Source organism: Streptomyces sp. NPDC107654 (genome assembly GCF_055639035.1).
In genome coordinates this window covers 111,302-166,544 of record NZ_JBVKBI010000012.1, presented here as the reverse complement: position 1 = coordinate 166,544, position 55,243 = coordinate 111,302, and the positions used below count along the sequence as shown (strand labels likewise).

Annotated in this window: 50 protein-coding genes, 5 tRNA genes and 2 pseudogenes (2 of these 57 cut by a window edge); 21 read left to right on the top strand and 36 right to left on the bottom strand. The window is 73.0% G+C overall.

Features of this window, described 5'->3' with window-relative positions:
• Together ACZ7N4_RS22470 and ACZ7N4_RS22465 are read right to left on the bottom strand one after the other, a co-directional pair.
• A protein-coding gene (locus ACZ7N4_RS22470) for a hypothetical protein (protein WP_467929192.1) crosses the window boundary here: on the bottom strand, positions 1–28 show its 5' end (the start). Its footprint begins 146 nt before the window's first position; 28 of the gene's 174 nt are visible here — the first part of the coding sequence; its start codon is at positions 26–28; its stop codon lies beyond the left edge, outside the window.
• A 132-nt stretch (positions 29–160) separates the two neighbouring features.
• Positions 161–625 carry a hypothetical protein gene (locus ACZ7N4_RS22465; RefSeq protein ID WP_471360502.1) on the bottom strand — a complete coding sequence of 155 codons (465 nt, stop codon included), beginning with the start codon at positions 623–625 and terminating at the stop codon, positions 161–163.
• A gap of 449 nt (positions 626–1,074) precedes the next feature.
• On the opposite strand from ACZ7N4_RS22465, the gene ACZ7N4_RS22460 reads away from it, so the two are divergent.
• A complete protein-coding gene (locus tag ACZ7N4_RS22460; protein ID WP_471360325.1) occupies positions 1,075–1,602 on the top strand; it encodes a DsbA family protein in 528 nt (175 codons plus the stop codon).
• Positions 1,603–1,713: 111 nt separating this feature from the next.
• On the opposite strand, the gene ACZ7N4_RS22455 is transcribed toward ACZ7N4_RS22460, so the two are convergent.
• From ACZ7N4_RS22455 to ACZ7N4_RS22445, 3 genes are read right to left on the bottom strand one after another with little or no spacing between them, the layout of a single operon-like run.
• Positions 1,714–2,538 (bottom strand): GNAT family N-acetyltransferase, encoded by an 825-nt coding sequence (locus tag ACZ7N4_RS22455; protein WP_471360322.1) that lies wholly within the window; start codon positions 2,536–2,538, stop codon positions 1,714–1,716.
• A 49-nt stretch (positions 2,539–2,587) separates the two neighbouring features.
• A complete protein-coding gene (locus ACZ7N4_RS22450; RefSeq protein ID WP_471360320.1) occupies positions 2,588–3,409 on the bottom strand; it encodes an aminotransferase class IV in 822 nt (273 codons plus the stop codon).
• Positions 3,406–4,449: a chorismate-binding protein gene (locus ACZ7N4_RS22445; protein WP_471360317.1), complete on the bottom strand. Its 1,044-nt coding sequence runs from the start codon at positions 4,447–4,449 to the stop codon at positions 3,406–3,408. The genes ACZ7N4_RS22450 and ACZ7N4_RS22445 overlap by 4 nt, the downstream gene beginning before the upstream one ends.
• Before the next feature lie 178 nt (positions 4,450–4,627).
• Between ACZ7N4_RS22445 and ACZ7N4_RS22440 the strand changes: the two genes are divergently transcribed.
• The 5 genes from ACZ7N4_RS22440 (at position 4,628) to ACZ7N4_RS22420 (ending at position 5,098) form a co-directional block, all read left to right on the top strand.
• Positions 4,628–4,700 (top strand) — tRNA-Gly (locus ACZ7N4_RS22440).
• 38 nt (positions 4,701–4,738) lie between these two features.
• Positions 4,739–4,812: transfer RNA gene (locus ACZ7N4_RS22435), tRNA-Cys, on the top strand.
• Between the two features lies 1 nt (position 4,813).
• Positions 4,814–4,885: transfer RNA gene (locus ACZ7N4_RS22430), tRNA-Val, on the top strand.
• Between the two features lie 40 nt (positions 4,886–4,925).
• Positions 4,926–4,997 (top strand) — tRNA-Val (locus ACZ7N4_RS22425).
• A gap of 29 nt (positions 4,998–5,026) precedes the next feature.
• Positions 5,027–5,098, top strand: a tRNA-Val gene (locus ACZ7N4_RS22420).
• A gap of 96 nt (positions 5,099–5,194) precedes the next feature.
• On the opposite strand, the gene ACZ7N4_RS22415 is transcribed toward ACZ7N4_RS22420, so the two are convergent.
• The 3 genes from ACZ7N4_RS22415 to ACZ7N4_RS22405 all read right to left on the bottom strand — a co-directional run bounded on the left by ACZ7N4_RS22415 (position 5,195) and on the right by ACZ7N4_RS22405 (position 7,480).
• Positions 5,195–5,491 (bottom strand): TFIIB-type zinc ribbon-containing protein, encoded by a 297-nt coding sequence (locus ACZ7N4_RS22415; RefSeq protein WP_471360314.1) that lies wholly within the window; start codon positions 5,489–5,491, stop codon positions 5,195–5,197.
• A gap of 80 nt (positions 5,492–5,571) precedes the next feature.
• Entirely contained in the window at positions 5,572–6,564 is a 993-nt protein-coding gene (locus ACZ7N4_RS22410; RefSeq protein WP_471360311.1) for a phosphotransferase family protein, read from the bottom strand.
• Positions 6,565–7,303: 739 nt separating this feature from the next.
• Positions 7,304–7,480, bottom strand: a complete 177-nt coding sequence (locus ACZ7N4_RS22405) for a hypothetical protein (RefSeq protein WP_467908803.1) — start codon at positions 7,478–7,480, stop codon at positions 7,304–7,306.
• Positions 7,481–8,082: 602 nt separating this feature from the next.
• On the opposite strand from ACZ7N4_RS22405, the gene ACZ7N4_RS22400 reads away from it, so the two are divergent.
• Positions 8,083–9,567, top strand: a complete 1,485-nt coding sequence (locus ACZ7N4_RS22400; RefSeq protein WP_471360308.1) for a serine/threonine-protein kinase — start codon at positions 8,083–8,085, stop codon at positions 9,565–9,567.
• 215 nt (positions 9,568–9,782) lie between these two features.
• On the opposite strand, the gene ACZ7N4_RS22395 is transcribed toward ACZ7N4_RS22400, so the two are convergent.
• From ACZ7N4_RS22395 to ACZ7N4_RS22355, 9 genes are all read right to left on the bottom strand, one after another.
• Positions 9,783–10,601, bottom strand: coding sequence for a TrmH family RNA methyltransferase (locus ACZ7N4_RS22395; protein ID WP_471360305.1), 819 nt, complete (start codon positions 10,599–10,601; stop codon positions 9,783–9,785).
• Between the two features lie 84 nt (positions 10,602–10,685).
• Entirely contained in the window at positions 10,686–11,921 is a 1,236-nt protein-coding gene (gene cobA, locus ACZ7N4_RS22390) for a uroporphyrinogen-III C-methyltransferase (RefSeq protein WP_471360499.1), read from the bottom strand.
• A 142-nt stretch (positions 11,922–12,063) separates the two neighbouring features.
• Entirely contained in the window at positions 12,064–16,335 is a 4,272-nt protein-coding gene (gene cobT, locus ACZ7N4_RS22385; protein WP_471360302.1) for a nicotinate-nucleotide--dimethylbenzimidazole phosphoribosyltransferase, read from the bottom strand.
• A gap of 343 nt (positions 16,336–16,678) precedes the next feature.
• Entirely contained in the window at positions 16,679–17,902 is a 1,224-nt protein-coding gene (cbiE, locus tag ACZ7N4_RS22380) for a precorrin-6y C5,15-methyltransferase (decarboxylating) subunit CbiE (protein WP_471360299.1), read from the bottom strand.
• Between the two features lie 90 nt (positions 17,903–17,992).
• A complete protein-coding gene (locus ACZ7N4_RS22375; protein ID WP_471360297.1) occupies positions 17,993–18,631 on the bottom strand; it encodes a GNAT family N-acetyltransferase in 639 nt (212 codons plus the stop codon).
• Positions 18,632–18,845: 214 nt separating this feature from the next.
• The gene (locus tag ACZ7N4_RS22370) at positions 18,846–19,676 is read right to left on the bottom strand and encodes a MetQ/NlpA family ABC transporter substrate-binding protein (RefSeq protein ID WP_471360294.1); all 831 of its coding nucleotides are present in this window, start codon (positions 19,674–19,676) and stop codon (positions 18,846–18,848) included.
• Positions 19,677–19,775: 99 nt separating this feature from the next.
• Complete coding sequence (locus ACZ7N4_RS22365) at positions 19,776–20,513, bottom strand: methionine ABC transporter permease (RefSeq protein ID WP_471360291.1); 738 nt, start codon at positions 20,511–20,513, stop codon at positions 19,776–19,778.
• Positions 20,510–21,601, bottom strand: coding sequence for a methionine ABC transporter ATP-binding protein (locus ACZ7N4_RS22360; RefSeq protein WP_471360288.1), 1,092 nt, complete (start codon positions 21,599–21,601; stop codon positions 20,510–20,512). The genes ACZ7N4_RS22365 and ACZ7N4_RS22360 overlap by 4 nt, the downstream gene beginning before the upstream one ends.
• 297 nt (positions 21,602–21,898) lie before the next feature.
• Positions 21,899–22,549 (bottom strand): HAD family hydrolase, encoded by a 651-nt coding sequence (locus tag ACZ7N4_RS22355; RefSeq protein WP_471360285.1) that lies wholly within the window; start codon positions 22,547–22,549, stop codon positions 21,899–21,901.
• A 69-nt stretch (positions 22,550–22,618) separates the two neighbouring features.
• Here ACZ7N4_RS22355 and ACZ7N4_RS22350 point away from each other — a divergent pair, with 69 nt between their 5' ends.
• Together ACZ7N4_RS22350 and ACZ7N4_RS22345 are read left to right on the top strand one after the other, a co-directional pair.
• Positions 22,619–22,978 carry a hypothetical protein gene (locus ACZ7N4_RS22350; RefSeq protein WP_471360282.1) on the top strand — a complete coding sequence of 120 codons (360 nt, stop codon included), beginning with the start codon at positions 22,619–22,621 and terminating at the stop codon, positions 22,976–22,978.
• Position 22,979: 1 nt separating this feature from the next.
• Positions 22,980–23,399, top strand: coding sequence for a hypothetical protein (locus ACZ7N4_RS22345; protein WP_471360280.1), 420 nt, complete (start codon positions 22,980–22,982; stop codon positions 23,397–23,399).
• On the opposite strand, the gene ACZ7N4_RS22340 is transcribed toward ACZ7N4_RS22345, so the two are convergent.
• The 3 genes from ACZ7N4_RS22340 to ACZ7N4_RS22330 all read right to left on the bottom strand — a co-directional run bounded on the left by ACZ7N4_RS22340 (position 23,389) and on the right by ACZ7N4_RS22330 (position 25,807).
• Positions 23,389–23,898 carry a GNAT family N-acetyltransferase gene (locus ACZ7N4_RS22340; protein ID WP_471360497.1) on the bottom strand — a complete coding sequence of 170 codons (510 nt, stop codon included), beginning with the start codon at positions 23,896–23,898 and terminating at the stop codon, positions 23,389–23,391. The two genes, ACZ7N4_RS22345 and ACZ7N4_RS22340, sit on opposite strands and share 11 nt — an antisense overlap.
• Positions 23,899–23,943: 45 nt before the next feature.
• The gene (locus ACZ7N4_RS22335; protein ID WP_471360277.1) at positions 23,944–24,450 is read right to left on the bottom strand and encodes a sigma-70 family RNA polymerase sigma factor; all 507 of its coding nucleotides are present in this window, start codon (positions 24,448–24,450) and stop codon (positions 23,944–23,946) included.
• 181 nt (positions 24,451–24,631) lie between these two features.
• A complete protein-coding gene (locus ACZ7N4_RS22330; protein ID WP_471360274.1) occupies positions 24,632–25,807 on the bottom strand; it encodes a glycerophosphodiester phosphodiesterase in 1,176 nt (391 codons plus the stop codon).
• 345 nt (positions 25,808–26,152) lie between these two features.
• Between ACZ7N4_RS22330 and ACZ7N4_RS22325 the strand changes: the two genes are divergently transcribed.
• Positions 26,153–26,824: a lysophospholipid acyltransferase family protein gene (locus tag ACZ7N4_RS22325; RefSeq protein WP_471360494.1), complete on the top strand. Its 672-nt coding sequence runs from the start codon at positions 26,153–26,155 to the stop codon at positions 26,822–26,824.
• A 101-nt stretch (positions 26,825–26,925) separates the two neighbouring features.
• Positions 26,926–28,554 (top strand): multicopper oxidase family protein, encoded by a 1,629-nt coding sequence (locus tag ACZ7N4_RS22320; RefSeq protein ID WP_471360271.1) that lies wholly within the window; start codon positions 26,926–26,928, stop codon positions 28,552–28,554.
• Between the two features lie 16 nt (positions 28,555–28,570).
• Here ACZ7N4_RS22320 and ACZ7N4_RS22315 read toward each other — a convergent pair whose 3' ends face one another.
• From ACZ7N4_RS22315 to ACZ7N4_RS22295, 5 genes are all read right to left on the bottom strand, one after another.
• Positions 28,571–30,094 (bottom strand): MFS transporter, encoded by a 1,524-nt coding sequence (locus ACZ7N4_RS22315; RefSeq protein ID WP_471360268.1) that lies wholly within the window; start codon positions 30,092–30,094, stop codon positions 28,571–28,573.
• Positions 30,091–30,642 carry a TetR/AcrR family transcriptional regulator gene (locus ACZ7N4_RS22310; protein WP_356156791.1) on the bottom strand — a complete coding sequence of 184 codons (552 nt, stop codon included), beginning with the start codon at positions 30,640–30,642 and terminating at the stop codon, positions 30,091–30,093. The genes ACZ7N4_RS22315 and ACZ7N4_RS22310 overlap by 4 nt, the downstream gene beginning before the upstream one ends.
• 108 nt (positions 30,643–30,750) lie before the next feature.
• On the bottom strand, positions 30,751–31,722 hold the full coding sequence (locus tag ACZ7N4_RS22305) for an aldo/keto reductase (RefSeq protein WP_471360265.1): 972 nt from the start codon (positions 31,720–31,722) through the stop codon (positions 30,751–30,753).
• A gap of 186 nt (positions 31,723–31,908) precedes the next feature.
• Positions 31,909–33,342, bottom strand: a complete 1,434-nt coding sequence (gene argH / locus ACZ7N4_RS22300) for an argininosuccinate lyase (RefSeq protein ID WP_471360262.1) — start codon at positions 33,340–33,342, stop codon at positions 31,909–31,911.
• Between the two features lie 125 nt (positions 33,343–33,467).
• The gene (locus ACZ7N4_RS22295) at positions 33,468–34,661 is read right to left on the bottom strand and encodes an argininosuccinate synthase (RefSeq protein WP_471360259.1); all 1,194 of its coding nucleotides are present in this window, start codon (positions 34,659–34,661) and stop codon (positions 33,468–33,470) included.
• Between the two features lie 171 nt (positions 34,662–34,832).
• On the opposite strand from ACZ7N4_RS22295, the pseudogene ACZ7N4_RS22290 reads away from it, so the two are divergent.
• The 9 genes and pseudogenes from ACZ7N4_RS22290 to ACZ7N4_RS22250 all read left to right on the top strand — a co-directional run.
• Positions 34,833–35,273: pseudogene (locus ACZ7N4_RS22290) on the top strand (hypothetical protein); the annotation flags it as partial.
• A gap of 130 nt (positions 35,274–35,403) precedes the next feature.
• Positions 35,404–35,991: a pyridoxamine 5'-phosphate oxidase family protein gene (locus ACZ7N4_RS22285; RefSeq protein ID WP_471360256.1), complete on the top strand. Its 588-nt coding sequence runs from the start codon at positions 35,404–35,406 to the stop codon at positions 35,989–35,991.
• A 3-nt stretch (positions 35,992–35,994) separates the two neighbouring features.
• Entirely contained in the window at positions 35,995–36,699 is a 705-nt protein-coding gene (locus ACZ7N4_RS22280) for a L,D-transpeptidase family protein (RefSeq protein WP_471360253.1), read from the top strand.
• A 288-nt stretch (positions 36,700–36,987) separates the two neighbouring features.
• The gene (locus ACZ7N4_RS22275) at positions 36,988–38,370 is read left to right on the top strand and encodes a ferredoxin reductase family protein (RefSeq protein ID WP_471360250.1); all 1,383 of its coding nucleotides are present in this window, start codon (positions 36,988–36,990) and stop codon (positions 38,368–38,370) included.
• Positions 38,371–38,387: 17 nt separating this feature from the next.
• Positions 38,388–39,224: an FMN-binding protein gene (locus ACZ7N4_RS22270; RefSeq protein ID WP_471360247.1), complete on the top strand. Its 837-nt coding sequence runs from the start codon at positions 38,388–38,390 to the stop codon at positions 39,222–39,224.
• Positions 39,217–40,020 carry an FAD:protein FMN transferase gene (locus ACZ7N4_RS22265; protein WP_471360244.1) on the top strand — a complete coding sequence of 268 codons (804 nt, stop codon included), beginning with the start codon at positions 39,217–39,219 and terminating at the stop codon, positions 40,018–40,020. Before ACZ7N4_RS22270 ends, ACZ7N4_RS22265 begins: the two co-directional genes overlap by 8 nt.
• Positions 40,021–40,223: 203 nt before the next feature.
• Positions 40,224–40,391 carry a hypothetical protein gene (locus tag ACZ7N4_RS22260; RefSeq protein WP_471360241.1) on the top strand — a complete coding sequence of 56 codons (168 nt, stop codon included), beginning with the start codon at positions 40,224–40,226 and terminating at the stop codon, positions 40,389–40,391.
• Positions 40,392–40,487: 96 nt separating this feature from the next.
• Positions 40,488–42,323: an ABC transporter ATP-binding protein gene (locus ACZ7N4_RS22255; protein WP_471360238.1), complete on the top strand. Its 1,836-nt coding sequence runs from the start codon at positions 40,488–40,490 to the stop codon at positions 42,321–42,323.
• Entirely contained in the window at positions 42,320–43,249 is a 930-nt protein-coding gene (locus tag ACZ7N4_RS22250; protein ID WP_471360235.1) for a serine/threonine-protein kinase, read from the top strand. The genes ACZ7N4_RS22255 and ACZ7N4_RS22250 overlap by 4 nt, the downstream gene beginning before the upstream one ends.
• Positions 43,250–43,259: 10 nt before the next feature.
• On the opposite strand, the gene ACZ7N4_RS22245 is transcribed toward ACZ7N4_RS22250, so the two are convergent.
• The 10 genes from ACZ7N4_RS22245 to ACZ7N4_RS22200 all read right to left on the bottom strand — a co-directional run bounded on the left by ACZ7N4_RS22245 (position 43,260) and on the right by ACZ7N4_RS22200 (position 53,611).
• A complete protein-coding gene (locus ACZ7N4_RS22245) occupies positions 43,260–44,033 on the bottom strand; it encodes a hypothetical protein (protein WP_471360232.1) in 774 nt (257 codons plus the stop codon).
• Positions 44,023–44,610, bottom strand: a complete 588-nt coding sequence (locus tag ACZ7N4_RS22240; RefSeq protein ID WP_471360229.1) for an RNA polymerase sigma factor — start codon at positions 44,608–44,610, stop codon at positions 44,023–44,025. Before ACZ7N4_RS22240 ends, ACZ7N4_RS22245 begins: the two co-directional genes overlap by 11 nt.
• A 108-nt stretch (positions 44,611–44,718) precedes the next feature.
• Positions 44,719–45,264, bottom strand: coding sequence for an arginine repressor (locus ACZ7N4_RS22235; protein WP_471360226.1), 546 nt, complete (start codon positions 45,262–45,264; stop codon positions 44,719–44,721).
• Positions 45,265–45,271: 7 nt separating this feature from the next.
• On the bottom strand, positions 45,272–46,477 hold the full coding sequence (locus ACZ7N4_RS22230) for an acetylornithine transaminase (RefSeq protein ID WP_471360223.1): 1,206 nt from the start codon (positions 46,475–46,477) through the stop codon (positions 45,272–45,274).
• Positions 46,474–47,385 (bottom strand): acetylglutamate kinase, encoded by a 912-nt coding sequence (argB, locus tag ACZ7N4_RS22225; protein ID WP_471360222.1) that lies wholly within the window; start codon positions 47,383–47,385, stop codon positions 46,474–46,476. The genes ACZ7N4_RS22230 and argB overlap by 4 nt, the downstream gene beginning before the upstream one ends.
• Positions 47,382–48,533: a bifunctional glutamate N-acetyltransferase/amino-acid acetyltransferase ArgJ gene (gene argJ / locus ACZ7N4_RS22220; RefSeq protein WP_471360220.1), complete on the bottom strand. Its 1,152-nt coding sequence runs from the start codon at positions 48,531–48,533 to the stop codon at positions 47,382–47,384. Before argJ ends, argB begins: the two co-directional genes overlap by 4 nt.
• Before the next feature lie 88 nt (positions 48,534–48,621).
• The gene (gene argC / locus ACZ7N4_RS22215; protein ID WP_471360217.1) at positions 48,622–49,650 is read right to left on the bottom strand and encodes an N-acetyl-gamma-glutamyl-phosphate reductase; all 1,029 of its coding nucleotides are present in this window, start codon (positions 49,648–49,650) and stop codon (positions 48,622–48,624) included.
• Between the two features lie 46 nt (positions 49,651–49,696).
• Positions 49,697–50,080: a GtrA family protein gene (locus tag ACZ7N4_RS22210; RefSeq protein ID WP_471360214.1), complete on the bottom strand. Its 384-nt coding sequence runs from the start codon at positions 50,078–50,080 to the stop codon at positions 49,697–49,699.
• Positions 50,080–51,030: a glycosyltransferase family 2 protein gene (locus ACZ7N4_RS22205; RefSeq protein ID WP_471360212.1), complete on the bottom strand. Its 951-nt coding sequence runs from the start codon at positions 51,028–51,030 to the stop codon at positions 50,080–50,082. Before ACZ7N4_RS22205 ends, ACZ7N4_RS22210 begins: the two co-directional genes overlap by 1 nt.
• A gap of 22 nt (positions 51,031–51,052) precedes the next feature.
• Positions 51,053–53,611, bottom strand: coding sequence for a YfhO family protein (locus ACZ7N4_RS22200; RefSeq protein ID WP_471360209.1), 2,559 nt, complete (start codon positions 53,609–53,611; stop codon positions 51,053–51,055).
• A gap of 264 nt (positions 53,612–53,875) precedes the next feature.
• Here ACZ7N4_RS22200 and ACZ7N4_RS22195 point away from each other — a divergent pair.
• Positions 53,876–54,037, top strand: a pseudogene (locus ACZ7N4_RS22195) (carboxymuconolactone decarboxylase family protein); the annotation flags it as partial.
• Here the strand turns inward: ACZ7N4_RS22195 and ACZ7N4_RS22190 are convergent.
• Positions 54,024–55,243 carry the 3' portion of an alpha-L-arabinofuranosidase C-terminal domain-containing protein gene (locus tag ACZ7N4_RS22190; RefSeq protein WP_471360207.1) on the bottom strand. The gene runs 1,261 nt beyond the window's last position, so 1,220 of the gene's 2,481 nt are visible here — the last part of the coding sequence; its start codon lies off the right edge, out of view; its stop codon occupies positions 54,024–54,026. The pseudogene ACZ7N4_RS22195 and the gene ACZ7N4_RS22190 sit on opposite strands and share 14 nt — an antisense overlap.

The window sequence follows — 55,243 nt, the reverse complement described above, 5'->3', positions numbered from 1 at the left end:
CCAGCATCTCGCGCAGATCATGACGCACGCCACACCCCGGCCGCGATCAGCGCACAGGGATCTTGCGGGAGTTCGCCGATACGGCCAGGTCTCGTTCGGCTGGTGAACGATTCCGGACGCCCGGGGACACACTGTGTCGTTTCACCGAATCATGTGACTGTCATATGCCGTGCTTCTTGAGGATCGCCTCGATGTCACTGAAGTCCTCGGCGGAGTCGGCGGTCCGGGGAGCGGCGGAGGGACGCGCGCCGGGGTGGCCGGCGCCGCGGCCGGTCCCGCCCAGGGACGGCGCCGAGGCCGTGGGAGCCACCGCGTCCCGGCCGGCCCGCTCCGCCCGCCCTGCCGCCTTGCGGTCGGCGCCGGCGCCTCCGCGCCGCCGCTCCACGGCGCGTGTACCGGCGAACAGCAGCCATGCGGCGCCCAGCAGGCCGAAGCCCGCCCAGGCGGTGGGGCTGAGAGCGGTGTCGGCGAGCCAGCCGACGACTCCGGTCAACACCAGGCCGATCGGCACCAGCGAGTAGGCCGCGAGGCGGGCCGCCGCCAGGAAACGCTTGCGGTAGGCCGTGACCACCGCGATACCCAGGCCCGCCGCGGACACGGCGGAGCAGACTGTCTCGGCGATCATCCGGTCCTCCAGGCAGGTCGTCTCGTCGCTTCCATCGTGCACCGCCGGATCCCCTCGATGCCATGCTCCAGCGGGACATCAGGGACATCTCCGGGTCGCCTCCGGGTCGCCTCCACCCTGCGTGGCCGGTCACCAGTGCCGCGTCCCTCGCGAGTGCCGCGCCCGATCCGAGGCGCCGGCCCCCTCCGGAGTGCCGGTCTCCTCCGGGTGCCGGTCTCCGCCGGAGTGCCGGTCCCCTCGGAGTGCGGCCCCTCCCGATCACCGGTCCCCTCGGAGCACCGGCCCCCTTGAAGTGCCAGTCCCCTTGAAGTGCCGGTCCCCTCCCGAACACCGCTCGCCCGGCACGCCGGCCCCCTCCCGAGTGCTGGTCGCGCCCCGAGTGCTGGTCGCGCCCCGGCCGCCGACGTCTCGATTGGGTCGCCCGCGCCCGGCCTGGAAGACTGGTGGGCATGAGCGACTCCTCCCCCGCACGCACCGATGCCCTCGTCCTCGACGTCTGGTGCGAACTGCAGTGCCCCGACTGCCGCACCGCCCTGGACGACGTCCGCGCCCTGCGCGCCCGCTACGGCGACCGGCTGGAGCTGCGGCTGCGGCACTTCCCGCTGGAGAAGCACAAGCACGCCTTCGCCGCCGCCCAGGCCGCCGAGGAGGCGCTGGAGCAGGGCAAGGGCTGGCCGTACGTGGAGGCCGTGCTGGAGCGGGTGGCGGAGCTGGACCGTCAGGGGGAGCCCTTCCTGGTCGAGGTGGCCAGGGAACTCGGGCTGGACGCCGAGGAGTTCGACACCGCTCTGATCGACGGCCGGCACATCCTGGCCGTGGACGCCGACCAGGCCGAGGGCAAGGCGATCGGTGTGACCGGCACCCCGACGTACGTCATCGACGGCGAACGTCTCGACGGCGGCAAGAGCCAGGAAGGGCTGCGCGCACGCATCGAGGAGACCGTGGACCGCCTGCTGGCCGACCGCGACGGCCGCTGATCACCGCGAGGACCGAGGGGACCGAGGGGACCGACGGGATCGACGGAACCGAGGGGCGGAGGGGCCCGGCGGGGCCGCGGAAGCGGTGGAGTCGGGCGACCGGGCCCGGCGTTACAGCAGGGTCTTGCTCAGGGAACGGGTCACCGTCTCGTAGCCGAGTGACGCGTAGAGCCGCTCGGCCGGGGTGTTGTCCGCGAAGACGTTGAGGCCGAGGACCGGACGGCCGGCCTCGATCGCCTGGCGCTCCGCCAGGAGCATGAGCGTACGGCCGTGTCCCCTGCCGCGGTGGGCCGCGTCGGTCTGGACGTCGAAGACGTACGCCCTGGCCTCCTCCAGGGCCAGCCACAGCGTGCCGACCGGGCCGCCCGCGTGCTCCAGCACGCTGAAGAGCATGCCCTCGGTCGCGAGCCCCCGCGGCAGCAGCCGCGCGTGATCGCTGCGGGCCTTGGCGCGGGCCACGGCTTCCGGCAGGCCCCGCCCGGTCCACGAGCGCACGTACCGCTCGGTCTCCGCCTCCCGCCACGCCTCGAACTCGGCGCCGGTCATGGGCCGCGCCCGGCTGTCCGCCGGCAGCGGGGGCGGGGTGGCGCCGAGGCGTTTCTCCATGACGCGGTTGCGCAGGGTGTAGCCGAGGGCGGCGAACAGGCGCAGCGCGGCCTCCGCGGCGGCCGGCACCACGGTCTCCAGCTGGGTGCAGCCCCAGCCGCGGGCCACCTCCTCCGCGGCGAGCGCGGCGACGGTGCCCCGGCCGCGCCGCCGGTCCGGTTCGGCGATCCGGAGGTCGATGAGGCGGGCCACCGAGTCGCCGAGCGACGGGGAGGTGCCGAGGTGGATCTCGCCGACGGGGCGGCTGTTCACGCACACCGTGTAGCGGCGGGAGCGGGTTCCGTCGGGGTGCTGCTGGAGCGGCTCGGCCGGCCGCAGGGTCGTGGTCATCACAGGTGTTCTACCCACGGCGACCGCCCGCGTCAGCCTGTTTTCCGGCTCAGGGGTCCAGGTCCTGGGCGGACCGCTCGGCGAAGATCCGCATGACCTCGGCGGTCACCGGGCCCGGAGTGACGGGCAGTTCGCGGTCGTCCACCTGGTGCAGGGCCTGTACGTCCCGCAGGGTGGACGTCAGGAAGACCTCGTCGGCGCGCCGCAGCACGTCCAGTGGCAGGTCGGTCTCCTTCGCGCCGGTCCACTCCACGACCAGGGCCCGGGTGATGCCGGGCAGGCAGCCGGAGGTGACGGGCGGGGTGTGGATCTCGCCGTCCAGGACGACGAAGACGTTGGACCCGGTGCCCTCGCAGAGCTGTCCGACCGTGTTGCCGAACAGGGCCTCGGAGGCTCCGTGTTGGTGGGCACGGGCCAGGGCGACGACGTTCTCGGCGTACGAGGTGGTCTTCACGCCGACGAGGGCGCCGCGTTCGTTGCGGGTCCACGGGACGGTGATCGCGGCGGTGGAGTCCGGGCGGCGGGCGGTCTCGCCGACGGCGACCACGAGGGTGGGGCCGTGCTCGCCGCGGCCGACGCCGAGGGGGCCGTGGCCGCCGGTGTAGGTGATCCGCAGCCGGCCCAGCGGCACCGGGTCGGCCTCCAGTACGGCCGTACAGGCGCGGCGGACCTCGTCGTGGTCGGGGTCGGGCAGGCCGAGGCCGCGGGCCGAGCGGGTCAGGCGGTCGAGGTGCCGGGTGAGCGCGAACGGTGTGCCGTCCACCGCCTTGACGGTCTCGAAGACGCCGTCGCCGACGGTCAGGCCGTGGTCGAGGACGGAGACCCGGGCGGACTCCAGGTCCCGCAGGCCGCCGTCGAGCCAGATCCTCATATGAGCGCCCCCTCGGTCTCCTCGTACGTCCCCGACGCCACCGCGAGCAGCCGGGACGCCTTCAGCTCGGTCTCGTGCCACTCCCCTTCCGGGTCGGAGCCCCAGGTGATGCCGGCGCCGGTGCCGAAGCGCAGGACGCCCGCGGCGCGGTCGATCCAGAAGGTGCGGATGCCGACGGCCAGCTCGGCGGTGCCGCGGTCGGCGTCCACCCAGCCGATGCCGCCGCAGTACGGGCCGCGCGGGGCCGTCTCCAGCGCCTCGATGATCCGCAGGGCGCTGGACTTGGGGGCGCCGGTGACCGAGCCGGGCGGGAAGGCCGCGGCCAGCAGCTCCGGCCAGCCGGCGCCCGTGCGCAGCTCCCCTCGGACGGTGGAGACGAGGTGGACGAGCCCGGGGTGCTTCTCCACGGCGCACAGGTCGGGGACCGTCACGCTGCCGGTCGTACAGACGCGGCCGATGTCGTTGCGGACCAGGTCCACGATCATCACGTTCTCGGCGTAGTCCTTCTCCAGGAGGTCCGCCTCGGTGCGTCCGGTGCCCTTGATCGGTCCGGACTCGACGGTACGGCCGTCCCGGCGCAGGAACAGCTCGGGCGAGGCGGTGGCGATCTCCACGCCGCGCTCCGGCAACCGAATCGTTCCTGCGTAGGGTGCGGGGTTGCCGCGGGCCAGCAGGGCGGTCAGGGCGTCCACGTCGGCGCCGGGGGCGACGGGCGCGCTGAGCACCCGGCAGAGGTTGGCCTGGTAGACCTCGCCGGCCGCGATGTGCTCGCGGATCCGGCGGACGGCCGCCGTGTAGGCGGCGCGGTCCAGGGAGGAGGTCCAGTCCTCCACCGCCGGGCCCCGCCAGCGCCCCGGTGCCGGGGCGGGCACCGGCTCCTCCCGTACGTCCGCGAAACGGGCGCAGGTCAGCCGGCCCTCGAAGTCCTGGCAGACGGCCCAGAAGCCGGTGGAGTCCAGGGCGGCCGGATCGCTGGTGACGTCGAGGAGGCCGGTGGCGACACGGTCGCCGAAACGCGCGAGAGGAGCGTGGTGGAGCACGTGGTCGAGTCTAGGGCGGGTGTCCGCCGGGTGGCCCCGGGATGTCCCGGAGGGGGCCCTGACCACCGGGTCCGTCGGACGCACCGCAGCACGCTGCGCAAACGCGTTTTTGTGCTGGCCCGGGAATCCGCTAGAGTTCAACACGTCGCCGGGACGCGGAAGCGGACCGAAACGACAGGCGGACGTAGCTCAGTTGGTAGAGCGCAACCTTGCCAAGGTTGAGGTCGCGAGTTCGAACCTCGTCGTCCGCTCGAAGGAAGAAGGGGTCATCCCGATCCCCTACACTCCTGGTGGAGTGGCCGAGAGGCGAGGCAACGGCCTGCAAAGCCGTCTACACGGGTTCAAATCCCGTCTCCACCTCCAAGGACGATTAGCTCAGCGGGAGAGCGCTTCCCTGACACGGAAGAGGTCACTGGTTCAATCCCAGTATCGTCCACTGGATCTTCGGATCCTGGATCTTCTCGAAGATCCCACCCGCGCGATTAGCTCAGCGGGAGAGCGCTTCCCTGACACGGAAGAGGTCACTGGTTCAATCCCAGTATCGCGCACTGCCTGTGACTCCTGGGTCACGGTCCGCGGACGATTAGCTCAGCGGGAGAGCGCTTCCCTGACACGGAAGAGGTCACTGGTTCAATCCCAGTATCGTCCACACAGCAAGAAGCCCCCGGCCGTCTCGTACGGCCGGGGGCTTCTGCGTGTGCTCAGGCGGCCCGGCGGCTCAGCTGGGTGCTCAGCCGCCGACGGCTCAGCTGGAGAAGAGCATGTGGCCGAAACTCTTGTGCCGGTGGTGGCCGTGGTGGCCGTGGCCGCCGTGTCCTCCGTGCGGGGCGCCCCAGGCGGGCGCGGGCGGGGCGGCCGGGTAGGCCTGCGGCGCGGCGGGCGGGGGCGGCGGGGCCGGCTGCGACCACTGGGACTCCAGGCGGGTCAGCGCCTCCAGCTCGCCGTAGTCGAGGAAGATGCCGCGGCAGCCGCTGCACTGCTCGATCTGGACGCCGTTGCGGTTGTAGGTGTGCATCGGCGCATGGCACTTCGGACACTGCATGCTCGGCTCAACTCCTCGCCGTTCGGTCCTGCTTCTCTTTTCCCCAGGACAGACTCCGTCCGGGCCCGGGCGGTTGCAGCCTAGCCCGGGAATCCGGCCGCGGGCCGAGCGGGGCGGGGCACCCGCGGGGGCACGGACGGCATGCGGGCGCAGGCGTCGACGACGGCCTGCTCCACCTCGTCCAGCCGGCGGTCCGCGGCGAGCGCCTTGGTGAGCGCCAGGGCGGCCGTCTGCACGGTGAGCGCGCGGGCCGGGACGTCCAGGGCGGGCCAGGGATCGCCGTCCGCCGGCACGGCCGGGCCGCCGGCCCGCCGGTAGGCGGTCAGGAAGCGGCCCCACTCGTCGGGCGGGAGGAGTCCGCAGGCGTACCAGGCGGCCGGGCGGGCGAGGTCCCACGCCGGGACGCCGGCGCCGAGGTCGTCGACGTCGATCAGCTTCCACGGGCCGTCCGGCGCCGGGTGCCGGACGAGCTGGCCGAGGTGCAGGTCGCCGTGGCACAGCGCCGGCGGGCCGGGCATCGGGGCCTCGGCGCGGGCCCAGGCGGGCAGGGCGGCCCAGGCGTCCAGGACGGGGCGGGCTGCGGGGCGGGCGGCCAGGCCGGTGGCCGCGTCGGGCGCGGGGCCGGTGGCCGCGTCGGGCGCGGGGCGCAGCGCCGCCTGGAGCCGGTCGAGGGCGCGCGCGGCCTTCGCGGGGCCGCGCATCGGGGGGAGGCCTGTGGGGACGGGGGTGCGGTGCAGCCGGGCGAGGAGGGTGGCGGCGGCCTCCCAGGGGGCCGCGTCCGGGTCGTCCGGGTCGACCGGGAGGCCGTACGGCCAGAGGGTCACCGGGCGGTCGTACAGGGTGGCCGGGGTGGGGGCGAGCGGCGGCAGCAGTACGTCCGGGAGGTGGGCGGCCGTGGTGACGCGGAGGGTCAGGGCGACGGGGTCGGTGTCCGGGGCGTGCGCCTTGGCGACGGTGCCGGCGTGCCGGACGACGGTGGCGTCCTGACGGTCGGCGAGGGTTGCGTGGGCGCAGGCGCGGGTGCAGGGGGGAAGGGCGGTGGGGGTGTGGGGGTGGGCTGCGGCCGTGGCCATGGCGGTCAGGGCGGGTATGAGGGCGGGGGGTTCTGCGGTGGGGTGGGGGGTCGTGCTGATGTCAGTGCCGGTGCCGGTGCCGGTACTGCTGCCGGTGCCGGTGCCTGCGTCTGCACCTGTGTCTGCGGTCAAGGCTGCCTCGGGCGGGGTTGGCTGTTCGGCTGAGGGTACTGGGGCGGGCCGGGGGTCGGGGCGCTTGCCCGCGCCGGCGGGGTGCCGCTGCGCCCACCCGTGCCGCCCCTGGCGGCACGACTGCCCGCAGCCGGGCGGGACGACGACCACTGTCAGGCGGGACGACGACCACTGCCGGGCGGTACCCAGCAGCACGACCGCCCGCAGCTACGACGGCACGACGACCACTGACGGATCGGCCGCCACCCACCGACGCGATCGCCCTTGGCCACGGCGGCACGGCTGTCCGCAGGCCGCGGTGCCGGGCAGCCGACGGTGCTGCAGTTCCCCAGGGGCGCGGGGAACTGCGCGACCAGCGCGCGGGCTCCAGGCGACACACGACCCACAGGCCCTCGGCGCTGAAACGGCTGGACCAGCCCGGCAGGACGGCCGAACGGCTGAAGCGGCACGGCCAGACGACTGGAGCAGTGCGGGCACAACGGCCAATGCCGGCGCAGCTCCCCAGCTGCGCCGGCATTTGTGCCGTCCGCCGCACCCCCGTCCCCACGGGGTTTCATGGATGGATGTCCCCGCCCGGACCGCTCTTCCGGGCACTGGGGGTCGCCGCTCAGCGCCCCAGCATCGCACCCACGGACGACGCCTGTGTGGCCACCGTCTCCCAGCCGTCGAAGACCAGCAGGAGCAGGGCCGCCAGGGGGAGGGCCATGAGCGTCGCCACCAAGGGGTGGCGACGGCCCGTCCGGCGTGGGACGAACGCGGTGCGTCGCGGTGCCGTGTGGGCCATGGTCCCTCTCCTGACCGTTCGGTTGTCATCTGCGGCGGCGGGTGCCTGACCTCGGGGGACGAGTGCCGCACCCGCCGCTCGACCTCAAATCTAGGTGCGCTGCGCACACGGGGCGTCATGCCCTCGTACCGATTGCCGGGCCTCCCGGAGGATGAGCCGTGACCTGCGAAGTACTCCCCTGGGTGGAGACGCAGGCCCGGGTGTCGGGGTCTTCCCGGAGGGGGTGGTCCGCTCTGTCCGGGCTTGCCCGAAGAATCCCGGAGGCCGGGAGGAGTGACTTCGATCACTCGGGTCGGGCTCCGGGCGGGTGCGGGGGGAGGGACGCGGTCCGGGGGCCGGCCGGGTCCGCGGGTCGCCGCACGGCATCACCGGGGTGGGATGCGGCCTCCTCCAACGTTGCCTCGCGTCAGGCCAAATCGCCTGCGCCTTTGGCTGGTTGGCGTGCGCGATGACCGGAAGTCGCCGTGGAAGGCGGCTTCCTGACCCGGTTTCACCTCCCCCGGTCGGCCCACACAATCCGTCCGGCCGAGAGGGCGCGGCCTCTGCGCGCAGGCGGCCGTGGAAACGTAAGCTGTGCCACGTCACAGGACCGGGCAGCGGGGATGAACATGGCGATGATGCGCCTGAGGCGCGAGGACCCGCGCGTCGTCGGCTCGTTCAGGCTTCACCGACGGCTCGGCGCGGGCGGGATGGGCGTGGTCTATCTCGGTTCCGACAAGAAGGGGCAGCGGGTCGCGCTCAAGGTGATCCGGCCCGACCTGGCGGAGGACCAGGAGTTCCGGTCGCGGTTCGCGCGCGAGGTGTCGGCCGCCCGGCGCATCCGGGGCGGGTGCACGGCTCGGCTGGTCGCCGCCGACCTGGAGGCCGAGCGGCCCTGGTTCGCCACCCAGTACGTACCCGGCCCCTCCCTGCACGACAAGGTCGCCGACGAGGGCGCGCTCGGCGCGGCGGACACCGCGGCGGTCGGCGCGGCCCTGTCCGAGGGCCTGGTCGCCGTACACGAGGCCGGTGTCGTCCACCGGGACCTGAAGCCCTCCAACATCCTGCTGTCCCCCAAGGGGCCGCGGATCATCGACTTCGGCATCGCCTGGGCCACCGGTGCCTCCACGCTCACCCATGTGGGCACCGCGGTCGGCTCCCCCGGCTTCCTCGCCCCGGAGCAGGTGCGCGGCGCCGCGGTCACCCCGGCCACCGACGTGTTCTCCCTGGGCGCCACCCTGGCGTACGCCTCGACCGGTGACTCGCCCTTCGGGCACGGCAGTTCCGAGGTGATGCTGTACCGGGTGGTGCACGAGGAACCGCAGCTGCACGGCGTACCGGACGCGCTCGCCCCGCTGATCCGGGCCTGTCTGGCGAAGGACCCGGACGAACGGCCGAGCACCCTGCAGCTGTCGCTGCGGCTGAAGGAGATCGCCGCCCGGGAAGCGCAGGGCCTGGACGGCGTACGACCGCCCGCGCCGCGTGCCGCCGAGGCGGACCGGCCCACCGGACGGCTCGTCGACACCTATCCCGAGCAGCAGCGCGCCCAGCGGCGTACCTCCCCCGGTACGCCGCTGCCGCACGGAGGCACCCCGGCTCGGGGCGGGGTGCCGTCGCGCGGCGGGCCGGTCTCGCGCGGTGAGGCGCCGGGCAGGGGCGGGGCGTCCTCGCGGGCCGACGCGCCGTCCCGGGGCGGAGCCCCTTCACGCGGCGGCAGCGGTGCGCGCGGGGGCGCCACCGCCTCGAACCGGTCGGGTACGGCGCGTCCCACCCCGGTACCGCGGGGCCGCGGGCCGCGCTCCGGCGGTGGCCGGCCCGCTCCGCGCGGCGGCTCGGGGCGGCAGGGGCAGCGCCCGGCGCGGACCGGACGGCGGCCCGCCAACCCCCGTCTGCTGCGGCAGCGGCTGTTCGTGTTCGTGGTGGTGACGCTGCTGGTCGCCCTCGGCATCGCCGTGGCCCAGGGCTGCCAGGGCCCGGCGCGCGGCCTCGGCGACGACGGCGGAGTCCAGCGGTTGCGGCACTCGCAGCCCGGCTACCCGCCGACGATCGACGGGAAGACCATGTCCGCCGACCAGCGGTCGAAGCTGAGCCACGACGCCGGGAACTGAGGACGGCCGACACCTCGGTCGTACCAGCGCCGCCGAAACAGCCCGGTCGTACCAGCGCCGCCGAAACAGCCCGGTCGTACCAGCGCCGCCGAAACAGCCCGGTCGTACCAGCGCCGCCGAAACGGCCGGGCGGGACAGCGCCACAGGAAGCGCTCGGCCGGAACAGCCGCCACAACACCGCGGTCAGGAGGTCGCGTGGTCGGGAGGTGGCGTCGTCAGGAGGTCGGTCGGCCTGTCGCCACCGCGTAGAAGGCGACCGCGGCCGCCGCGCCCACGTTGAGCGAGTCGACGCCGTGGGACATCGGGATGCGGACCCATTCGTCGGCGGCGACCAGCGCCTGTGTGGACAGTCCGCCGCCCTCGGCGCCGAGCATGAGGGCGACCCGGTCCATGGTGTGCGGGGCGGCCTCGTCCAGGGTGCGGGCCTTGTCGTCCGGTGTGAGCGCGAGCAGGGTGAAGCCGGCCTCGCGGACCGCGTCCAGGTCCCGGGGCCAGGTCTCCAGCCGGGCGTACGGCACGGAGAACACCGCGCCCATGGAGACCTTGACGCTCCGTCGGTAGAGCGGGTCGGCGCAGTCGGGCGACAGCAGCACCGCGTCCATGCCGAGGGCCGCCGCCGAGCGGAAGATGGCGCCGATGTTGGTGTGGTCGTTCACCGACTCCATGATCACCACCCGGCGGGCGGAGCGGAGCAGTTCGCCGGCCGTGGGCAGCGGCTTGCGCTGCATGGAGGCGAGGGCGCCGCGGTGCACGTGGTAGCCGGTGACGCGTTCGGCGAGCTCGGGACTGACGGCGTACACCGGGGCCGGGAGTTCGTCGATGACGTCGCGCATGACGTCGATCCACTTGGCGGAGAGCAGCATCGACCGCATCTCGTAGCCGGCTTCCTTGGCCCGGCGGATGACCTTCTCGCCCTCGGCGATGAACAGGCCCTCGGCGGGCTCGCGCTTGCGGCGCAGCTCGACGTCGGTCAGGCCCGTGTAGTCGCTCAGGCGCGGGTCGTCGGGATCCTCGACGGTGATGAGATCGGCCACAGGGTGATACTGCCTTGTCCTGGGTGTGGTGCCAACGGCTGGGGAGGGGTGGGTTACCCCGGGTTACGCGTGATCAAGCCAAGGTCACGCCGGGGGGTGCTCAGGCCCGACGCGGACGACGTCGCCGATGACGATGACCGCCGGGGGCTTCACGTCCTCGGCCCGTACCGTCTCGGCGACCGTGGCCAGGGTGGCGTCCACGCGCCGCTGCGAAGCCGTGGTGCCCTCCTGCACCAGGGCGACCGGCGTCTCGGGGGACTTGCCGTGCGCGACGAGCGTCTCGGCGATCTTGCCGATCTTGTCGACGCCCATGAGGACCACGAGCGTGCCGGTGAGCCTGGCGAGCGACGGCCAGTCGACCAGGGAGCGCTCGTCGTCGGGCGCCACATGCCCGCTGACCACGGTGAACTCGTGGGCGACGCCCCGGTGCGTGACCGGGATGCCGGCCGCGCCCGGCACCGAGATGGAACTGGAGATGCCCGGCACCACGGTGCACGGGATGCCGGCCTCGGCGAGCGCCCGCACCTCCTCCATGCCCCGGCCGAAGACGTACGGGTCGCCGCCCTTGAGCCGGACCACCGCCTTGCCCTGCTTGGCGTGCTCGACGAGCGCGTTGTTGATGGCCTCCTGGGCCATGTAGCGGCCGTACGGGATCTTCGCCGCGTCGATGACCTCGACGTGCGGCGGGAGTTCGGCGAGCAGGTCGCGCGGGCCGAGCCGGTCGGCGATGACGACGTCCGCCTCGGCGAGCAGGCGCCGGCCGCGGACCGTGATCAGGTCCGGGTCGCCGGGGCCGCCGCCGACCAGGGCCACGCCGGCGGTGCGGGTGCGGTGGTGCGGGGCGACGAGGGTGCCGTCGCGCAGGCCCTCGACGACCGCGTCCCGGATGGCGGCGGTGTGCCGGGGGTCGCGGCCACGCGCGTGCGTGGTGAGTACGGCGACGGTGACGCCCTCGCTGTGACCGGTCGCCGGGGTCCACGCGGTCGCCTGGTCGGCGTCGTCGGAGCGGACGCACCAGACGCGGTGCCGCTCCGCCTCCGCGGAGGCCCGCGTGTTGGCCTCCGGGTCGCTGGTGGCGATGAGGGCGTACCAGGCCTCGGCGAGGTCGCCGTCCTCGTACGCGCGCCTCACCCAGGTGATCTCGCCCGCGTCCGCCATGGCCTCGACCGAGGGGGTCGCCCCGGGGGACACGAGGACGATGTCGGCGCCCGCGGCGATCAGGGCCGGGAGGCGGCGCTGGGCGACCTGGCCGCCGCCGAGGACGACCACGCGGCGGCCGGAGAGGCGGAGGCCTACGGGGTAGGCGGGGTGTTCGGCCATGAGGTACGGCTCCTCGTGCAGCGGTGGCATGGGCGCGCTGCACCTTCGGAGCGGCCCTGACGTGCGGATTTTATGCCGTGGACACGGCGCACGGCACGGGTGGTCCGGCAGCTGAACACCGGACCGCCCCGTACCGCGACGGCTACTTCTCCGTGACGCCCGCCGAGTCGAACGTCGCCACCTCGTGCATGGCCCTCGCCGCGCTCTGGACCAGGGGCAGGGCCAGCAGGGCGCCCGTTCCCTCGCCGAGGCGGAGGTCGAGGTCGACCAGCGGGCGCAGGCCCAGCTTGTTGAGGGCGGCGACGTGGCCGGGCTCGGCGCTGCGGTGGCCGGCGATGCAGGCCGCGAGGACCTCCGGCGCGATGGCGCGGGCCACGAGGGCCGCGGCACCGGCGCTGACGCCGTCCAGGATCACCGGCGTACGCAGCGAGGCCCCGCCGAGGAGCAGGCCCACCATGGCCGCGTGCTCGAAGCCGCCGATCGCCGAGAGGACGCCGATCGGGTCGGCCGGGTCCGGCTGGTGGAGCTCCAGGGCCCGGCGGACGACCTCGGTCTTGCGGGCGAGCGTCTCGTCGTTGATGCCGGTGCCCCGCCCGGTCACCTCGGCCGGGTCGGCGCCCGTGAAGACCGAGATGAGGGCGGCCGAGGCCGTGGTGTTGGCGATGCCCATCTCGCCCGTCAGCAGCGCCTTGTTGCCGGCCGCGACCAGGTCGCGGGCGGTCTCGATGCCGACCTCGATGGCCGCCTTGGCCTCCTCGCGGGTCATGGCGGGGCCGGTGGTCATGTCGGACGTGCCGCCGCGGATCTTGCGCGGCAGCAGGCCCGGGGTGGCGGGCAGGTCGGCGGCCACGCCGACGTCCACCACGCACACCTCGGCGCCGACCTGGCCGGCGAAGGCGTTGCAGACGGCTCCCCCACCGAGGAAGTTGGCCACCATCTGGGCGGTGACCTCCTGCGGCCAGGGAGTGACGCCCTGGGCGTGCACGCCGTGGTCGCCGGCGAAGATGGCGACGGCGGCGGGCTCCGGGATCGGCGGCGGGCACTGCCGGGACAGCCCCGACAGCTGCGCGGAGATGATCTCCAGCATGCCGAGCGCGCCGGCCGGCTTGGTCATGCGCTTCTGGCGCTCCCACGCCTCGCCGAGCGCCTTGGCGTCGAGCGGGCGGATCTGTGCGACGGTCTCGGCGAGCAGGTCGTGGGGTTCCTCTCCGGGCAGGGCGCGGCGGCCGTACGTCTCCTCGTGCACCACCCAGGACAGGGGGCGTCGCTTGGACCAGCCGGCCTGCATCAGCTCCGGCTCGTCCGGGAACTCGTCGACGTACCCGACACACAGGTAGGCGACGACCTCCAGGTGCTCGGGCAGGCCGAGCGCGCGGACCATCTCCCGCTCGTCGAAGAAGCTGACCCAGCCGACGCCGAGGCCTTCGGCGCGGGCGGCGAGCCAGAGGTTCTCCACCGCGAGCGCCGAGGAGTAGGGCGCCATCTGCGGCTGGGTGTGACGGCCGAGCGTGTGCCGGCCGCCGCGGGTGGGGTCGGCGGTGACGACGATGTTGACCGGGGTGTCGAGGATGGCCTCGATCTTCAGTTCCTTGAACTGCTTGGCCCGGCCCTTGGGCAGCGACTTGGCGTAGGCGTCGCGCTGCCGCATCGCCAGTTCGTGCATCGTCCGCCGGGTCTCGGCGGAGCGGATGACGACGAAGTCCCAGGGCTGCGAGTGGCCGACGGAGGGCGCGGTGTGCGCGGCCTCCAGGACTCTGAGCAGCACCTCGTGCGGGATGGGGTCGCCGCGGAAGCCGTTGCGGATGTCGCGGCGCTCGCGCATGACCTTCAGGACGGCCTCGCGCTCGGCGTCGGCGTAGCCGGGCGCGGCCGGGCCGGCGGACTTCGGTGCTTCCTCCACTGCGGCCGTGCTCTCTTCCTGGTCGGCGGCCCTGGTCTGCAGGTCCTCCGCGTGCTGGACGACGTCGGCGGTGGGCGCCGCGTCCGGTACGACGGCCGGCTCGCCCTCGCGCGGTGCCGGCACGACGAGGGGGTGCGGCGGGGTGGGCGCCAGGTGCGGGGTGGTGGGCACCTGGCCCTCCACCGGCACGAACTGCCCGAGCGGCTGCTGGTCCGGCTCCGCGGCGAGGCTGGAGGGAAGCGGCTGTTCCGGGTGCTGCGCGTCCGCCGCGGCGGCGTCCGGTGCCTGCGGCTGGAGCTGCGGGCCGGCGACCGGCGCCGGGGCGGCGGTGTCCACGGCCTGCGGCTGCTGCTCGGGTGCGGCGGACACGGCCGGGGCGTCGGCGAGCTGCGGCCCCTGGACCGGGAACACGGCCGGCTCCACCGGAGCGGTCACCTCGGCGGCGGGTGCGACCGGAACGGTGGACTCCGGACCTTCCGACGGCTCCGGCGCCTGGGGGACCGCGGCGGGCAGTTGGAGTTCGGGCTCGGCGGGCGTCTGGGCGGGCAGTTGGAGTTCGGGCTCGGCGGGCGTCTGGGGCTGGTCGGTCAGCTGGGGCTCGGGCTCGGGGGCCGGCTGGGGCTCGGCGGGCGCCTGGGGCTGCGGGGCGGCGACGGCTTGCGCCGCGTCGGCGGCCTCGGGCGCGGGAGCGGTCGGCTCCACCGGGGCGGGCTGAGGCACCTCGACGGGCTGTGCGGCCTCGGTGGGCTGTGCGGCCTCGATGGAGTGCGCGGCCTCGGTGGGGTGCGCGGGCGCGGGCGCCTCCGGCGCGTGAGCCGTCGGCTGCGGGGCGGCAACGGCCGCCTCCGGCGCGGCGGCGACCGGCTCGGCGGGGGCCGGCTGCGGCACGTCCACCGGCTCTACGGCGACGGGCTGGGAGGCCTCCGCCGGCTGCGCGACCTCCGCGGGCTGCGCGACAACGGCCACCTCCGGCGCGGCGGCGACCGGCTCCACGGCGACGGGCTGCGGCACGCCAACCGGGTCAACGGCGGCGGGCTGGGACGCGTCCACCGGCTCTACGGCGACGGGCTGGGAGGCCTCCGCCGGCTGCGCGACCTCCGCGGGCTGCGCGACAACGGCCACCTCCTGCGCGGCGGCGACCGGCTCCACGGCGACGGGCTGGGAGGCCTCCGCCGGCTGCGCGGTCTCGGCGGGCTGCGCGGGAGCTGCCGGCTCTGCGGCGACCGCCTGCGGCACGGGAGCGGTCGGTTCGGCGGCGGCCGTCTCCGGTGCTTCAGCCGGCTGCGCACCGTCCGTCGCCTGTGCGGCCTCGTCGGCGTGCTCCACGGCGGCAGCCTGCGCGCCCTCCGCCGGCTCGGCGGGTGCCGTCGGCCGGGCCGCGTCCGCTGCCGCCGCCGTCGGGGCCGGCGCCTCGGTCGCCGGGCCGGTCTCCGCGGTGCCCTCATCGCCGACGGCCTCGACGGCCTGCACGCCCTCGACGCCCTCGACGCCCTCGACGCCCTCGACAGTCTCTGCGGCCTCGGCGGGCTGCGGGCCGGTCGGCGGCTCGGCCGGTGCGGCGTGCTCGGGCCCGGACGGGACGCCCTCGGCCGGAACGCTCTGTTCCCTCACGGCTTCCGCGGATGCCGCGGGTTCCGCCACAGGAGCCTCCGGCGTCGGCGCCTCGGAGACCTCCTGCGCCGGCGCGGGCGCTTCGGCCCCGAGCGGGGCCGGTACGGCCTGCTCCGCCGGGATCGCCCCGGCCATGACGGCTTCCGCGTCCTCCGTACCCGGTCCCGTCGGCGCCGTGTACACCCCGTCGTGGGCGTGCATCGGCTGCACCCCGTCGTGGCCGTGCACGACGGGCACCTGGCCGGTGAGGCGGGCCACCGCGGCCTGCGCCGCGTCGGCCGGCTCGGCCTGCCCCGGTGCGGACGCGGGCGGGCCAACCGTTTCCGCAGCCGGGGCCTGCGCGCCGGCCGGGGCCGGGGCGGGCGGGGCCGCACCCCAGGGGGCCGCGCTCTGCGGGGCCCCCTGCGGCTGGGCGTCCAGGTACTCGGGACCGGCGGCCGGTGCTCCGGGCTGCCGTACCGGCGCGCCCGCGGGGCCGCGGTCGGCGAGGGAGCGGACCGGGCTCGCGGAGGTGTCGGGGATCGGCGGGCCGAGGTGCAGCGGGCGGCGCGGCGGCTGTGGCGCGGCCGCCGGGTCGTGCGGCGCCGAGAGGATGGGTGACGGCGTGACGGAGACGGGACCCGAGTCGGGCAGCCGTACGCCGCTGAGGTCGACCGAGCCGCTGTCACGGCCGGCCGTCTCGTGCGGGCCCGGCTCGTGGACGGCTTCCACCACCGGTTCCGGAGCGGGTGGCGGCACCTCGTTGCCCCACGCGCCCTGGGCACCCGGCAGCAGCAGGTCTTCGTCCTCGGCGGGCGCCTCGGAGAGGTAGGTGTACGCGCCGTGCGTGGGAACGCCCGGCTGTTCCACCATGCCTGCGCTCTCCGGCTGCCCCTCGCCCGGGACCTGGCCGGTGTCGGTCATGCGTACCCCTCGCCCATCGGTTAGTGCTCCTACGACCAGCTCACCCGGAACGGCGCACCGACCGCCCCGTAGTGAAGAACGAGCGTCCGTGCCCAGCGGCACGAACGACCCGCCGGAAAAGGCGACAAAGCCATTCAGTGGCATTGTCCCGGTCGTTCCACCGTCGCGACAGCATGATCCGCGACAGTCCGCTGTGGACTGCGCCACGTTGCGCGTCCTCCGGTTCCGCAGTACCACACCCGCCCCAAAACGGGCGTGCGTTCCGGACATTGGCGAACGAAGTTCGGGCCACCGGTGCGGTACAACGATCGGCCAGCCTACCGCGCGCGGTATGACAACAGGATCACGGGGCGCGGTCCGGAAGTACCCCGCTGAGCAGGAACGCTACGTTCCGCTCGGTCTCGGTCCAGGCCCGTGTGTCGAGTTCGACGGACTGCAGCAGGGCGCACTCGACCCGGTACCCGTGCTCGGTCAGATCGCGGCCGACGCGTTCGGCGGCGTCCCGGGTGGCGGCGTGGGTGACGATGCGCTGCGGGCGCCGGTCGGCGACCGCGGAGACGACCGCCGGTCCCCCGCCGCCCACCCGTACGACGTCCGGTTCGGGCAGGTATTCGAGGACGTGCGGGGCGCTGCCGCGGACGATCTGGAGCTGGACGCCGAAGCGGCGGGCGGCGGCGTCCGTGCGGGCGCAGGCGGCGGGGTCGTGGTCGACGGCGATGACGGCCGCGCCGGCGCGCGCCGCCTCGCCGGCGAACGCGCCGCTGCCGCAGCCGATGTCCCAGACCAGGTCGCCGATCCGGGGCCCGAGCCGGGCGAGTTGGGCGGCGCGCAGCAGCTGCGTCTCCCCCTCGCCGAGCCCTCCGCCCGGCCCGGCGCCGTAGCTCTCGTCGGGCTGGACCCAACCGCGCGGGCCGACGCCCGGGTCGCGCCCGGCGATCCAGTCGCCGCTGTCCCCGGCGCCGGCGGGGCCGCCGATGACGATGACGACGTTCGGGTCGCGCCAGGTGTGGTCGGCGGCCTTGTCGGAGGTGACGACGCTGACCTGCTCGCGTTCGGTGCCCAGTTCCTCGCAGATGACGAAGGTGCGGTGCACGCCCTCCAGCAGGAGGCCGAGTTCGGCGGGGCCGGCGCCCGGCGCGGTGAGGACGGCGACCTTGGGGTGGGCGCGGCAGACGTTCACGGCCCGGCGCAGGGTGCGCGGGTGGGCGACGACGACCTGGGCGTCGTCCCAGGGCATGCCGGCGCGGGCGAAGGCGGCGGCGACCGGGGAGACGGCGGGGACGACCTCGACCTCCAGGCCGAACTCCGGTGCGCGCAGGGTCCGTACGACGCCGAAGAAGCCGGGGTCGCCGTCGGCGAGCACGACCGCGGTGCCGCGGTGGGCGGCGATGCGGCGGGCGGCCAGGGCGAGGCTGCCGAGGCGGATGCGTTCGGCGGCGGGCGGCAGCTCGGGCAGCGCGAGGTGGTGGGCGGCGCCCGCCACGAGGGTGGCGGCGCCGAGGGCGGCCCGTGCCGCGTCGGTCAGCGGCGAGCCGTCCCAGCCGATCACCGTGACCCGGTCGGCCATCGTCGTCAGTCTCCAGGGGTTCTGCGCGGGTCTGCGGGTGGAGTGGGCCCGTAGTGGGCTCCGTGAGAGTACCTGGTGGGGTTCGGGGTCTCAGTTCCAGTCCGAGTACGAAGGGAAACCACCGGTGTCGGACGGGTGCTCGCCCGCTCCGGCGAGGTCCTCCGGCAGCAGGCTCCACACGATGACGTCCGTGCGTACGTCGGTCCAGGTACCGTCCTCGGTCCTGGTCCGCGCTATCCAGGCGTTGCGCAGGACGCCCTCGCTGATGCAGCCGATCTTCTGGGCGACCTGCTGGGCGGCGGTGTTGTCGGCGGCGGTGCGCAGTTCGAGGCGCTCGAACTTCTGGTCGTGGAACAGCCACTGGGCCATGGCGAGGGCGACTTCGGAGGCATAGCCCTCACCGCGGGCCCAGGGGGCGACGACATAGGCGATCTCGCTGGAGCGGACCCGCCAGTCGGTGTTCCTCAGGTGGACGATGCCGACGAGCCGCTGGGTGAGGAACTCGGTGACGGCGAGGACGATGCCGCGGCCCCCGGTGCGCTCCTCGGGGGCGAGCCGGGTGATCCACTCGTGGGCGTCGGCCCCGCTGTAGGGGTGGGGGACGGTGGTCCAGGCGACGACCTGCTCGTCGTTCATCATCTCGGCCAGGGCGGGCACGTCGTCCTCGTCGAGGGGACGCAGCACCAACCGCTCCGTGCTGATGGAGATGTTGGGGAAGGTGCTCGTCATGCGCCGCTCCGTAACCTTCGGAAATTCCTCGAAAGACCGTCAGGGCCGTCAGGCCTGCTGAACTGCCCAGCATGCAGCATGAAACCACTGAACCGCACAACGGGGTCCACACCCGGTGAGGGAGTGGACCCCGTGCGTGGCGGAACGCCGTGTACGTGCCGTCAGCCGCCGGTCATCGGCGGGACGGATCGGTGGTACGTGTCCCGGACGAATCTCAGAAGGACGGGATGACCGAGCCCTGGTACTTGTCCTCGATGAACTTGCTGACCTCGGGCGAGGTGAGGAGCTTCGCGAGCTTCTTCACGCGCGGGTCCTTCTCCTTGCCCTCCTTCACGGCGAGGAAGTTGCCGTAGGGGCTGTTCTTCGGGGACTCCAGGACCAGCGCCTCCTTGGCGGGCTTGATGCCGGCCGAGATGGCGTAGTTGCCGTTCACCACGGCCGCGTCGACGTCGTCCAGGGAGCGCGCGGTCTGGGCCGCCTCGACCTCCTTGAACTTGAGGTTCTTGGGGTTCTTGGCGATGTCCTGCGGGGTGGCCTCGGTGCCGGCGCCGTCCTTGAGGGTGATGAGCCCCTTGGCGGCGAGCAGCTTCAGGGCGCGGGCCTCGTTGACGGCGTCGTTCGGGACGGCGATGGTCGCACCGCTCTTGAGGGCGTCGGCCTTCTTGACCTTGTGGGAGTACAGGCCGAGCGGCTCCAGGTGCACCGTGACGACGGGCACGATGTGCGTGCCGCGCTTCTTGTTGAAGTCGTCCAGGTACGGCTGGTTCTGGAAGTAGTTGGCGTCCACCGAGCCGTCCTCGGTCGCCGTGTTCGGCGTGATGTAGTCCGTGAACTCCTTGACCTCCAGGTCGAGGCCCGCCTTCTTCGCCAGCTTGTCCTTGACGAAGTTCAGGATCTCGGCGTGCGGGGTCGGGCTGGCGGCGACGACCAGGGGGCCGCTCGTGTCGGAGGAGCCGGAGTCCTTGCCGGAGCCGCAGGCGGTCAGCCCGAGGGTGAGGGCTCCGGTGGCGAGGACGGCGGTGGTGAGCTTGGCGGTGTTACGCACGAAAAGTGCCTTTCCTTAAGGGTGGTGCGACCCCGGATGGGGCTGTCGGCGCGGAGCGCCGTCGTTGGGGGGTGGGCGAACGGGGAGTCCTGAGGTGTCTCAGGCGACCTTGCCGACGTCGGCCGCCGCGGGCTCCTTGGCCTTCAGGAGGCGGAGCCTGGGGGCGGGGCCGGACCGGCCGCCCCTGCTGTGCAGGAGGCGGGCCGCGAAGTCGCCGGCGAACTGGATGACGGAGATGACGACGGCGAGGATGCCGACGGTGATCCACATCATCTGGGTCTCGAAGCGCTGGTAGCCGTAGCGGATGGCGATGTCGCCGAGACCGCCGGCGCCGACCGTTCCGGCCATGGCCGAGTAGCCGATGAGGGCGACGATCGTGGTCGTGGCGCTGGCGATCAGGGAGGGCAGCGACTCGGGTACGAGCACCTTGCGGACGATGGTCCAGGTGTTGCCGCCCATCGACTGGACGGCCTCGACGAGCCCGCCGTCCACTTCACGGACGGCCGTCTCGACCAGGCGCGCGAAGAAGGGGATCGCGCCGATGGCGAGCGGCACGATGGCGGCCTCGCGGCCGATGGTCGTCCCGGTGATCGAGCGGGTGACACCCATCAGCGCGACCATCAGGATGATGAACGGCATGGAGCGGGCGATGTTCACGACCTGCCCGATGACCTTGTTGGCCACCACGTTCTGCAGCAGGCCGCCCCGGTCCGTGAGGACCAGGAGGATGCCGAGCGGAAGGCCGCCGGCGACGGCGATCAGCGTGGACCAGCCGACCATGTAGAGGGTGTCCCAACACGCCTGGGACAGCAGCGGCTGCATCTCCGACCAGGTCACTTGGCACCTTCCTTCACCAGCAGGTTCTCCTGGCCCTCGACGTCGATCTGCAGGCCCTGTTCACGCAGGAATCCGATCGGCACCACGTTGTCCTCGTAGCGGCCGGGCAGTTCGATGCGCATGCGGCCGATCTGGAGGCCGCCGACGGTGTCGATGGCGGCGCCGAGGATGGAGATGTCGATGTTGTAGGTGCGCGAAAGCTGGGAGATGACCGGCTGGGTGGCGGCCTCGCCGTGGAAGGTGACGTCGAGGACGGTCCGGTCGGCGCCGGTGCGCTCGCCGCTGACCGGGAACAGCGCGGCGGCCAGCTCGGAGCCGGGCGTGGCGAGGAGCTCGCTGACCGTGCCGGACTCCACGATCCGGCCCTTCTCCATGAGGGCGGCGGAGTCGCACACCGATTTCACGACGTCCATCTCGTGGGTGATGAGCAGGACGGTGAGGCCCAGTTGCCGGTTCAGGTCGCGCAGCAGCTGGAGGATGGAGCGGGTGGTCTCGGGGTCGAGGGCGCTGGTGGCCTCGTCGGAGAGCAGCACCTTGGGGTCGCCGGCGAGGGCGCGGGCGATGCCGACGCGCTGCTTCTGGCCGCCGGAGAGCTGGGCGGGATAGGCCTTGGCCTTGTCGGCGAGGCCGACCAGGTCGAGCAGTTCGAGGGCCTTGCGGGAGCGGTCCCGGCCGGTCTGGCCGAGGATCTCCAGCGGCAGCTCGACGTTGTCCTGGACGGTCCGCGAGGACAGCAGGTTGAAGTGCTGGAAGACCATGCCGATCCGGCTGCGGGCGCGGCGCAGCTCCCTGCCCGCGCGGGGGCCGCGGCCGGCCAGGGCGGTGAGGTCCTGCCCGTCGACGGTCACGGTGCCGGAGGTGGGGCGCTCCAGCAGGTTGACGCAGCGGATGAGGGAGGACTTGCCGGCGCCGGACTGGCCGATGACGCCGTAGACCTCGCCTTCGCGGACGTGGAGATCGACGCCGTCGAGGGCGGTGACCTCACGGCCGCGGGAGCGGTAGACCTTGGTCAGGCCCGAGGTGGTGATCACGTGGGTTTCCGTCACTGTCGAGTGCGCGGGCGTGGGTGTGCCCGGGCACGGGTGCATGCGGTTCCGGCATGGAAGGTGGTGCTTCGTCGCGTACGGCCTGCGGCGCACGGACGGCCACGGCTCTCGCTTCGGGGCGCGAGGCTCAGCTGATGCGGGGGCCCTCTAGAAGGCGCACATTCGGCACATCAGGCGACACATACAACGAGCACCGGGCGTCATGGTCGCCTCGGTCGCAAGGGTGCGGCAGCTCGTCGTGGTCATGCGATCAGTAAACCAGACGGACGGTCCTGACCGGACGCCGCTGTCCGCATACTGGACAGCGGCGGACAGGGGCGGACAACGGTGGCCGGGGGGTCAGTCGCGGACGGCGATCTCCACTCCCCCGTCGGTGACCAGTGCCGACAGGGCCGACAGGTCCCGCACCACCAGGTCGGCGTCCAGCTCGTGCGCGCGGTGGGTTGTGGCCAACGCCACGGTGGTCATGCCGGCCGCGCGGCCCGCCCGCAGTCCGGCGGGGGCGTCCTCGAAGACCACGCAGCGGGCGGGGTCCACGCCGAGCTGCCGGGCGGCGAGCAGGTAGGGCTCGGGGTCGGGCTTGCCGCGGGTGACGTCGTCGGCCGAGACCAGGGACTTCGGGCGGATGCCGACGGCGTCCAGGCGTGCCTCGGCCAGGCGCCGGGTGGCGGAGGTGACCACGGCCCAGCGGTCGGCCGGCAGCGAGTCCAGGAAGGCGCGGGTGCCGGGCAGCAGGCGCACCCCGCCGTTCGGGACGTCCTCCACCTCCAGCTGCTCGACCCGGGCCACCGCCTCCGGCACCATGCGGGCGGGCAGCAGGTCGGCGACGATCTCGACGGCGGTCCGCCCGTGCAGCTCGACGCGTCCGAACTCCTCGGCGGTGATCCCGTACTCCCCGGCCCAGCGGGTCCAGCAGCGCTCGACGGAGTCGAGGGAGGAGACGAGGGTGCCGTCGTTGTCGAACAGGAGGGCGTGCGCGTGGATCGTCATGGTCTAGACCCTACGGTGTACGGCGGGGGCGGCGGCGACGGCCCGTTTCGGCCGTAATAGGGTCACGGCATGCTCAATGCCCTGACGCTGGTGACCGGTGTCGCCGCGCTGCTGCTCGCCGCGTGGTGCGGCTGGGCCGCCTACCGCGACCAGCCGACGAAGGACTGGCACTTCATCGGCATGGCCGTGGTGTCGCTGCTGGCCGTGGTACAGCTGGTGATCGGGGTCGTGCAGCTGGCGCGGGGCGAGAAGCCGGAGCAGGGTACGACGATCTTCGTGGCGTATCTGCTGGGCGCGTTCGCGTGTGTGCCGGCGGCGGGTCTGATGTCGCTGGCCGAGCGGTCCCGCTGGGGCTCGGTGACGGTGGCCGCCGGCGGTGTGGTGCTGGCCGTCCTGGAAGTACGGCTCTACGACATCTGGGGAGGCTGAGGTGACGGCGGTGGAGGAGAAGCCGACCCGGCTGATCAGCGGGCCGGGCATGCTGCTCGTCTGGTTCTACGGCGTGATGGTGGTCGGCGCGGTGTCGCGTTCCGCGTACCAGATCAGCACGGAGTTCGACCGGGCGCCGCTGGCCTATGTGCTGTCGGCAGTGGCCGGTGTGGTGTACGGCTTCATCACGTACACCCTCGTCCGGGGCGGGGAGAGGGCCCGCAGGGCGGCGCTGGTGTGCTGCGCCGCCGAACTCGCGGGTGTGCTCCTCGTGGGCACCTGGACCCTGGTCGACCGCTCGGCGTTCCCGGACACCACCGTGTGGTCGTACTACGGGGCGGGCTACGTCTTCATCCCGGTGCTGCTGCCGGTCTCCGCGATGTACTGGCTGCGGAAGGCGCGGAACGCCGTCAGGCCGTAGCCGCGTACTGTCCCGTCTGCTGCCCCGCCTGCTTCTCCAGGATGATCAGCTCCACGCCGTCGGCGCCCTTGGCACGGCCCACCGTCTGGTAGCCGACGCGGCGGTACAGACGGAGGTTGCCCTCGCTGCGGTGGCCGGTGAGGAGACGGAACGTCCTGGCGCCGCGCTCCGACTCCAGGGCCGCCTCCGCCGTGCGCAGCAGCCTCGCGCCGATGCCGTGGCCCTGCAGGCGGGGGTGCACGCAGAGCTTGCCGATGGCCGCCGCGCCGTCCTCGGTGACCTTGCCGCGCACCGATCCGACCACCTCGTCGCCGAGCCGGGCGACGAAGACGCAGTCGGACGTGACCTCCTGACGGACGGAGTCCAGGGTCTGCACGAGCGGGTCGATGCGGTAGTTGCCGTACAGCGCCGCCTCGCTCTGGAAGCACAGGTACTGGAGCCGGAAGATCTGCTCCGCGTCCTGTTCGGTCGCCACCGAGATGGTCACGCTCATGCCCATGTGCGCATGCCTCCCGCTCACCTGATCACCTGTCGTCCCCCACTCCTATCCCCGCGCTTCGCACGCCGCAACCTCCGGTGTGAGCAATCGGCGCAGACATCCGAGACATCTGGAGCGTTCCGGTCCAAGACTGCCCTGTGAGATACCCAACTCCCCCGCGATCTCCCGGTATGTCGGGTCGTTCGGTGAGAGCAGCGCCTCGATGAGGCGGGGGCAGCGGCCGGGCAGCCGGCGCACCGCGTCGCGCAGGGCGCGGTACCGGGCGGCGGTGAGGACGTACTGTTCGGGGCCGGGGCGGAGGTCGTCGGCCGGTTCGGCGCCGTAGGGGCGTTCCAGGCGGGTGGTGCGGCGGCTGCGGCGGGCCTCGGCCCGCACGGCCCTGCGCAGCCAGCCCTGCGGGTCATGCGGTGGCCCGTCGCTCTCCAGCCGTTCCAGGAGCCGGAGCCAGACGGCCTGCTCCAGGTCGCCGGGTTCGCCCCCGGTGGCATATGCCTCGGCTGAGGCCTCGGCGGTGAGCAGCGGGCGCAGGGCGGCAACCAGGTCGTGCGTCATATGCGGAACGACGAGCCGCCCCGGCGGGGGGTTGCCGGGGCGGCGCACAGTCACTCCGAACGAGTGCGGACCGACAGCCTCGGTTGACGCGGCCGACGCTTCCGGAAAGGCCGTCGGCCCCGCCGGGCGAGAGGCCGTCAGCCCTGCGCGAGGACCGTCGGTCCCGCCGGGCGGGCGGCCGTCAGCCCTTCAGGAAGTCGGCGCGGGCGAGCACTCCGGTGTCGGCGTTGTCGGTGAAGACGCCGTCGATGCCGGTCGCGAAATACGCCTTGTAGGCGCCGAAGACATCTCCGTAGGCGTCGGCCGCGCCGCCCTTGCGGTACTCGGCCGGCAGGAAGGGGTTCTCGTTCCGCATGGTGTAGGGGTGCAGGACCAGGCCGACCCGGTGGGCGTCGGAGACCAGCGTGGTCGGCTCGCCCAGGGTGCCGTCCGCCTTCTTCGGGATGACCAGGTCCAGGGTCGGGCCGATGCCCTGGGCGTAGCCGGCGATCTCCCGCAGGCCCTTGGGGGTGACGAGGTCGGCGACCGTGCGCGGGTCGTTCGCCTCGACGAAGTCGTACGGGCGGCTGTCCGCCGAGGAGAGCAGGACGACGAGCGGGTTGTCGACCAGCCGGTTCAGCCGCTGGATGCTGGTGGGCTCGAAGGACTGCAGGATGACCGGCGCGTCGCGGCCGTCCTTGCCGTGCTTGCGCAGCAGCTTCGCCACCCGTTCCTCCAGGCCGAGGCCGAGTTCGCGGAAGTAGGTGGGGTGCTTGGTCTCCGGGTAGATCCAGACCTGCCTGCCGCGCCTGCGGGTCTGCTCGTCCTGCCACTTCAGGACCTCTTCGAAGGTGGGGATCTCCCAGCGGCCGTTGTAGAGGGTGTTGTGCGGCCGGTTGGCCGGGATGCGCTCCACGGCGCGCAGCGTCTTCAGCTCGGCGAGCGTGAAGTCCTCGGTGAACCATCCGGTGGTGGGGACCCCGTCGAGCACCTTGGTGGTCCTGCGGTCGGCGAACTCCGCACGGGAGGCGACGTCCGTCGTGCCGCCGATCTCCGGCTCGTGCCGGCAGACCAGGTGGCCGTCCTTGGTGGGTACGAGGTCGCCCGCCTCGACCACGTCGGCACCCAGGTCCAGGGCCAGGTCGTACGAGCCGAAGGTGTGTTCCGGGCGGTAGCCGCTGGCACCGCGGTGGCCGATGATCGTCGGCACCGGCAGGCTCTTCAGGCCGCGTCCGCCGTGCCCGGCCGTGCGGCTCCCGGCGGCCCGTGCGGTGCCGGACAGCCCGAGGGCCGCCCCGCCCGCGCCGAGCACCGCGGCGCCGAGGAGCGCCCGCCGTCCCGTTGCCTGTGTCTGCCCGTTCGCCTGGTCGCCGTCCATGAGGGCCCTCCTGCCGCGTTCGTTCGTTGGTGCGGGCCGATCGTAGGGTCGTACGCATGACCAGGGGGAGGCCCCGGTTCGAACACCCGGGTGATGCCGGGTGTCCTGTGAACGGCGGAGGGTGACGGTCCGTCGGACCCGGGGCCCCGGTCCGGCGCGATGTCCGTCACATCGCCGCAAGGCTGTTACGGGCCGTCCTCCGGGTGCCACCGCAGGTAAACCCGCGTCAACACTTCGTAAGGCCTCGGTGAACCCGGCGTCCCCGATGTGCGCACGGCCCGGCGCCGCGAGTAATGTCCTCACCTGCACAGACTCATATGGCCCCCCTTGACATCGGAGGAAGCGTTGTCCCGCTTCGCGCTCATCAAGGCAGTGCTCGGACCGATCATGCGCCTGATGTTCCGCCCCCAGGTGGAGGGCGCGGAGCACATCCCGGGGGACGGCCCGGTGATTCTGGCCGGTAATCACCTCACGTTCATCGACTCCATCGTGCTGCCGGTCGTCACCAAGCGGCAGGTGGTCTTCATCGGCAAGGACGAGTACGTCACCGGCAAGGGGTTCAAGGGCCGGCTGATGGCGTGGTTCTTCACCGGCGTCGGCATGGTCCCGGTGGACCGTGACGGGGCGAGCGGCGGTGTGGCCGCGCTGATGACGGGCCGGCGGATCCTGGAGGAGGGCAGGATCTTCGGGATCTATCCGGAGGGCACCCGGTCGCCCGACGGGCGCCTGTACCGGGGCCGCACCGGTATCGCCCGCCTGACCCTGATGACCGGAGCGCCCGTGGTGCCGTTCGCCATGATCGGCACGGACAAGCTGCAGCCGGGCGGCCGGGGCATCCCGCGGCCGGGCCGGGTCACCGTCCGCTTCGGCGAGGCGATGGAGTTCTCGCGCTACGAGGGCATGGACCGCGACCGCTATGTGCTGCGGGCGGTGACGGACTCCGTCATGGCCGAGGTGATGCGGCTCTCGGGCCAGGAGTACGTCGACATGTACGCCACCAAGGCCAAGGCCGCCTGAGCAGGTTGGATCCGCCTGCCGGTGGAATCTGCCGCCGACACATCGGGCATTCGGCCGTATGAAAGCGGCTGTATCACCACACAACATGTCTGATTCAGGACATGTACAAACCTTCTCGGCGTACTCTGCTCCGTACCCCGATCGCCGCCGCCGGCGCGGGTTTCCTGGCGTCCTGCACCGACTCCGGCTCCGCGCCCCGGTCCGGCCCCGAACACGCGCACGACGGGGAGAAGTTCGTCCCGCCCGGGCCGCGGGGGTACGTCAACCCGTCGGACCCGGAGGTCCTGGCAACCGAGCGGAAACGGGGGGCGGGCCGCGTACGCACCTTCCGGTTCACCGCCGCCGAAGCCCACCTGGACCTGGGCGGGCGGGCGGTGCACACCTGGGCGTACAACGAGGAGGTGCCGGGCCCGCTGGTGCGGATCACGGCTGGTGACGTACTCGACCTCACCCTGGCCAACCGGCTGCCCGCCACGACCACCCTGCACTCCCACGGCGTGCGGCTGCGCTGCGACATGGACGGCGTGCCGGACCTGACGCAGCGGGCCATCCACTCCGGCTCGGACTTCCGCTACCACTTCGCGGTCGACCATCCGGGCACCTACCTCCTCCACTCGCACGTGGGGATGCAGCCGGACCGGGCGCTGTACGCGCCGCTCATCGTGGACGACCCCAAGGAGCCCCTCTCCTACGACAAGGAGTGGGTCGTGGTCCTGGACGACTGGCTCGACGGCGTGCAGGGGTCCACCCCCGACGGGGTGCTGAGCCAGCTCAAGCCGGGCGGGGCCATGGAGATGGGCCCGATGGCCATGGGTCCCGGCCACGACAGCCCGGGGCACGACCGGAAGGCGAGCGGCCACCCGTCGCCCTCGCGGAAGTCCTCGGGCCCCGACCGGGTGCTGCACAACTCCTACAGCCGCATGCTGCACGGGGAGGGCGGCAGCGTCGACTACCCGCACTACCTGGTCAACGGGCGCCTGCCCCACAACCCGTCGGTGTTCCGCTGCCGTCCCGGCGACCGGGTGCGGCTGCGCATCATCAACGCCGGGTCGGAAACCGCCTTCCGGGTCGCGCTCGGCGGACACGCGATGACCGTCACCCACACCGACGGCTATCCCGTGAAGCACAAGAGGACCGACGCCCTGCTGATCGGCATGGCGGAACGGTACGACGTGCTGATCACCGCCAAGGACGGGGTCTTCCCGCTGGTCGCCGTGGCCGAGGGCAAGAAGGGCAGGGCCCTCGCCGTGCTGCGCACCGCCAAGGGGAGCGGGAAGCTCCCCCCGGCCGACGTCCGCCTGGACGAACTCGACGGCAACACCGTGCCCGCGCGCCGTCTCCTCCCCGACGACTCCGTGGCCCTGGGCGACCGGCACCCCGACCGCGAGGTGCGCATCAGGATCACCGGCTCCATGGCGAAGTTCGACTGGGGGTTCGACCACAAGCCGTACTCCCCGCAGCAGCGTCACCCGGTCCGCGCGGGCGAGCGGGTGCGGCTGACGCTCATCAACGCCACGAACATGTGGCATCCGATGCATCTGCACGGGCACACCTTCGCGGTGGTGGGTCTGGACTCGGTGGGGGCCCGCAAGGACACCGCGATGGTGCTGCCGCACCGGAAACTGGTGATCGACTTCGATGCCGACAATCCGGGGTTGTGGATGCTGCACTGCCACAACCAGTACCACTCGGAGAGCGGGATGATGACGGTGCTGGGCTACAAGAAGTGATCCCGGGGCGGTCCGCTCAGCCGCCGCCTTCCAGTTCCTGGTTCTTCAGCAGGAACCACGCCAGCGCCGACGCCGCCAGGAGGACCGCCGCTCCGGCCCCGGAGGCCAGGCGGAGGCCGTGGACGAAGGCCTCGCGGGCCGCGGTGAGCAGGGCGTCCGCCTGGTGCGGGGGCAGGTGCGCCGCCGCCTCCGCAGCCGCGCCCAGGGACTCGTGGGCCCCGGCGGGGGTGCCGGCCGGGCCCGGGAAGCCGCGGTAGACGCCCGTCACGATCGAGCCCAGCAGGGCGATGCCCAGGGCCGCGCCCAGCTCGTACGCCGTCTCGGAGACCGCCGAGGCGGCGCCCGCCTGGTCCTTCGGAACGCTGGAGAGGATGACGTCCGCGGTCACCGTGAAGGAGAAGCCCGCGCCGACACCCACCACCAGCAGGGCGGCGCCGAGGATCGGGTAGCCGGTGGACCGGCCGAGCGTGGTCAGGACGGCCAGGGCGACGCCGACCGCGGCCAGACCGCCGGAGACGACGGTGCGGACGGAGAAGCGCCGGGCGGCCCGGCCCGCGACCAGGCCGGCCGCCACCGCGCCGACGGCGGCGGGCAGTTCGGCCAGGCCCGCCTCGAAGGGGCGTCGGCCCTGGACGAGTTGCAGGTACTGGGAGAGGAAGAACACCAGGCCGGACATGCCGAGGACGGTCAGCAGGTCGGCGAGGACCGCTCCGCTGAAGCCGCGGCGGCGGAACAGGCGCATGTCCAGCAGCGGGACCGGCATGGTCAGCTGGCGGTGGACGAAGCCGTACAGCGCCGCCGCGCCCAGCAGGCCGGTGCCCAGGGTCGTCCCGGTGAGGCCGTGGGTGGCGGCCTCCTTGACGGCGTAGACCAGGGCGATCATGCCGACCAGCGACAGCAGGACGCTGCCGAGGTCCCACGGGCCCGGGTGCGGGTTGCGGGACTCGGGCAGGGTGCGGATGCCGACCAGGACCAGGACGGCCATCACCGGCAGGTTGATCAGGAAGACCGAGCCCCACCAGAAGTGTTCGAGGAGGAAACCGCCGGCGATCGGGCCGACGGCCGTGCCGGCGGAGGCGGTGGCGCCCCAGACACCGACGGCGAGGCTGCGCTCGCGCGGGTCGTGGAAGATGTTCCGGATCAGGGCCAGGGTGGCGGGCATCAGGGTCGCGCCGGCGACGCCGAGCAGCGCCCTGGCCAGGATCAGCAGTTCCGGTGTCGTCGCGTAGGCGCCCAGCACGGACAGCGCGCCGAACGCCGTGGCGCCGCCCAGCAGGATGCGCTTGCGGCCGATGCGGTCGCCGAGGCTGCCCATGGAGACGAGCAGGCCGGCGATGACGAAGGAGTAGACGTCGCCGATCCACAGCAGCTGGGTGCCGGAGGGGTGGAGGTCCTCGCTGATGTAGGGGGTCGCCAGGCCGAGGACGGTGGCGTCGACGGCCACCAGCAGCACGGCCAGGACCAGGACGGAGAGCGCGAGCCAGCGGCCCGGGCGCTTCACCGCCTCGGTCGCCTGTGCCGGCTGCAGGGTGCTGGTCATGGTTCCTCTCTTCGCAGAGCGCCGCCGAGCAACAGCTCGGCGATCATGGTGGGGAAGTCCCGGGAGGCCACGCGGCCGTCCAGGGTGGCCCAGGCGCACGAGGCGATCAGGCCGTAGAGGGCCTCGGTGAGCCAGACCGGGCTGAGGTCGATGCGGAACTCGCCGCCGCGCTGTCCCCGCTGGAACAGGGCGCCGATCCGGGCGTCCAGGCGCTGCCAGCCCTCGTTCTGCCGGTCGCCCTCCCACAGCTGGTTCTCGCCGTAGAGGAACGCGAGGAGTCCGGCGGCCGGCTGGATCTCGCGGACCAGCCGGCGTACGGCCTCGGCGGCGGAGCCCTCCTCCGGCCGGGCCCGGTCCAGTGCGCCCTCGCACTCCGCGATGCCGAGCTGTTCCAGCGCGCGGACGAGCGCGTCCCGGCCGGCGAAGTGCCGGTGCAGCGTGGCCCGGCTGATCCCGGCGGCCTTGGCGACCTCGTCCATGGTCGCGGTGGATCTACGGGTCAGCAGGGCAGCTGCGCTGCGCAGCACGTGGTCACGGTCGAGGGCCATGAGACAACAATAGCCCAGATGAGACATTGTTGTCTCATTGAAGGCGTACGTGACTCATTGCCGCTGGTCGTACGGGGTGTCCGCCGCCGCCGGCGCGCCTGTCCCGGGTCAGTGCCAGGGCAGCTGTCCGCGCCGCTCCCAGTAGGCGCGCGGGTCCTCGGTCAGCGTGGCCAGGCGGGTCAGCCGGTCCGGGTCGAGGTCGACGGCGGGGGCGTGGAGGTTGGAGGCGAGCTGGGCGAGGGTCGCGGCGCCGGAGAGGACGACGCCGGCCCAGGGCTGCCGCAGGATCCAGGCGAGGGCGACCGCGTCACAGCCGAGTCCCGTCGCGGCGGCCACCGTCCGCAGCGCCTCCGGGGCGTGCGGTCCGGCCAGCCGGCCGTTGGCCATGCCCTCCTTGACGATCACGGTGAGCCCGGCGTCGTGCGCCTCGGCGAGGGCGGGGCCGGCCGAGTGCTCCAGGATGTTGTACGTCGACTGGACGGTACGGAAGAGGGGCTCGCCGTCGACCGTGACGGCGAGGGCGGCGCGGATCGCGTCGGCCTGCGCGGGGCCGCTCGTGGAGAAGCCGACGGTGAGGCCCTGGGCGGCGGCTTCCGCGAGCCTCGCGTGGAGGTCCTTGTCGGTGAGGGCCGGGCTGTCCGGGGTCACCGAGTGGATCTGGTAGAGGTCGAGCCGGTCCCCGAGCAGGGCGTCGGTCTCGGCGCGCTGCCGTTCGTAGGCGGCGAGACTGTGGTCCTTGACCTCGTGCGTCTCCGCGTCCGCCGACCAGCCGGCGGTGTAGGTGTAGCCCCATTTGCTGCCGATCACCACGTCGTCGATGTCGGGGTGGGCGTTCAGCCAGCCGGCGAGGAACTCCTCGGAGCGGCCGTAGGAGCGGGCGGCGTCGAAGTAGCGGACGCCCTGGGCGTAGGCGGCGTCGAGGAGTTCGTGGGTACGGGTGCGCAGCGCGTCCGCGCCGCGGTCCTCGCCGAGGTCTTCGTCGCGGCCGAGGTTGATGTAGCCGGGGCGGCCCACCGCGGCCAGACCCAGGCCGACGTGGCAGGTGGGGGTGGTCGCTGTGGCCAGTCGCGCGAAGGGCATCGCGGGCTCCGTTCGGTCGGCTCCTACGGCTCATGACCAACGTAACCCGCGATGCCCTGGTGATCGCGGTACGGCCCGGGGCTCGCGGTGAGTCCGGCGGGCGCGGGTGCCGTGCGGCTGCTCGCGCCCGCGCGGCCGATCCGCCCGTCGCGTACGGCCCCGCGCCCGCGGGGGGGGGTCGCCGCCCTACTGCTTCTTCTTGGCCGTCGCCCACTGGTGCTGGGCCGCCATGTCCGCCTTCACCTCGGCCAGCTGGACCGCGACCGCGCTCGGGGCCGTGCCGCCCCGGCCGTCGCGGGAGGCGAGGGCGCCGGGGACGTTGAGGACCGTACGGACCTCCGGGGTGAGGTGGGCGGAGATCTTCGCGAACTGTTCGTCCGTGAGGTCGTCCAGCTCCTTGCCCTCGGCCTCGGCGGCCTTGACGCACTCCCCCGCCACCTCGTGCGCCACGCGGAACGGCACGCCCCGCTTGACCAGCCACTCGGCGATGTCGGTGGCGAGCGAGAACCCGGCCGGGGCCAGCTCCTCCATGCGCTCGCGGTGGACCGTGAGGGTGGCGATCATGCCGGTGAAGGCGGGGAGCAGGACCTCCAGCTGGTCACAGGAGTCGAAGACCGGCTCCTTGTCCTCCTGGAGGTCGCGGTTGTAGGCGAGGGGCAGCGCCTTGAGGGTGGCCAGGAGTCCGGTCAGGTTGCCGATCAGGCGGCCGCTCTTGCCCCGGGCCAGCTCGGCGATGTCCGGGTTCTTCTTCTGCGGCATGATCGAGGAACCGGTGGAGAAGGCGTCGTGCAGGGTGACGAAGGAGAACTCCTTCGTGTTCCAGATGATGATCTCCTCGGCGATCCGGGAGAGGTTCACGCCGATCATCGCGGTGATGAAGGCGAACTCGGCGACGAAGTCCCGGGAGGCCGTGCCGTCGATGGAGTTGCCGGCGCTGCCGTGTTCAAACCCGAGGTCCTCGGCCACCGCCTCCGGGTCCAGGCCCAGGGAGGAGCCCGCGAGGGCGCCGGAGCCGTAGGGGGAGACCGCCGTACGGTCGTCCCACTGGCGCAGGCGCTCCGCGTCCCGGGACAGGGACTGGACGTGCGCCAGGACGTGGTGGGCGAAGAGCACCGGCTGGGCGTGCTGGAGGTGGGTGCGGCCGGGCATCGCCACGTCCGGGTGGGCCTCGGCCAGGCCGATCAGGGCGTCCTGGAGGTCGGCGATCAGTCCCCCGATGATCCGGGCGTGGTCGCGCAGGTACATCCGGAAGAGGGTGGCGACCTGGTCGTTGCGGGACCGGCCGGCGCGGAGCTTGCCGCCGAGGTCGGGGCCGAGCCGCTCCAGCAGGCCGCGCTCCAGGGCGGTGTGCACGTCCTCGTCGGCGATCGTGCCCGTGAAGGTGCCGGCGGCGACGTCGGCTTCGAGCCGGTCGAGCCCGGCGATCATGCGCTGCAGCTCGTCCTCGGTGAGCAGCCCCGCCTTGTGCAGCACGCGCGCGTGGGCACGCGAGCCGGCGATGTCGTAGGGGGCGAGCCGCCAGTCGAAGTGGACGGACGCGGACAGCTTCGCCAGGGCCTCGGCCGGACCGTCGGCGAAACGGCCGCCCCAGAGCCGTACGTCACCGGTGTTGCTGCTCACTTGCGTGCTCCTCGAAGCTGTCGATTACAGGCTCTGGTACAGGCGCTGATGCGCCACCGCCTCCCCACCCTTCCAGGCGGGGAGGCGGCTGTCAGGCTGATGCGCGTGAGGGGGACCCTGCCGGGTTACGCGAGGTCCCGCTTGGCGGCGATCTTCGACGACAGGCTGTAGATGTCGATGAAACCCTTGGCCGCCGACTGGTCGAAGGTGTCGCCGGTGTCGTAGGTGGCGAGGTTGAAGTCGTACAGCGACTCCTGCGAGCGCCGGCCGGTGACGACGGCACGGCCGCCGTGCAGGGTCATCCGGACGTCGCCGGACACGTGCTGGTTGGCCTCGGAGATGAAGCCGTCCAGGGCGCGCTTGAGCGGGGAGAACCACTGGCCGTCGTAGACCAGCTCGCCCCAGCGCTGCTCGACCTGCCGCTTGTAGCGGGCGAGTTCACGCTCGACGGTGACGTTCTCCAGCTCCTGGTGGGCGGTGATCAGGGCGATCGCGCCGGGGGCCTCGTAGACCTCGCGGGACTTGATGCCGACCAGGCGGTCCTCGACCATGTCGATCCGGCCGATGCCCTGGGCGCCGGCGCGCTCGTTGAGCTGCTGGATGGCCTGCAGGACGGTGACGGGCTTGCCGTCGACGGCGACCGGGACGCCCTCCTTGAAGGTGATGACCACCTCGTCGGCCTCGCGCGGGAGGGCCGGGTTGGAGGTGTACTCGTAGATGTCCTCGATCGGGGCGTTCCAGATGTCCTCCAGGAAGCCCGTCTCGACGGCGCGCCCGAAGACGTTCTGGTCGATGGAGTAGGGGGACTTCTTGGTGGTGGCGATCGGGAGCTGCTTCTCCTCGCAGAAGGCGATCGCCTTGTCCCGGGTCATCGCGTAGTCGCGGACCGGGGCGATGCACTTCAGGTCGGGGGCGAGGGCGACGATGCCGGCCTCGAAGCGGACCTGGTCGTTGCCCTTGCCGGTGCAGCCGTGGGCGACCGTCGTGGCGCCGTGCTTCTTGGCGGCGGCGACGAGGTGCTTGACGATCGTCGGCCGAGAGAGGGCGGAGACCAGGGGGTAGCGGTCCATGTAGAGGGCGTTGGCCTTGATCGCCGGGAGGCAGTACTCGTCGGCGAACTCGTCCTTGGCGTCCGCGACCTCGGCCTCGACGGCGCCGCACGCGAGGGCGCGCTTGCGGATGACGTCCAGGTCCTCGCCGCCCTGGCCGACGTCGACCGCAACGGCGATGACCTCGGCGCCCGTCTCCTCGGCGATCCAGCCGATGGCGACGGAGGTGTCCAGACCGCCTGAGTAGGCGAGTACGACGCGCTCGGTCACGGGTTTCTCCTCACAGTGCATTCGCTGACATGCATGAGTATGCAGAACTCTGCATGATTCGTCAATCTCCCCTGCGGGTGAACGTCCGCAACCGCTTTCCCGTACTCCTCGCCGGACGCAGGCGCCGCGTTCGTCCGACGACGACACCCCCGATCCGAGTGAGGCATTCGCATGTCCAGGGCTCTTCCGAAGTACAACCAGCGCCGCGTGGCGGTCATCGGCGGCGCCGCCGCCGTGGTGCTGTCCGGCGCGGTGATCGCCGGCTCCGCCCTCGCCGGCACCCCGGCCGAGGGCGACGCCGCGACCGGCGCCCGCACCCTGGCCGCCACCGGCACGATCACCTGTCCGGACGTCGCCTCACGGCTGCCCGCCGTCCCCGCCTCCGCCAAGGCCGAGGTCGACCGCAACCTCGCCCTCCTCCAGACCCAGATCCAGGAAGCCGGCAAGCGGCTCAAGGACACGGTCGGCCAGGGCGGCCCGAACTTCGTGAACAACGCGATCCTCGGCCCCCTCAAGGACAAGCGGGCCTCGACCATCGACCGCATCGCCCTCTCCATCGGCCGCACGTCGGCCAAGCCGACGGGCCTCGACTCGCTGGCCGCCTGCACGCTCACCAAGTGAGCCGCGGCCGGTGAGGTGACGGGCGGCGCGGCCGCCGGGTCCGGTGTGAGCCGGACCCGGCCGACACCGGACCCGGCAATTACTTAGACAAGCGAAGCAGTTGCGCCGATAATCGCTGGACATGGGAAAGACCTACGACCGCATAGACGGCAGGCTGCGCACGTTCATCGAGGAACAGCCCCTCTTCTTCACCGCGACCGCTCCGCTCTCGGGCGACGGCACGGTCAACCTCTCCCCCAAGGGCCTGCGGGGCTCGTTCGCCGTACTGGACGAACTCACCGTGGCGTACCTGGACTTCGCCGGGTCCAACGCCGAGACCATCGCCCACCTGAGGGAGAACGGCCGGATCACGCTGATGTGGTGCGCCTTCCAGGGCCCGCCGTCCATCGTGCGCGTCCACGGCCGGGGGGAGCCGGTCTTCCGCGACGACCCGCGCTTCCCGGAACTGCTCACCCGCTTCCCGGACATCGACACGAGCCGGCACGGACTGCGCGCGGTCATCCTCGTCCACGCCGAGCTGGTCCGGGACACCTGCGGGTACGCCATCCCCTACATGGCGTACGAGACGGACCGCGATCTGCACGCCAGGCGCTTCGCCCGCGAGGACGACGCCTCGCTGGACGCGTACTTCACCAGGAAGGAGCACATCGCGACCAGCCTGGACGGACTGCCCGGGCTGCCGTTGCCGCTGCCGCCCTCTACCGTCTGAGCCATGCGCCCCGCTGTGGTCCTCGCCCTCGTCTCCGCCTGCTCCCTCGCCCTGCTCGGTGCCGCACCCGGCGCCGGCCCGGAGCCGCTGCCCGCGAGCCTGGCGGACACGGGCGGCGGCGACCAGCTGATCGTCGCCCAGGCTCCGGACACCGAGGCGACGACGGGCACGGTCAGCTGGTGGGACCGGCGGGACGGGGAGTGGGTGCGGGCCGGGTCCGCGCCGGCCCGGTTCGGGGCAGGCGGGCTGGTGGACGGCGACACCCGCGTGCAGGGCACGAACACGACCCCGACCGGCCTGTACGACCTGCCCTTCGGCTTCGGGATCGAACCGGCGCCGGCCGGCACGTCGGTCGAGTACCGGGCCGTCAAGGACAGTTCCTGGTGGTGCCAGGACAACGACTCCCGCTCGTACAACCGCTGGACCGACCCCCTGCCCGCCGACTGCCGCGCCGCCGAGTCCGAGCACCTCGCGGACTTCCAGGGGCAGTACGCGTACGCCCTGGTCATCGGCTTCAACTACGACCGGCCCGTGCGGGGACGCGGTGCCGGGATCTTCCTCCACGTCAACGGGAAGGCGGCGACGGCCGGTTGCGTGTCCGTGCCGGAGGACGACATGCGCCGGATCCTCGCCTGGGCGCGCCCGTCCCGGAAGCCGCACATCGCCATCGGCACGGAACGCGGGGCGACGGCGGTCAGCCGCTACTGACGGGGCCCGTCAGGGCGCCAGGGGCAGGATCACCGTGAAGGTCGCGGTGCCCGGTCGGCTCTCCAGTTCCCCGCTCCCTCAGGAGATCAACGGCTACGCCCTGCCCCCGCCGCGGCGGGAGGCGCTTGCGGCGCAGAGCGCGCGAATCGACTCCGTCTCCGGGGCGGCGTGCACCGGTGACGGGTACCGGCGGTCGCTCCGGTCCGCGCTGGACTCGGCCGGCCTCTGAACACTCGGCGCACCCGGCGCGTATCTGTGGGCCAAGGGTCAAGTCCCCACGGAGGAACCGTGACCACCACGCTCGCAGGCGGACGCGCCGCCCGCCGACAGACGATGCGCCGCATCCGTCCGCGCCGCTCCCCGGCCGTCCCGCTGCTGCTCGCCGTCTGGGCGGGCGCGGCGGCCGTGCTGTGGCTCTGGTGGCAGAACACGCCCTCCATCGCCGACGACACCGGCCGGATCCTGGGCGCGGGCCGGATCACCGGCCTGCTCGCCGGCTATCTGATGGCGCTGGTCGTGCTCCAGATGGCGCGCGTGCCGGCACTGGAGCGGCGGGTCGGCTCCGACCGGGTGGCCCGCTGGCACGCGATGAGCGGCCGGTACACCCTCTGCCTGGTCCTCGCGCACGTCTTCCTCACCATGTGGGGCTACGCGCGCCAGGCCGGCAGGTCGCTCGGCGACATCGTCCAGCAGACCGTCGACTCCGTCGGCCAGCTCCCGGACATGGGCAAGGCGGCGCTCGGCACGGGCCTGTTCGTGGTCATCGGGCTGACGTCGGTCGGCCCGGTCCGCCGCCGGCTGCCGTACGACGCCTGGTACCACGTCCACCTGCTGACGTACGCGGCGGTGTTCCTGACGTTCTGGCACCAGATCACCGCCGGCAACGACTTCGCGGTGGAGCCCACCGCCCAGACCTTCTGGTACGGCCTGTACGGCGCCGTCACCGCCCTGGTGGTCTGGTACCGGATCCTCACCCCGATCCGGCTGAACCTGCGGCACCGCATGTACGTGGAGGCGGTGATCGAGGAGGCGCCGGGCATCGTGTCGGTGCTGATCGGCGGGCGGCGGCTGCACCGGATGGGCGCGGAGGCGGGACAGTTCCTCCGCTGGCGGTTCCTCGCCCCGGGGATGCGGTTCAGCTCGCACCCGTACTCCCTGTCGGCGGCCCCGCGCCCCGGCATGCTGCGGATCACCGTGAAGGCGATCGGCGACCACAGCGCCCGGCTGCGCGAACTGGCGCCCGGGACCAAGGTGTGGGCGGAGGGGCCGTACGGCGCGCTCACCGCGCAGCGGCGCAGCCGGGGCAAGGTGCTGCTGGTCGCGGGCGGGGTGGGGATCACGCCGATGCGGGCGCTGTTCGAGACGCTGCCCGGGGGCGCCGGGGACATCACCCTCCTCTACCGGGCCAACACCACCCAGGACCTGGCGCTGTGGGACGAGCTGGCGGCGATCGCCGAGGAGCGGGGTGCCCGGCTGATGTACGCGGTGAACAGCCCGGAGGGCGAGCGTCCGGACATCTCGGCGGAGAACCTCCGGGCGAAGATCCCGGACGTCGAGACGCACGACGTCTTCATGTGCGGGCCGCCCGGGTTCGCCCAGTCGGTGTTCGAGGCACTGCGGGAGGCGGGGGTGCCCGCCCGCCGTATCCACTACGAGTCGTTCGAGATGTGAGCGGGAGCTGCGAAGCGATGAGGAAGAGCCACCCCGTGCGGCGGGTCGTGCTGGCCACCGCCGCGACCGTGTCCGGTGTCGTGCTGCTGCTGTCGCTGAAGCCGGCGTCGGATCCGGCGGCCGTGTCGGCGGCGGGCGCGGCCCCGCAGCAGACGGCGGCCGGGCAGGAGGCGCAGCAGGGCGGCGCCGCCGGAGCCGGCGCCGGCACGGTGACCGGGGACGCGGCGCGGACGCAGTACGGGGCCGTGCAGGTCCGGCTGACCGTCAGCGGCGGGAAGATCACCGGGGCGGAGGCGGTGCAGGCGCCCAAGGGCGGCCTCAGCGACCAGAAGACGCAGCTCGCCGTCCCGAAGCTCAACCAGGAGGCCGTGGCCGCGGGGACCGCGGACATCGACGCCGTCTCCGGGGCGACGTACACGAGCGAGGGCTACAAGAAGTCGCTGCAGTCGGCGCTGGACAAGATGAGGACCTCCGCGCCCCCGGCCTCGTCGTCCGGCTCCTCGTCCTCCGGGTCCTCCTCGTCCGGCTCCTCGTCCTCCGGGTCCTCCTCGTCCGGCTCCTCGTCCTCCGGCTCGGTGCAGGCGCGTACCGTCACCGGGAAGACCGTGCGGACCCAGTACGGGCCGGTCCAGGTGCGGATCACGGTCAACGGCGGGAAGATCACCAAGGCCGAGGCGGTGCAGGCGCCCAAGGGCGGCCTCAGCGACCGGAAGACGCAGCTCGCCGTCCCGAAGCTCAACCAGGAGGCCGTGGCCGCGGGGACCGCGGACATCGACGCCGTCTCCGGCGCCACCTACACCAGCACCGGCTACCGGCAGTCCCTCCAGTCCGCCCTGGACCAGGCCGGTGGCTGACACGGTGGCCGAGCCGGTGGAGACTCCCGCCGCGGTGCGTCACGCGGAGGAGGTCATGGGGACGGTCTTCTCCTTCGACGTCCGCGGCGGGGATGCGGCCGCGGTCCGGGCCGCGCTCGCCGAGGCGGTCGCCGGGCTGCACCGGGCGGACGCCCTGTTCAGCACCTACCGTGACGACAGCGAGGTGTCCCGGCTGGCCCGCGGCGAGCTGGACCTCCCGGCGTGCGCCGCCGAGGTCGCCGAGGTGCTGGAGCTGGCGGCCGAGGCGGAGCGGGTCAGCGAGGGCTGGTTCAGCACCCGGTACCAGGGCTCGCTGGACCCCACCGGCATCGTCAAGGGCTGGGCGGCCGAGCGGGCGGCGCGGGTGCCGGCGGCGGTGCCCGGGGTGCGCGGGGTGAGCGTGAACGGGGGCGGTGACGTACAGCTGCTCGGCGCGCCGGAGCCGCGGCGGCCCTGGCGGGTGGGGGTGACCGATCCGCTCCGGCCCGGCGGACTCGCGGCGGTGATCTCGGGCGCCGGCACACGGGAGTTGGCGGTGGCGACGTCCGGTACGGCCGAGCGGGGCGCGCACATCGTGGACCCGCGGACCGGTCGGCCTGCGGTGACGGACCTGGTGTCCGTGACGGTGGTGGGGCCGCGTCTGACGTTCGTCGACTGCTGGGCCACGGCCGCGTTCGCGATGGGCTCGCGGGAGGGACTGGCGTGGCTGGAGTCCCTGCCGGACGTCGAGGCCCTGCTGATCACCGCGGGTGACGAGGTGCGGTGCACCGGGGGGCTGGCGGCACGGCTGGGGTGAGCGCTTCCGGCCGAACGATCGCGGTCGTCGCGGTCGAACGGTCACGGTCGTCACGGTCACGGTCGTCACCGTCGAACGGTCACGGTCGTCGCGGTCGGAAGATCGTGGTCGAAAGATTCCGTCCGGAACTTTTTCCCGGGAACGCCATCCGCCGTCCGGCTTGGGACGTATCCCATGTGAGGCAAGTTCCAGGAGGACACGACATGGCCATCTTCAGCAGCCTGATGCCCGCCAAGCACGGGGGCCGTGACAACGACACGTCGAGGCACGACAGCTCCGGGCACGGGCGCCGTCACGGCCACGGCGACGACCACGGCGGCCACGGTCACGACAACGACCACGGCGGCCGTCACGACCACGGCAAGTACTGACCGACCACGACACGTACGAAACGCGTACGAGGCGAGCGGACCGGAGGCGGAGGACCCGGTCCGCTTCGCCGCGGAACGCAACGAGGAACGCATGTCATGGCGCGTCTCCTGCGGCGTCTGCTCCCCCGTCGCACGCGTCCGCTCCCCGCGGCCGAGGCCTCCGACGCCGTGGTCGCGGCGGCGCCCCCGGTGCCCCCGCGCGAGGTGTTCCGGCGGTTCTGGCCGTACACCCGCGGCGGCCGGCGCTGGCTCGTGCCCGTCGTCCTGTTCAGCCTGGCCGGTCCCGCCGTCGACGCCGCCGAGCTGTGGCTCTTCAAGATCGTGGTGGACGAGGTGCTGGTCCCCCGGGATTTGCACCCCTTCCTGTGGATCGCACCGGCCTATCTGGGCCTGGTCCTCTGCTCCGGCATCCTCGGCTTCGCCGACGACGTGACGTCCACCTGGGTCGGCGAGCGCTTCCTGCTCGCCCTGCGCTCCGACGTGTTCCGGCACGTCCAGGGGCTGTCGCTCGGCTTCTTCGAGCGCCGCAGGCTCGGGGACGTGCTGTCCCGGGTCACCGGCGACGTCGACGCGGTGGAGACGTTCCTGCTCTCGGGCGTGGCGGACGCCCTGTACTACGTGGTCCGCCTCGCCGTCTTCCTCGGCCTGCTGTTCTACCTGCGCTGGGACCTGACCGTGCTCGCCCTGGTCATCGTGCCCCTGTTCTGGGGTGCCGCCCGGCACTTCTCGCGGCTGGTCAAGGAGGCGTCGCGGGAACGCCGGCGCCGCACCGGCTCGCTCAGCGCGATCGCCGAGGAGTCGCTGGGCAACGTCGTGCTGGTGCAGGCGTACAACCGGCAGGGATGGGAGGAGCGCCGCTTCGAGCGGGAGAACCTGGGCCGGTTCCGGGCGGCGATGGCCTCGGCGCGGATCCGTGCCGTGTACGGGCCGGTCGTCGAGTTCATCGAGGTGGCCGGCGGTCTCGCGGTGATGGGCCTGGGCACCTGGAAACTGGCGCAGGGGCAGCTCACGCTCGGCGGACTGCTGGTCTTCCTCGCGCTGATCGGCAAGCTGTACAGCCCGGTGCGGGGCCTGTCCCACCTCGGTACCTCCTTCTACGCGGCCGCCGCCTCGGCGGAACGGATCATCGAGCTGCTGGACCAGCGGCCCCAGGTCACCGAGGCCCCAAACGCCCGGCGCACCGGCCGCGCCCGGGGGGACGTGGAGTTCGACGGGGTGTGGTTCCGGTATCCGGGCGGCCCGTCCTGGGCGCTGTCTGACGTGTCCTTCCACGCGGCGCCCGGGGAGACGCTGGCGCTGGTCGGGGCCAGCGGGGCGGGCAAGTCGACGATCGCCAAGCTCCAGCTGCGCTTCTACGACCCCGACCGGGGCGCGGTCCGCCTCGACGGGACGGACCTGCGCCGGCTCCGGCTGTCCGACGTGCGGGACAGCGTCGCGGTGGTGCTGCAGGAGACGCTCGTCTTCCACGGCACCGTGCGGGACAACATCGCCTACGGGCGGCCGGGGGCCACGGACGCGGACATCGTCGCGGCGGCGCGGGCGGCGGACGCCCACGAGTTCATCGAGCTGCTCCCGGAGGGCTACGACACGTTGGTCGGCCAGCGCGGCCGGACCCTCTCCGGCGGACAGGGCCAGCGCCTGGCGATCGCCCGGGCGATGATCCGGGACGCGCCCGTGCTGCTCCTGGACGAGCCGACGGCGGGGCTGGACGCCCGGTCCGGCCGGCGGATCATGGACCCGCTGCGCCGGCTGATGGCCGGGCGTACCACCGTGGTCATCTCCCACAACCTGCTGACCGTCCGCGACGCCACCCGCATCCTGGTGCTCGACCGCGGCCGGGTCGTCGAGGACGGCACCCACGGCGACCTGCTCCGGCACGACGGCGCCTACGCCCGGCTGCACCGGCTGCACACGGGAGCGGTGCTGTCATGAGCGCCACCGCCGCGCCGGGCGCCCCGCCGCTGGCCCCGGGCACGGAACCGGTCCCGGGCTACCGGATCCTGGCCGGGCTCACCCGCACCGGCTGGCTCGACGTCTACGACGCCTGGAGCGAGGAACGCGACTGCCGGTGCGTGCTCAAGACCGTGCGCATGGACCGGCGGGGCGAACGACGGCTGGGCGAGCGGCTGCTGCGCGAGGGGCGGTGGCTGCGCGGGTTCACCCATCCCCACCTGGTCCGTGCCTACGACGTCTTCGCCGAGCCCGAGCCGGTCGTCGTCCTGGAGACACTGACCGGGGAGACGCTGTCCCACCTGCTGCACCGGCTGCGGCGCCGGGCGTCCGCGGCCGATGTGGCGCTCCTCGGGGTGCAGTTGTGCTCGGCCGTCCACTACCTGCACGGCCGGGGCCTGCTGCACCTGGACCTCAAGCCGTCGAACGTGGTGGTGGACCGGGGCCTGGCGAAGGTGCTGGACCTGAGCGTCGCGCGGCCTCCCGGGCCGGCCCCGGCCGGACTGGGCACCTGCTGCTACCTCGCCCCGGAGCAGGCCCGCGGCGGGGCGCTCACGGCCGCCGCCGACGTGTGGGGCATCGGGGTCGTCCTGTACGAGGTCGCGTGCGGTGCCCCGCCCTTCGAGTGCCGCACGACCGGCCGGACGACCGGCGGGACGGCACACCGGCCGTACGCCGGGTGCGCCGGTGGCGGGCCGGACGGCGGGACCGGTACCGGTGGCCCGGGCGACCGTTGTCCGCGGCGGGAGCGGGAGGCGCCGCCGATCGGATCCCGGCGGCGGCTGCCACCGGCCCTCGCGGCGGCCGTCGACGGCTGTCTGCGCGCCGATCCCCCGGCCCGGCCCGGCGTCGCCGCACTGGCCGCCGCGCTGGAGACGGTGCTGCCCGTCCCGCGCCGCGGCGGGTGAGCGGCACGGTTCACGTCTCCGGGGTCTGCACCTGCCCCTTCCGCAGCTGCGCGGTGGCGAGGACGGTGCCGTCGGACGCGGTCAGACGGGCGCCGGAGTAGCGCTCGACGTCGGCGGGGGCCGCGACTCCCCAGTCGCCGTGCCCGTCGCGCACGGTGAACTCGCCGACCCGGACGCTCGTGCCGTCGGCGCGCACCAGGAGGCAGGTGACCGTTCCGGTGTACCGGGTGCCCGGGCGGGTGAGGGCGACGGACACGAACATCCAGCCGGGGCTGCCGGGGTGGGCGTAGACCTCGCCGACGGGCTCTCCGTCGTGCCCGGCCGGGGTCATGTCGCCGACCAGCACGGGCTCGGACTCGACGGCGGCCGGCGGTGCGGCGGTGACCTGCTCGACGGCGGTGCCCGCGGCCCAGCCGGCGAAGCCGACGGCGACGGCGAGCGCGGCACCGACCGCGGCGACCCGGACCCGGGCCCGCCGGGCGCCCTGCCGCAGGCCGCGGCGCGTGCGGCCGGGGGCGCGGGCCGGCCGCTGCCCCGCGGGCGTCGCGATCTGCCGGGCGAGGGCGCGCGCCACCCGGGGCTCGAAACCGGGCGGTGGCTCACGGTCGGGCAGCAGGCCGACCAGCCGGTCGCCGACCCGGGTCAGTTGCCGGACGTACTCACGGCAGTCCGCGCACCGGTCCAGATGGGCGACCGCCTCGGCCCGTTCCCGGCCGGGGAGCACGCCGAGCGCCAGCTCGGCGCCGGCCTCCCGCAGCCGCTCGCAGTTCGCGTCACTGGACATGGTCGCCTCGTTTCGCCGACGCGACGATGGTGCGCAGCCGTGCCATCGCCGTCCTGATCCGCGTCTTGGCGGTACCCAGCGGTATCCGTTCCGCGTCGGCGACCTGCCGGGCCGTCATGCCGTAGATGCCGGCCATCATCAGCGCCCTGGCCTGCTCCCGTGGCAGCCGGGCCAGGGCGGCCCGGACCTGGGCGGAGGCCTCGTCGGCCAGGGCCCACTCCTCGGGGGTCGCGGTGACGGCGTCCAGCAGGTCCTCGAGGTCCTCGGGCGCCATCGGCTCCGTCCGCCGGGCACGGACGGCGTCGACGGCCAGGTTGTGCGCGATGGTCGTGAGCCAGGTCATGACCGAGCCGCGGCGCGAGTCGTAGATCTGGGCATGACGCCACGCGCGCTCGAACGTCTGCTGGGCGACGTCCTCTGCGAGCTGCTGGTCCCCGGTGACGGCCATCGCCACGCCGAAGACCCGGTGCTGGAACCTCCGTACGAAGATCGCAGCCAGCTCCGGATCCCCGGCGGCCAGCCCGGACAGCAGAGCCTCGTCCGGAAGGCGGCCGACGGGGAACCGGTATCCCGACACACCTCTGTATACGTCCGACGGCCGCCAGGGGATTGCCCGTCCCCCTGCTCGCCCGCCGCGGAAGATCACATGCCCATTCTGCGTCGGCCCGCCGGGCCCCGCATGCGGTCAGTGCCCGTTCTGTGCCAGCCGCAGCAGATGGTCCGCGAGCGCCTGCCCGCCGGTGGGGTTCCTGCTGATGAGCAGCAGGGTGTCGTCGCCGGCGATGGTGCCGAGGATGTCGTGCAGCTCCGCCTGGTCGATGGCGGAGGCGAGGAACTGGGCGGCGCCGGGCGGGGTCCGCAGGACCACCAGGTTCGCCGAGGCCTCCGCGGAGATCAGCAGCTCCTGGGAGAGCCGCCGCATCCGCTCCTCCTTCGCCGACTCCCCCAGCGGGGCGCGCGGCGTGCGGAAGCCGCCCTCGCTCGGCACGGCGTAGATCAGGTCGCCGTCGTTGTTGCGGATCTTCACGGCGTTCAGCTCGTCGAGATCCCGGCTGAGCGTCGCCTGCGTGACGTTCAGCCCGTCGTCGGCGAGCAGCTTCGCCAGCTGGCTCTGCGACCGCACCGGCTGCCGGTTGAGGATGTCCACGATCCGGCGGTGCCGTGCGGTGCGGGTCTGGGGTACGGCCGGCCCGGCGCCCCCGGCCGGCTCGTGGTCCTGCGCCTCGCTCATCGTCGTCTCATTCTCCGGATCGTCCGTCCCCATCCACAGGGATCGCTGCGTCGAGGATGCCGGGCAGCGCCCGGAGCAGCGCACCCGCCTCGTCGTCGCGGAGATTCAGCGGCGGCATGAGCCGTACGACGTCGGGGGCGGGCGCGTTCACCAGGAACCCGGCCTCCTGGGCCGCCTGCTGCACCTGCGGTGCGCGCGGCCCGGTGAGCACGATACCCAGGAGCAGGCCCGCGCCCCGGACGTAGTCGATCAACGGGTGGTCCAGAGCCTCGATTCCGTGCCGCAGCCGCTCGCTCTGCCGCTTGACGTTGTCGAGCAGGCCCTCGTCCTCGATGGTGTCGAGCACGGCGAGGCCGGCGGCGCAGGCGACCGGGTTGCCGCCGAAGGTGGTTCCGTGCAGGCCGGGCTGGAGCAGGTCGGCGGCCCGGCCGAAGGCCACGGTCGCGCCGAGCGGCAGCCCGCCGCCGAGCTGCTTGGCCAGGGTGACGACGTCGGGCAGCACGCCCTCGTGGGCCTGGTAGGCGAACCAGGTGCCGGTCCGGCCGACGCCGGTCTGCACCTCGTCCAGGACCAGCAGCGCCCCGGTGGCGGCGGTGATCGCGCGGGCGGCCTTGAGGTAGCCGGCCGGGGGCACGACCACGCCGTTCTCGCCCTGGATCGGCTCGATGACCACCGCCGCGGTCTCCTCGGTGACCGCGGCGGCCAGTGCCTGCGCGTCACCGTAGGGGACGTGGGTGACCTCGCCGGGCAGCGGCCGGAAGGGGTCCTGCTTGGCGGGCTGGCCGGTGAGCGCGAGGGCGCCCATCGTACGGCCGTGGAAGCCGCCGTGGGTGGCGACCATGTGAGTGCGTCCGGTGAGCCGGCCGATCTTGAAGGCGGCCTCGTTGGCCTCGGCGCCGGAGTTGCAGAAGAAGACGCGGCCCTCGCGGCCGAACAGCGTCAGCAGCCGCTCGGCGAGCGCGATGGGGGGCTCGGCCATGAACAGGTTGGAGACGTGCCCGAGGGAGCCGATCTGCCGGGTGACGGCCTCCACGATCGCCGGGTGGGCGTGGCCGAGGGCGTTGGTGGCGATACCGCCGACGAAGTCGAGGTACTCGTTGCCGTCGGCGTCCCACAGCCGGACGCCCTCACCGCGCACCAGGGGCAGGCGCGGGGTGCCGTAGTTGTTCATGAGCGCCCCCTGCCACCGCTGGGTCAGCTCCTGGTTGCTCATGACTCCCCCTGTCCGTCCGCGGTCCCGTCGGGCACGACCATGGTGCCGATGCCTTCGTCCGTGAAGATCTCCAGCAGGATCGAGTGCTGGACCCGGCCGTCGATGACGCGGGCGTTGGTCACGCCGTTGCGTACGGCGTGCAGGCAGCCCTCCATCTTCGGCACCATGCCGGAACTCAGCTCCGGCAGCAGCTTCTCCAGCTGCGAGGCGGTGAGGCGGCTGATCACCTCGTCGGAGTTCGGCCAGTCCTCGTAGAGGCCCTCGACGTCGGTGAGGACCATGAGGGTCTCGGCGTCCAGTGCCGCAGCGAGTGCCGCAGCCGCCGTATCAGCATTGATGTTGTAGACATGTCCGTCGTCCTGACTGCGGGCGATCGAGGAGACGACCGGGATGCGGCCGTCGGCCAGCAGCGCCTCGATCGCGCCCGTGTCGATCGCGGTGATCTCGCCGACCCGCCCGATGTCGACCGGTTCCCCGTCGATCTCGGGCATGCGCTTGGTGGCGGTCATGGTGTGCGCGTCCTCGCCGGTGAGGCCGACGGCGAGCGGGCCGTGCCGGTTGAGCAGGCCGACCAGCTCGCGCTGCACCTGTCCGGCGAGCACCATGCGGACGACGTCCATGGCGTCCTCGGTGGTGACCCGCAGGCCCGCCTTGAACTCGGTGACGATGCCGTGCCGGTCGAGGGCGGCGCTGATCTGCGGGCCGCCGCCGTGCACGACGACCGGCTTGAGGCCGGCGTGGTGCAGGAAGACGACGTCCTGGGCGAAGGCGGCCTTCAGCTCCTCGTTCACCATGGCGTTGCCGCCGAACTTGATGACGACGGTCTTGCCGCGGTGGCGGGTGATCCAGGGCAGCGCCTCGACGAGGATCTGGGCCTTGGGCAGCGCGGTGTGCTTGCGAGTGCTCATGAGGAGTAGGCGCTGTTCTCGTGGACGTAGTCGGCGGTCAGGTCGTTGGTCCAGATGGTCGCGGTCTCGGTGCCCGCGGCGAGGTCGGCGACGATGTGGACCTCGCGGTAGCGCATGTCGACCAGGTCCCGGTCCTCGCCGACGGACCCGTTCTTGCACACCCAGACGCCGTTGATGGCGACGTTGAGCTGGTCCGGCTCGAAGTCGGCGCCGGTGGTGCCGATCGCGGAGAGGACCCGGCCCCAGTTGGGGTCCTCGCCGTGGATCGCGCACTTCAGGAGGTTGTTGCGGGCGATGGAGCGGCCCACCTCGACGGCGTCCTCCTCGCTGGCCGCGTTGATCACCTCGACCCGGATGTCCTTGCTGGCGCCCTCGGCGTCGCCGATGAGCTGCCTGCCGAGGTCGTCGCAGACCTGCCGTACGGCCTCGGCGAACTCGGCGTGGTCCGGGGAGACGCCGGAGGCGCCGGAGGCGAGCAGCAGCACGGTGTCGTTGGTGGACATGCAGCCGTCGGAGTCGACGCGGTCGAAGGTGACCCTGGTGGCCGCGCGCAGCGCCTTGTCGAGGTCCTCGCCGTCGAGGTCGGCGTCGGTGGTGAGGACCACCAGCATGGTGGCGAGGCCCGGGGCGAGCATGCCGGCGCCCTTGGCCATGCCGCCGACGGTCCAGCCGTCCCGGGTGACGACGGAGGTCTTGTGGACGGTGTCGGTGGTCTTGATGGCGATGGCGGCCTTCTCGCCGCCGTGCTCGCTCAGGGCGGCGGCGGCCGTCTCCACGCCCTTGAGGACCTTGTCCATGGGGAGCAGGACGCCGATGAGACCGGTGGAGCAGACGGCGACCTCGATGGCGCCGCGGCCGAGCACCTCGGCCGCCTTCTCGGCGGTGGCGTGGGTGTCCTGGAAGCCCTGGGGGCCGGTACAGGCGTTGGCTCCGCCGGAGTTGAGGACGACGGCCGAGACCTGGCCGCTCCTGAGGACCTGCTCGGACCACAGCACCGGCGCGGCCTTCACGCGGTTGGAGGTGAAGACGCCCGCGGCGGCACGGCGGGGCCCGTTGTTGACCACGAGGGCCAGGTCGGGGTTGCCGTTCTCCTTGATCCCGGCGGCGATGCCCGCCGCCGTGAATCCCTTGGCTGCCGTGACGCTCACTGCATCTCCTCGTTCGCTTCTCCGCCCGCGCAGCGCGCCGGTGCGGCTCTCATCGTCGTCTGCGGCCCGGTGGCTGCGCGCTCGTCGCTCACGGTGCGACTCCGATCGTGGAAAGCCCGGTGGTCTCGGGGAGACCCAGGGCGAGGTTCATGCTCTGGACGGCACCGCCCGCGGTGCCCTTGGTCAGGTTGTCGATGGCGCTGATCGCGATGATGCGGCCCACGGCGGCGTCGTACGCGACCTGCACGTGAACGGCGTTGGAACCGTGGACGGACGCCGTCGCGGGCCAGTGGCCCTCGGGGAGCAGGTGGACGAAGGGCTCGTCGGCGTAGGCCTTCTCGTAGGCGGCCCGCAGGGACTCGCCGGTCACTGACTCGACGGCGGGCGCGCTGCACGTCGCCAGGATCCCGCGGGGCATCGGCGCGAGGGTCGGCGTGAAGGAGACGGCGACCCGCTCCCCCGCGGCCCCGCTGAGGTTCTGGATCATCTCGGGGGTGTGCCGGTGACCGCCGCCGACGCCGTACGGCGTCATGGAACCCATGACCTCGCTGCCGAGCAGGTGCGGCTTGGGGGCCTTGCCCGCGCCGGAGGTGCCGGACGCGGCGACGATCACCGCCTCGGGCCCGGCGAGCCGGGCCGTGTAGGCCGGGAACAGGGCGAGGGAGACGGCGGTGGGGTAGCAACCGGGCACCGCGATGCGCCGGGACCCCGTCAGCGCGGCACGGGCGCCGGGCAGTTCGGGCAGGCCGTAGGGCCAGGTGCCGGCGTGCGGGGAGCCGTAGAAGGACTCCCAGTCGGCCGGGTCCTTCAGCCGGAAGTCGGCGCCCATGTCGATCACGAGGACGTCGGGGCCGAGCTGCTCGGCGACGGCGGCGGACTGTCCGTGCGGCAGGGCGAGGAAGACGACGTCGTGCCCGGCGAGCGCCTCGGGCGTGGTCTCGGCCAGCACCCGGTCGGCCAACGGCAGCAGGTGCGGCTGGAGCGCACCGAGCCGCTGGCCGGCGTTGGAGTTGCCGGTCAGGGCACCGATCTCGACCTCCGGGTGCGCGAGGAGCAGACGCAGGACCTCTCCGCCCGCGTATCCGCTCGCTCCGGCCACCGCCGCACGTACCGCCATGTCCACCCTCCTCTTGGATGGCATGACTATACGTATCGTTGCACGTTTATGCAATGGCCTTCGGGAGCATCACCCGGCGCGAGACGACGAAGGTGACCGGGATCGCCGCCGCCGAGGCGAGCAGCGGGGCGAAGCGGCTGCCGGCGTGCAGCAGGTCCACGATCACCCAGACACCCGCCGTCGTGATCAGGAAGTTGGTGACGTTCGTCAGCGGGAACAACAGGAATTTCCGCCAGGTGGGCGGCGTCCGGTAGGTGAAGCGCGCGTTCAGGAAAAAGGACCCGATCATACTGAGCAGAAATGCCAGGACATGCGCGGCGAGATAGGGGAGCCAGGTCAGGAACAACAGGTAAAGACAGTAGTAGGTGGCCGTGTTCACAGCACCGACCACCGCGAAGGTCAGGATCTGCCTCGGCAGTTGTCTCGGCATCAGGGGATGAGATCTTTCGTCCGTTCCACGTTGGTCGCCTTCACCAGGAAGTGCGGGCGCCCCTTCACCTCGTGGTAGATGCGGCCGGTGTACTCCCCGATGACTCCCAGCATGACCATCTGGACGCCCGCGAGGGCGGTCACGGCGGTGATGATGGTCACATAGCCGGGAGTCCGGACGCCGTTGACGAGCGCGACCCCCACGATCCAGCCGGTGTACAGGCCCGCGCACACCAGCAGCCCCACGCCGAGCCAGAGCGCGGCGCGCAGCGGGCGGTTGTTGAAGGAGAACAGCCCGTCGAGGCCGTAGTCGAGCAGTCCGCGCAGGTTCCAGGAGCTGCGGCCGGCCTCGCGCGCCGCGTTCCGGTACGCGAAGGTGATGCTCGGGAAGCCCACCCAGGCGAACAGGCCCTTGGAGAAGCGGTTGTACTCGGTGAGGCCCAGCACCGCGTCCACGACCCGCCGCGACAGCAACCGGAAGTCCCCGACGCCGTCGACCAGTTCGACGTCGACCAGACGGTTGACGAGCCGGTAGTACAACCGCGCCGTGAGGGTCCGGGTGAGCCGGTCGCCGGTGCGGGAGCGCCGGGCGATGACCTGGTCGTACCCCTGTTCGCGCAGTTCGACCATGCGCCTGACCAGCGCGGGCGGATGCTGGAGGTCGGCGTCCATGACGATCACGCAGTCGCCCGAGGCGTGCCGGAGGCCGGCGAGCAGGGCCGCCTCCTTGCCGAAGTTGCGGCTGAAGGAGACGTAGCGCACCCGCGAGTCGAGGTCCGCGAGGTCCTTGAGGACGGCGAGCGTGCGGTCCCGGCTGCCGTCGTCGACGTAGACGAACTCCATGTCGTGGCCGAGGGGCAGCAGTTCCTCGGCGACCTTCTGGACCTCCTCGTGGAAGCGGGCGAGGACGTCCTCCTCGTTGTAGCAGGGCGCGACGATCGATATCAGCATGCGGGGTCCCCCCTGGGCGCGGTCAGGAAGCGGTGGTCACGCGCTCGCGCGGTGATGTGGTCGTGGGCGGCACCGGGACGCGCCGGCGGCGGACGGCGCCAGCGGCGGTGAGCAGGGCGAGGGTGAGCAGCGAGGCGGCTCCCACTGCCGTGCCCAGCCGCAGGCCGGGTGGGTGGAAGGTGCAGGTCAGGCGGGTGGCGCCGGAGCCGAGGGGTACGGCGATCAGGCCGTGGAAGTCACCGGCGGGCCGCTCGGGTCCGTCGCCGGCGGCGCACCGCCAGCCGGCGATGCGGGGTGCCGCGACGACCGCGACGCCCGTGCTGCCGGCGGGCAGTTCGGCCCGTACGGTGCCGTCGGAGACGGTCACCCCGGTGGCGCCGGTCGCCTTCAGCCGCGCGGCGGCGGTGTCCAGCCGGGCGGTGTCCAGGCAGCCGAGCGCGCCGGGCGGAATACCGCCGGGGCGGTCCGGGGTCAGCGCGATGCGCAGCCGTCCGGAGGCGGGAGCGGTGCCGAGCGGCTCCATGGCGGCCCGGTTGCGCGGATGCGCGAACCGGAACCGGGCGGGCGTGCCACCGCCGAGCCGTGCGGTGCCGGAGAAGTGCGGGGCCCACAGGTACACCCGGGTGCCGGCCGGGCACCGGGCGGTGACCGTGGGCCCGGCCAGGGCGTTCGCGGTGCCGACGCGGCGGCTCGGGAGGGGGTGCCCGCCGTCGTCGTGGACGGTGAGGGGAGGGAGGGTGTAGACCCGGCTGCCGAGCAGCAGCTCCTGGTTGCGGTACGGCGACGGGCCGAAGGGCCGCCGGTCGGGACCGGACCGCACGGTGACCAGGGGCGGCACGTCCCGCCGGGTGACGCGCACCGGCCCGCCGCCCGGGACCGGGTGCTTCTGGTGCGGATCGGGAGGGGAGTGCACCCGGGCGCCGACGGAGAAGACGACGTCCGTGACGGCGTTGTCCAGGCTCTGGACGCTGCGTCCGCGCGAGGTCCAGCCGTCGCCCAGCGCGGTGAGGGTACGGCTGAGGACGTCCGGGGTCAGGCTGCTGTAGTACTGGGCTCCCTCGCCGCCCACCAGCAGCGGGTCGTTGCCGACGGTCTGCTCGCGGCCGGGGTCGGTGCGGTAGCGGGGCCAGCCGTCGGCCCCCGCGATCGCCGCCGCCTGCGTCCGCTGCCGCTCGCCCCAGGGCGCGTAGTCGTCCAGGTGACCCAGGCGCAGCCGGGTGGCCACGGCCGAGGTGGCGGCGGTCTCGCCGACCTGGGCGCCGAGCAGGAGGACGACGGCCAGCCCGGCCAGCCGGTGGCGCGGCCCGGCGCGGCCCAGCAGGACCAGTCCGCCGAGGGCGCCCGCGAGGGCGAACGGCAGCACGATCCAGGTGTACGGGCGGACCAGCGTGCTGCGGCTCGCCACGGCGACGGCCAGGACGAGCAGCGCGGTCGCGGCGCCGAGGGCGCGCCGGCCGGGAAGGCCGTACGCCACGGCGTGCCAGGCGGCGATCACCAGCAGGCCACACAGCACGAACGCCTGCCGGTAGGGGCTGCCCTGCGGGGTGGCGAAGGCGTGCCAGACCAGGTGGGTGGGACCCCACTGGAGGGACAGGGCCACCGCGAGCACCAGTGCCGTCCAGCCGGTGCGGACCGGGAGCGGGACCGCCCGGTGGAAGGGCAGCGCGAGGGCGAGGAGCAGGGCGGCGAGGCCGACGTACAGGGCCGGGGAGCCGAAGCCGTAGGTGGCGGGCAGCAGCCGGGCGGCGACGTCCTCGGCGGGCACGGGGGCGAACCGGCGTACCCGGCCCGGGTAGGCGTGCCGGGTGCCGGCGTAGACGACGGTCACGACCGGGGCGGCGAGTCCGACGCCGAGGGCGGTGGTGAGGGCGGCGCGGCCGGTGGCGGCGAGCGCCCGCCGACGGGGCGGGCGGGTGAGCAGCAGGCGCAGCAGCAGCACCAGGGCGGCACCGAGGGTGGCCATGTAGGCGGTGTAGAAGTTGGCGGTCCAGGCGAGGGCCACGACGAGGACACCGGGCAGCAGCCGGCGTCCGGTGAGCGCCCGTTCGCCGACCAGGCACAACAAGGGCAGCGCGATCAGGCCGTCGAGCCACATCGGGTTGTAGGAGGCGTCGGCCGTGCTCCAGCCGCACAGCGCGTAGGAGGCGCCGAGCAGGGCCGCGGCCCAGCGGCGGCCGGGGCGCAGGGTGAGCAGCAGCCAGGCCATGGCCGCGGCGGCGGAGGCCGTCTTCAGCACGGTGACGGTGTAGACGGCGAGGTCGATCCGGTCGCGCGGGAAGAGGGCGACGAGCAGGGCGAAGGGGCTGCCGAGGTAGGTGCCGAGGTCGGGCAGGAAGCTCGTGCCGTAGCCGGACTGCCAGTTGACGAGGAGGCCGCCGTGGGCCCTGCCGTGCAGCAGGTCCCACAGGTGGGCGTGGAAGGGCACGTACTGGTTGCCGAGGTCGTTGACGCTGCGGGTGCGGGGGCCGAAGGGGTGGCTGCGCGCGAGGAGGTCACCGGCGCAGAAGGCGGTGACCGTGACGGCCGCGGCGAGCAGGGCGGCTGCCCGGTGCGGCACGCCGGGTGCTTTTGAGCGGTCCATTTATCGGCAGGCCCCCATGAATTCACTGCGTTGATTTCGCCGTCTTAGACGGGACGCCATTCCTGTTGGTTGTGCGCTCACCGAAAAGTGAGGCGACATCCTCCGAATACGGGAAACGACGCGTGAATTTCGTGTCCTGCCGGACAACTTTGACTTTCCGGGAGGTGTTCTGCGGGTGAACCGGCCGCCTCGCGGGCCGCGTGGGCGCCGTCGCGCTCGCGTCGGAGTGTGCTCCGACTCCTGCGGGAGATCCCCGGCCGGCCCGGGCGCGAGCCCGGGGAGACCACGGAGGCGCTGCTGCACTCCGCCGTCCACTGCGGGATGCCGAAGGCGCTGAACGCCACTTTCGCCGCGAGGAAGGTGTTCACCGGGCGCGGGCCGCTGCCGGCGGGGCAGCGGCCCGCCCCCTCGGCTACCTCTGCCTGATCCGCAGGAAGGTGACGGAGTTCGCCGGGAAGGTGTAGGTGAACGTCCTCGCGACCCCGGTGAACGTGGACGTCCGCGGGGCGACCGCCGTGGAGGTCTCGGTGTTCACCGCGTCGGGTGCGGCGGCGAGCGTGGTGACCCTGGCCCTGGACGCCACCTCGGCCCGGCCGAGGTCGACGGCCGTACGGGCGGCGGTCGACTGGGCGTTGACGACCTTGAGGATCAGCTCGCCGGTCCTCGCGTCCCGGGTGACGACCTGGCGGAACGGCTCGGCCGGCTTGTCGTCGGTGAAGCCGCCCCACTCCTCGCCGTCGAGGTAGAGGGTGACCTGGCGGCCCCGCACCTTGATGTCGAGGTCGTAGGCACGGCCGGTCTCGACCGACCCGGCCTTGGAGAACAGGGTGGACTTGCCGCCGTCCACGGCCTGTTCGACCGCCGACTGCGTATTGTTCCAGCCGCCCAGGTTCCACCAGTAGTAGCTGCCGGTGTCCTTGACGCCGAAGGCGACGAGGAAGCCCTCCTTGCCGGACTTCTTGGTGGCCTTCACGTGCAGGTCGTAGTCGTGCCAGGACGGGTCGCCCGCCTGGACCATGGTGTTCTCGGCGGTGTCGTCCGTCTGGACGTACCGGCCGTCCTGCACGGCCCAGCTGCCGGTGCCGGTGTGGGTCCACCGCGCGGCGTCACCGGAGAAGTCGTCGCTCAGCAGGGTGCCTCCGTCGGCGGCGGTGACCTTCACGTCGTCGTAGGCGGCGCTGGTGTTCCAGGTGGACAGGCCGACCGCGCCCGTGATGGGTCCGCTCAGGCTCGGGGTGCCGGTGGCGGTGCTCGGTACGACCCGGTCGCCCACGTTGGTCATGAACAGCTTCTGGACCTCGTAGTTCGCCGAGCCCCAGGAGGCGTGGTTGTCGAACCACACCATGTCCGGGCTCCACTGGACGTAGTCCTCGTTGGCGAAGAGCGGGGCGTAGGAGGCGAGCCTGACGACGTCCGCGTTGCGCTCCAGGCCGGTCATGTAGGCCGCTTCGGCGAGGCCGTTCTTGAAGGCGTTGCCCTGGGAGGCGTACTCGCCGAGGAAGACCTTCGGGCCGGAGCGGTCGTAGGAGTCGTAGCGGTCGTTGTTCTGCAGGAACCACTGCGGGCTGTTGTAGTAGTGCTCGTCGACCATGTCGACCTTGGCGTCCCGGTTGAGCTTCCAGGCCGTGTCGA

Coding starts and splice junctions, on each gene's coding strand:
- ACZ7N4_RS22465 (WP_471360502.1), bottom strand. CDS start 625: ATGATCGCCGAGACAGTCTGCTCCGCCGTGTCCGCGGCGGGCCTGGGT.
- ACZ7N4_RS22460 (WP_471360325.1), top strand. CDS start 1,075: ATGAGCGACTCCTCCCCCGCACGCACCGATGCCCTCGTCCTCGACGTC.
- ACZ7N4_RS22455 (WP_471360322.1), bottom strand. CDS start 2,538: ATGACCACGACCCTGCGGCCGGCCGAGCCGCTCCAGCAGCACCCCGAC.
- ACZ7N4_RS22450 (WP_471360320.1), bottom strand. CDS start 3,409: ATGAGGATCTGGCTCGACGGCGGCCTGCGGGACCTGGAGTCCGCCCGG.
- ACZ7N4_RS22415 (WP_471360314.1), bottom strand. CDS start 5,491: ATGCAGTGTCCGAAGTGCCATGCGCCGATGCACACCTACAACCGCAAC.
- ACZ7N4_RS22410 (WP_471360311.1), bottom strand. CDS start 6,564: ATGGCCACGGCCGCAGCCCACCCCCACACCCCCACCGCCCTTCCCCCC.
- ACZ7N4_RS22405 (WP_467908803.1), bottom strand. CDS start 7,480: ATGGCCCACACGGCACCGCGACGCACCGCGTTCGTCCCACGCCGGACG.
- ACZ7N4_RS22400 (WP_471360308.1), top strand. CDS start 8,083: ATGAACATGGCGATGATGCGCCTGAGGCGCGAGGACCCGCGCGTCGTC.
- cobA (WP_471360499.1), bottom strand. CDS start 11,921: ATGGCCGAACACCCCGCCTACCCCGTAGGCCTCCGCCTCTCCGGCCGC.
- cobT (WP_471360302.1), bottom strand. CDS start 16,335: ATGACCGACACCGGCCAGGTCCCGGGCGAGGGGCAGCCGGAGAGCGCA.
- cbiE (WP_471360299.1), bottom strand. CDS start 17,902: ATGGCCGACCGGGTCACGGTGATCGGCTGGGACGGCTCGCCGCTGACC.
- ACZ7N4_RS22375 (WP_471360297.1), bottom strand. CDS start 18,631: ATGACGAGCACCTTCCCCAACATCTCCATCAGCACGGAGCGGTTGGTG.
- ACZ7N4_RS22360 (WP_471360288.1), bottom strand. CDS start 21,601: ATGCACCCGTGCCCGGGCACACCCACGCCCGCGCACTCGACAGTGACG.
- ACZ7N4_RS22355 (WP_471360285.1), bottom strand. CDS start 22,549: ATGACGATCCACGCGCACGCCCTCCTGTTCGACAACGACGGCACCCTC.
- ACZ7N4_RS22350 (WP_471360282.1), top strand. CDS start 22,619: ATGCTCAATGCCCTGACGCTGGTGACCGGTGTCGCCGCGCTGCTGCTC.
- ACZ7N4_RS22340 (WP_471360497.1), bottom strand. CDS start 23,898: ATGGGCATGAGCGTGACCATCTCGGTGGCGACCGAACAGGACGCGGAG.
- ACZ7N4_RS22335 (WP_471360277.1), bottom strand. CDS start 24,450: ATGACGCACGACCTGGTTGCCGCCCTGCGCCCGCTGCTCACCGCCGAG.
- ACZ7N4_RS22330 (WP_471360274.1), bottom strand. CDS start 25,807: ATGGACGGCGACCAGGCGAACGGGCAGACACAGGCAACGGGACGGCGG.
- ACZ7N4_RS22320 (WP_471360271.1), top strand. CDS start 26,926: ATGTACAAACCTTCTCGGCGTACTCTGCTCCGTACCCCGATCGCCGCC.
- ACZ7N4_RS22315 (WP_471360268.1), bottom strand. CDS start 30,094: ATGACCAGCACCCTGCAGCCGGCACAGGCGACCGAGGCGGTGAAGCGC.
- ACZ7N4_RS22310 (WP_356156791.1), bottom strand. CDS start 30,642: ATGGCCCTCGACCGTGACCACGTGCTGCGCAGCGCAGCTGCCCTGCTG.
- ACZ7N4_RS22305 (WP_471360265.1), bottom strand. CDS start 31,722: ATGCCCTTCGCGCGACTGGCCACAGCGACCACCCCCACCTGCCACGTC.
- ACZ7N4_RS22285 (WP_471360256.1), top strand. CDS start 35,404: ATGGGAAAGACCTACGACCGCATAGACGGCAGGCTGCGCACGTTCATC.
- ACZ7N4_RS22280 (WP_471360253.1), top strand. CDS start 35,995: ATGCGCCCCGCTGTGGTCCTCGCCCTCGTCTCCGCCTGCTCCCTCGCC.
- ACZ7N4_RS22270 (WP_471360247.1), top strand. CDS start 38,388: ATGAGGAAGAGCCACCCCGTGCGGCGGGTCGTGCTGGCCACCGCCGCG.
- ACZ7N4_RS22260 (WP_471360241.1), top strand. CDS start 40,224: ATGGCCATCTTCAGCAGCCTGATGCCCGCCAAGCACGGGGGCCGTGAC.
- ACZ7N4_RS22255 (WP_471360238.1), top strand. CDS start 40,488: ATGGCGCGTCTCCTGCGGCGTCTGCTCCCCCGTCGCACGCGTCCGCTC.
- ACZ7N4_RS22250 (WP_471360235.1), top strand. CDS start 42,320: ATGAGCGCCACCGCCGCGCCGGGCGCCCCGCCGCTGGCCCCGGGCACG.
- ACZ7N4_RS22245 (WP_471360232.1), bottom strand. CDS start 44,033: ATGTCCAGTGACGCGAACTGCGAGCGGCTGCGGGAGGCCGGCGCCGAG.
- ACZ7N4_RS22235 (WP_471360226.1), bottom strand. CDS start 45,264: ATGAGCGAGGCGCAGGACCACGAGCCGGCCGGGGGCGCCGGGCCGGCC.
- ACZ7N4_RS22230 (WP_471360223.1), bottom strand. CDS start 46,477: ATGAGCAACCAGGAGCTGACCCAGCGGTGGCAGGGGGCGCTCATGAAC.
- argB (WP_471360222.1), bottom strand. CDS start 47,385: ATGAGCACTCGCAAGCACACCGCGCTGCCCAAGGCCCAGATCCTCGTC.
- argC (WP_471360217.1), bottom strand. CDS start 49,650: ATGGCGGTACGTGCGGCGGTGGCCGGAGCGAGCGGATACGCGGGCGGA.
- ACZ7N4_RS22210 (WP_471360214.1), bottom strand. CDS start 50,080: ATGCCGAGACAACTGCCGAGGCAGATCCTGACCTTCGCGGTGGTCGGT.
- ACZ7N4_RS22205 (WP_471360212.1), bottom strand. CDS start 51,030: ATGCTGATATCGATCGTCGCGCCCTGCTACAACGAGGAGGACGTCCTC.
- ACZ7N4_RS22200 (WP_471360209.1), bottom strand. CDS start 53,611: ATGGACCGCTCAAAAGCACCCGGCGTGCCGCACCGGGCAGCCGCCCTG.